This is a genomic window from Klebsiella sp. P1954 (assembly GCF_018199955.1).
Classification (GTDB): Bacteria; Pseudomonadota; Gammaproteobacteria; order Enterobacterales; family Enterobacteriaceae; genus Klebsiella; species Klebsiella pneumoniae.
In genome coordinates, this window is sequence record NZ_CP073373.1 from 1,363,687 (window position 1) to 1,420,547 (window position 56,861).

Genomic DNA, 56,861 nt, shown 5'->3' on the forward strand with positions numbered 1-56,861 from the left:
GTTTTTCACGCTGTTCAGCGGCGCGACGTGCGCTGGCCTGCTGCTGTTGCTGACGGTTATAGTTATTTACCACCGCCCCCGGATCGACCATGACGGCATCAATCGACGATCCGCCGCCGCCGCCGGCAGAGGCATCCAGATGCTCGTCAAACGAACTCCAGATCAGCAGCGCGATCAGAATGATGTGCAGCGCGACTGAAATGATGATCGCTCGTTTAAGCTTGTCGTTTTGTTCGGTTGCCTTTGACACTATCGGTTCCCAAAAACTGTTCGCCTGTATCCGCGATGCGCACCGACGGCGAGCGATACCCGCCACCGGACGCCGCGCGGACGCACCTACCTGAAGCGATTAAATAGGTTTGGTCATCAAGCCGACCGATTTAACCCCTGCACTATGCAACAGGTTCAGCGCTTTAATAATTTCATCGTAAGGGACGTCTTTCGCACCGCCGATCAGGAATACCGTTTTTTCATTGGCTTCAAGACGACGCTTCGCTTCGGCAATTACCTGCTCCGGCGGCAGCTGGGACAGCGTCTCCTGCCCCACCTTCACGCTGTACTGCCCTACCCCGGAGACTTCCACAATCACCGGCGGATCGTCATTGCTTTTCACCGCTTGCGATTCCGTGGCGTCCGGCAGATCGACTTCCACGCTCTGCGTAATGATCGGCGCCGTTGCCATAAAGATCAGCAGCAGCACCAGCAGGACATCCAGCAGCGGAACGATATTGATCTCGGACTTCAGTTCGCGACGTCCGCGTCCACGTGCTCTGGCCATGGCTTACCCCTTATTGCTTTCGCTGGTGGTAAAGGCCTGACGGTGCAGAATAGCGGTGAACTCTTCCATAAAGTTGTCGTAATTCAGTTCAAGCTTGTTCACGCGCTGGTTCAAGCGGTTATACGCCATGACCGCCGGGATCGCGGCGAACAGACCAATCGCGGTGGCGATCAGCGCTTCGGCGATACCTGGCGCCACCATCTGCAGGGTGGCCTGCTTCACCGCGCCAAGGGCGATAAAGGCGTGCATAATCCCCCAGACGGTACCGAACAGACCGATATACGGGCTGATCGAGCCTACGGTGCCGAGGAACGGAATATGGGTCTCCAGCGTTTCCAGTTCGCGGTTCATCGAAATACGCATCGCGCGCGATGCCCCTTCGACAATCGCTTCCGGCGCATGGCTGTTAGCCCGATGCAGGCGTGCAAACTCTTTGAAACCGCTGTAGAAGATTTGTTCCGAACCGGTCAGGTTATCGCGACGCCCCTGGCTCTCCTGGTACAGACGAGAGAGCTCGATCCCGGACCAGAATTTGTCCTCGAACGCTTCAGCTTCACGCGCGGCCGAGTTAAGGATACGCGTTCTCTGAATAATGATAGCCCAGGAAGCGATAGAAAAACCAATCAAAATCAACATGATAAGTTTTACCAGAAGGCTCGCCTTCAGGAACAAATCAAGGATATTCATGTCAGTCACTGCTTAAACTCCGCGACAATAGACTTGGGAAGCGCACGTGGCTTCATTAAGAGTGGATCAACGCACACAATGAGAACCTCAGCTTCGTTTAACACTGTATTCTCGGCGTTGACGATTCGCTGCGTGAAAACCAAAGAGGTGCCGCGCATCGAGGTAATTTCCGTCTGGACTTCGAGCATGTCGTCGAGTCTGGCGGGGGCAAAATACTCCAGCGTCATTTTGCGAACCACGAAGGCAACGCGTTCAGCCAACAGCACCTGTTGACTAAAGTGATGGTGGCGCAGCATCTCTGTGCGTGCTCTTTCATAAAAAGCGACGTAACTGGCGTGGTAAACCACACCACCGGCATCGGTATCTTCGTAGTAGACCCGAACCGGCCATCGAAACAGCGTTGTATTCACTTTACATCCCGGTAATGCAAAAAAAGGTTAGAGCTTTCAAACTTCGCTACTATACGCGCGGGAAAGGTGGTTTGGAATGGGGGAAAGTAAACGGGGCGTAAATTTTTATGGGCTTATGCAAGCCCATAGCATTAACAGAGATCTCTTATTCAAAAGAAGAAAAAGAAGAGACCTAAAGCGAGCACGATATCAGCGATAAGCGGACAAAAAATCCCCTGCCAGTGAACGGCACGCGGGCGAAAGCCCACGCCGTGAATAACGCCGCTGCAAACCGCCCACATCAGCAAGAAACCATGCCAGATTTCCAGCTCGCTGGTCTTCGCCGCAAAGCGCGACGGATCCCAGAAAATGCAGCCAGCCAGCAGCAGCGCCATCAATAAGGAAAGCGCCCGGAGCGGGCGCTTGTCCATTATCGCGTACAGAGTAGCGATAAATTTCATCAGATTTCTTCTTTCTTCCCGGCTTTGGTGGCTTCCACGTGCTCAAGCGCCAGCGCGGTAATGACCCCAAAAGCACAGGCAAGAAGCGTTCCCAAAATCCATGCGAAGTACCACATATATAGCTCCTTACCTTAGTACAGCGAGTGGGTATTCTTTTCGATGTCTTCGCGCGTGATGCGGCCAAACATCTTCCAGTAACACCAGCTGGTGTAGGCCAGAATGATCGGCACGAAAACAATCGCCACGTAGGTCATCAGGTTCAGCGTCCGCTGACTGGAGGTCGCGTCCCACATCGTCAGGCTGGCGTTCAGCATGGTGCTGGACGGCATGATGAACGGGAACATCGCGATACCGGCAGTCAGAATGATGCAGGCCAGGGTCAGCGAGGAGAACAGGAATGCCCAGGCACCTTTATCCGCTTTGGTCGAAACGACGGTCAGCAGCGGCAACACCACGCCCAGGGCAGGCACCGCCCACAGCGCTGGCATATTGTTAAAGTTCACCATCCACGCGCCAGCTTCCCGCACCACTTCCTTGGTCAGCGGGTTAGACGGGCCAGTATGGTCAATCACCGATTTCACCACATAGCCGTCGATGCCGTAGTAGACCCACACGCCCGCCAGCGCGAAGCAGACCAGCGTCACCAGCGCCGCCACCATGGAAACGGTGCGAGTACGCAGGTGCAGTTCGCCTACGGTACGCATCTGCAGGTAGGTGGCGCCCTGAGTCAGGATCATCGCCACGCTGACGATACCGGCCAGCAGACCAAACGGGTTCAGCAACTGGAAGAAGTTACCGGTATAGAACAGACGCAGGTATTCATCGACGTGGAACGGCACGCCCTGCAGCAGGTTGCCAAAGGCCACGCCAATCACCAGCGGCGGCACGAAGCTACCGATGAAGATGCCCCAGTCCCACATGTTGCGCCAGCGGGTGTCCTCGATCTTGGAACGGTAGTCAAAACCGACCGGACGGAAGAACAGCGAGGCCAGCACCAGAATCATCGCCACATAGAAGCCAGAGAACGCCGCGGCGTAAACCATCGGCCAGGCAGCGAACAGCGCGCCGCCGGCGGTGATCAGCCACACCTGGTTACCGTCCCAGTGCGGGGCGATGGCGTTGATCATAATCCGACGCTCGGTGTCGTTGCGGCCGAGGAAGCGGGTGAGCATGCCCACCCCCATGTCGAACCCGTCGGCGACGGCAAAACCAATCAGCAGAATGCCAATCAGCAGCCACCAGATAAAACGCAATACTTCATAATCGATCATTTGACGACTCCTGTCTTAGCGTGCCGACTGAATAGCCGCAGAGGACTGTTCAAAGTGATAGCGGCCGGTTTTCAGGCTGCTAGGTCCTTTGCGGGCAAACTTGAACATCAGGAACAGTTCAGCCACCAGGAACAGCGTGTACAGACCGCAGATCAGCAACATTGAGAAGATCAGATCGCCCGCGGTTAATGATGAGTTAGCCACCGCCGTCGGCAGGACCTCACCAATCGCCCACGGCTGACGGCCGTATTCGGCAACAAACCAGCCCGACTCCACGGCAATCCACGGCAGCGGCAGGCCGTAGAATGCGGCGCGCAGCAGCCATTTTTTCTCGCCGATGCGGTTACGGATCACGCTCCAGAAGGAGGCGCCTATAATCAGCAGCATCAGGATGCCGCACGCCACCATGATACGGAAGGCGAAGTACAGCGGTGCGACGCTTGGAATGGAGTCTTTGGTCGCTTTGGCGATCTGCTCTTCCGTGGCGTCAGCGACGTTCGGGGTATAGCGCTTCAACAGCAGGCCATAACCGAGGTCCTTCTTCACGTTATTGAACTGGTCACGCACGGCCTGATCGGTTGAACCGGCGCGCAGCTGTTCCAGCAGCGCGTAGGCTTTCATGCCGTTACGGATACGCTCTTCGTGCTGAACCATCAGATCCTTGAGGCCGATAACCGGCTTGTCCACCGAGCGGGTAGCAATGATGCCCAGCGCGTAGGGGATCTGGATCGCAAAGTGGTTGGTCTGCGCATTCTGATCGGGAATACCAAACAGGGTGAAGGCCGCCGGCGCAGGCTGGGTTTCCCACTCTGCTTCGATAGCCGCCAGTTTGGTTTTCTGCACGTCACCCATTTCGTAACCGGATTCGTCACCCAGCACAATAACGGAGAGGATCGCCGCCATACCGAAGCTGGCTGCGATGGCAAAGGAGCGCTTGGCAAAGGCGAAGTCGCGACCTTTCAGCATGTACCAGGAGCTAATCGCCAGGATGAACATCGCGCCGGTGACATAGCCCGACGCCACAGTGTGAACGAATTTCACCTGGGCGACCGGGTTGAGCACCAGTTCAGAGAAGCTGACCATCTCCATACGCATGGTTTCGAAGTTGAAGTCCGATGCGATAGGGTTCTGCATCCAGCCGTTGGCGACAAGGATCCACAGCGCGGAGAGGTTGGAACCCAGCGCAACCAGCCAGGTGACGGCCATGTGCTGAACTTTGCCCAGACGATCCCAACCGAAGAAGAACAGACCTACAAAGGTGGATTCGAGGAAGAAGGCCATCAGACCTTCAATGGCCAGCGGCGCACCAAAGATATCGCCCACGTAGTGTGAGTAATACGACCAGTTAGTCCCGAACTGGAACTCCATGGTCAGACCGGTCGCCACACCCAGCGCGAAGTTGATACCAAACAACTTGCCCCAGAATTTGGTCATATCTTTATAAATCTGTTTGCCGGAAAGGACGTAGACCGTTTCCATGATGGCCAGCAGGAACGCCATACCGAGCGTTAGCGGCACAAACAGGAAGTGGTACATCGCGGTCAAGGCAAACTGTAAGCGCGACAGTTCGACTATATCTAACATCATGACTCCTTGCTCATCGCATGAAGACTCCGAAAATGAACCGAGAAACTCTGGCTCATACGCATGCCCCAATACAAATTTATTTGTCGCCCGTCCACAGCAGGTTTCAATCGAAGGTAAAACCATGCCAGGGTAAGGTTACAAATACGTTAACGAAAAACCCAATTGATTCCCCAATATATTACGCCGCAATAACCTTACAATAAATATGTTTTTATTGTTCCAGTTTTACATTTTTCGACGGTGATCAATATATAGTGAAGATGGCTGAATTCAGCCAATTTGACTTGAGACAATTTAACGTTTTTTGAGGGATTTTTCCAAGGATTAAGTATTGATATAAATCAATTTTTACTCTATGTGTTAATTATGTAGCCCAATAAAGAATATTGGTGAACTTAATGTTAATTAAGTGTTTAAACTATGGCTTTTCCAGTTACTAAAAAGAGAGATATGAGAATCATAGGTAATATTATTTAACGTCGTGGAAAAAAAACAAAAAAAAGAACCGATCCGAATAATGTTAGACCGCTCACAGTATTTTATCTTCTTCCTTATCCCCTGCCCCACGCTTTTTCGCTGCCGCTTTTGTTTCCCTACGGTACAGCCGGGGTATATTTTTTTAGCCACTACAGCGCATCGAAAATACTTATTAAATAATAAATTAAATCAATATGATAGATAGGGCTTTTCGCAGAAAATCAATTCGTTGTTGGCGCTGCGGTTCTGACGAGACGGGATAACGGTCACAAAAAAGGCCACCTGACGGTGGCCAACCATGTCGAAATCGGACAGATTTCTGCTTGCGGACAAGCAGAGAGGGTTTACTTGATAATAGCTTTCAGCGCTTCGCCGATGTCGGCCAGGCTGCGAACAGTTTTCACACCCGCCGCTTCCAGCGCTGCGAATTTCTCATACGCTGTACCTTTACCGCCGGCGATGATAGCGCCCGCGTGGCCCATACGCTTGCCTTTCGGCGCGGTAACACCCGCGATGTAGCCGACAACCGGCTTAGTGACATGATCTTTAATATAAGCAGCCGCTTCTTCTTCCGCGCTGCCGCCGATCTCACCGATCATGACGATCGCTTCGGTCTGCGGATCTTCCTCGAACATCTTCAGGATATCGATGAAGTTGGAGCCCGGGATCGGGTCGCCGCCGATACCGACGCAGGTAGACTGGCCGAAGCCGTAGTCGGTGGTCTGCTTAACCGCTTCATAGGTCAGGGTGCCGGAACGGGAAACGATGCCCACTTTACCCGGCTTGTGAATGTGACCCGGCATGATGCCGATTTTGCACTCGCCCGGAGTGATAACGCCCGGGCAGTTCGGGCCGATCATACGCACGCCCGCTTCGTCCAGCTTCACCTTCACGGTCAGCATATCCAGCGTTGGGATACCTTCGGTGATGGTGATGATAAGCTTAATGCCCGCGTCGATCGCTTCCAGGATGGAATCTTTGCAGAACGGCGCCGGAACGTAGATCACGGTCGCGGTCGCGCCGGTCGCTTCAACGGCTTCGCGCACGGTGTTGAACACCGGCAGGCCCAGGTGAGTGGTGCCGCCTTTGCCTGGCGTCACGCCGCCAACCATTTGCGTACCGTAAGCGATCGCTTGTTCAGAGTGGAAGGTCCCCTGGCTACCGGTGAAGCCCTGGCAGATAACCTTGGTATCTTTATTAATTAAAACTGACATTATTTCCCCTCCACTGCGGCAACAACCTGCTGTGCTGCGTCCGTCAGACTTTTCGCTGCAATAATATTCAGGCCGCTGTCAGCCAGTTTTTTCGCGCCCAGTTCGGCGTTGTTACCTTCCAGACGAACCACAACCGGAACGTTAACCCCTACTTCCGCTACCGCGCCGATGATGCCGTCAGCGATCAGGTCGCAACGCACGATGCCGCCGAAGATGTTAACCAGCACCGCTTTAACGTTGTCGTCAGAGAGGATGATTTTGAACGCTTCGGTCACGCGCTCTTTGGTCGCGCCGCCGCCTACGTCGAGGAAGTTAGCCGGTTCGCCGCCGTGCAGCTTAACGATGTCCATGGTACCCATCGCCAGGCCTGCGCCGTTAACCATGCAGCCGATGTTGCCGTCCAGCGCGACGTAGTTCAGTTCCCACTGCGCCGCCTGCGCTTCACGTGGGTCTTCCTGAGACTGATCGCGCATTTCGCGCAGATCCGGCTGGCGGAACAGCGCGTTGCCGTCAGCGCCCAGTTTGCCGTCGAGGCAGATCAGGTCGCCCTGCTTGGTGATCACCAGCGGGTTGATCTCGATCAGCGCCAGGTCGCGCTCAAGGAAAATGGTCGCCAGACCCATGAAAATCTTGGTGAACTGCTGAACCTGTTTACCTTCCAGACCCAGTTTGAACGCCAGTTCACGACCCTGGTAAGGCATCGGGCCCGCCAGCGGATCGATGGCGATCTTGTGGATCAGGTGCGGGGTCTCTTCCGCCACTTTCTCGATTTCCACGCCGCCTTCGGTAGACGCCATGAACACCACGCGACGGGAGCTACGGTCAACAACCGCGCCCAGGTACAGCTCTTTGTCAATATCGGTCGCCGCTTCAACCAGGATCTGGTTAACCGGCTGGCCGTTCGCATCTGTTTGATAGGTCACCAGACGTTTTCCCAGCCAGTGCTCGGCAAATGCGCGGATCTCTTCTTTGCTCTTAACTACTTTCACACCGCCCGCTTTGCCGCGGCCACCAGCGTGAACCTGACATTTCACTACCCACGGACCCGCGCCGATTTTTGAAGCGGCTTCTTCTGCTTCACGCGGAGTAGTACAGGCATAACCCACCGGCGCCGGTAAGCCATAGCGGGCAAAAAGTTGTTTTGCCTGATATTCATGTAAGTTCATGTGTTCAGTCCATCCTTCAGGGTGTAATTATCTTTAAACCTGTAGGCCTGATAACGGCGCTAACGCGTGTTATCCGGCCTACGGTAGGTAATACGCTTGCTGACTACACGTCCAGCAGCAGACGGGTCGGATCTTCCAGCAGCTCTTTAATCGCCACCAGGAAGCCTACCGATTCACGTCCGTCGATCAGACGGTGGTCATAGGAGAGCGCCAGGTACATCATCGGCAGGATCTCTACCTTGCCATTGACCGCCATCGGACGGTCTTTAATGGCATGCATACCCAGAATAGCGCTCTGCGGTGGGTTGATGATCGGCGTGGACATCAGGGAGCCGAAGACGCCGCCGTTGGTAATAGTGAAGTTACCGCCGGTCAGGTCGTCTACGGTCAGCTTGCCGTCGCGGCCTTTCACTGCCAGCTCTTTGATATTCTTTTCGATATCCGCCATGCCCAGCAGGTCGACGTCACGCAGAACCGGGGTGACCAGACCGCGCGGAGTGGAAACGGCCATGCTGACGTCGAAGTAGTTGTGGTACACCACGTCGTCGCCATCGATGGAAGCATTCACTTCCGGATAGCGTTTCAGCGCTTCCACTACCGCTTTCACGTAGAAGGACATAAAGCCCAGGCGGATGCCATGACGTTTTTCGAACGCCTCACCGTACTGCTTACGCAGATCCATGATGGGCTTCATGTTGACTTCGTTAAAGGTCGTCAGCATGGCGGTAGAGTTTTTCGCTTCCAGCAGACGTTCGGCTACGCGTTTACGCAGGCGGGTCATCGGGACGCGTTTTTCCGAACGGTGGCCCAGCTGCGGCGCCGGCGCGGCTGCCGGGGCGGCGGCTGGCGCTTTTGCTTCTGCCGGCGCCGGGGCTTTCGCCAGATGTTTCTCAACGTCTTCGCGGGTCAGACGGCCGCCGACGCCAGTGCCTTTGATGGCCGCTGGGTCAAGGTTGTGTTCAGCCAGCAGGCGACGGATCGCCGGGCTCAGCGCGTCGTTGTTCTGCTCTTCCAGAGAGGCCTGCTGACGCTGCGCCGGAGTGGACGCTTTCGCATCGGCTTTCTCGCTGCTTTCTTTACCTGCGCTGTTGCCTTCGCGCAGGCGGCCAAGGATCTGGCGAGACAGGACGGTGGCGCCCTCGTCTTCCAGCACTGCATCCAGAATGCCGTCCGCTGATGCCGGTACTTCCAGTACCACTTTGTCAGTTTCGATTTCGACCAGAACTTCGTCACGGACGACCGCGTCGCCCGGTTTTTTGTGCCAGGTGGCGACGGTTGCGTCAGCTACGGACTCAGGCAGGTCGGGAACCAGAATATCTACGCTACTCATTGTGTATCCTTTAATTAATCGACGTTCAGCGCGTCATTGACCAGATCTTGTTGCTGTTTCTGGTGAACGGACATATACCCTACCGCCGGAGAGGCGGAGGCCGGGCGGCCTGCATAACGCAGAGAGGCCCCAAACGGAATCACTTCACGGAAGTGATGCTGGCTGCAGTACCATGCGCCCTGGTTGAGCGGCTCTTCCTGGCACCAGACAAAATCATGCACGTGCGCATACGCTTTCAGCGCTTCCTGCACCGCCTGATGCGGGAACGGATAGAGCTGCTCGATACGAACGATAGCGACATCTTTTTGCTCGTTTTTGCGGCGCTGTTCCAGCAGGTCGTAGTAAACCTTACCAGAGCACAGCACAACGCGCTTCACAGCCTGCGGATCAAGTTGATCGATTTCACCAATAGCCGGCAGGAAAGTGCCGTTCGCCAGCTCATCCATGCTGGAGACCGCCAGCGGATGACGCAGCAGCGACTTCGGCGACATCACCACCAGCGGACGACGCATACCGCGCAGCGCCTGGCGACGCAGCATGTGATAAACCTGTGCCGGCGTGGACGGCACGCAGACCTGCATGTTTTGTTCAGCGCACAGCTGCAGATAACGCTCCAGACGCGCGGAGGAGTGCTCCGGGCCCTGGCCTTCGTAACCGTGCGGCAGGAGCATCACCAGGCCGCACATCCTTCCCCACTTCTGCTCACCGGAGGAGATGAACTGGTCGATCACCACCTGCGCACCGTTGGCGAAGTCGCCAAACTGCGCTTCCCAGATGGTCAGAGTGCGCGGCTCGGCGGTGGCGTAACCATATTCGAACGCCAGCACCGCTTCTTCAGACAGTACCGAGTCCCAAACGCGGAACTGGCCCTGGCCGTTATGGACATGCTGCAGCGGCGTGTAGGTTGAACCATTGGTCTGGTTATGGATCACCGCATGACGGTGGAAGAAGGTGCCGCGGCCGGAGTCTTCGCCGGACAGACGAACCGGAATACCTTCGTCAACCAGCGTGGCGTAGGCCAGGTTTTCGGCGCCGCCCCAGTCAAACAGCTTCTCGCCTGCCGCCATCGCCTGGCGGTCGGCGTAAATTTTCGCCACGCGGGACTGCATTTCGATACCTTCCGGTACCGTGCTGATGCGTTTGGCCAACTCCTGCAGACGTTTTGGCTCAACTTTATCCGGATAGCTCTCGTCCCACTCGTGGTTGAGATACGGCGACCAGGTAAAGGAATGCATATTCATCGGACGCCATTCCTGCACCACGCATTCGCCGGCATCCAGCGCATCGCGATAGAGGTTAACCTGCTCGGTCGCATCTTCCAGAGTCGCCACCTTCTCCTGCTCCAGCTTGTCAGCATAGATTTTGCGCGGAGTCGGATGCTTTTTGATCTTCTGATACATCAGCGGCTGGGTTGCGCTCGGCTCATCGGCTTCGTTGTGGCCGTGACGGCGGTAGCACACCAGGTCAATGAAGACATCGCGTTTAAAGGTATTGCGGAAATCAAGCGCCAGACGGGTGACGAAGGCGACCGCTTCCGGATCGTCCGCGTTGACGTGGAAAATCGGCGCCTGCACCATTTTACCGATGTCGGTGCAGTACGGCGTTGAGCGCGCATCCAGCGGGTTAGAGGTCGTGAAGCCCACCTGGTTGTTGATAACGATGCGCACGGTACCGCCCACTTCGTAACCGCGGGCTTTGGACATGTTCAGAGTTTCCTGAACCACGCCCTGGCCGGTGACGGCGGCGTCGCCGTGGATGGTAATAGGCAGAACTTTGTTGCTGCTTGGCTCGTCCAGACGATCCAGACGGGCGCGTACGGAACCGATAACCACCGGGCTGACGATCTCGAGGTGCGACGGGTTAAACGCCAGCGCCAGGTGCACCAGACCGCCTTCGGTTTCCATATCGGAAGAGAAGCCCATGTGGTACTTCACGTCGCCGGTGCCGAGGTGTTCTTTATGTTTGCCCGCGAACTCGTCGAACAGGTCCTGCGGTTTTTTACCCAGCACGTTGACCAGCACGTTCAGACGGCCGCGGTGCGCCATGCCCAGCACCACTTCGCGGGTGCCGCTTTTGCCTGCATGGCGGATCATCTCTTTGAGCATCGGGATCAGGGCGTCGCCACCCTCCAGCGAGAAGCGCTTCGCCCCCGGGAATTTGGCGCCGAGGTAGCGCTCCAGACCTTCCGCGGCGGTCAGTTCGCTGAGGAAGCGTTTTTTCTCTTCCGCGGTAAAGCTCGCTTTGCCAGCTACCGATTCAATGCGCTGCTGGATCCAGCGTTTTTCTTCGGTAGAGGTGATATGCATGTATTCCGCGCCGATGGAGCCGCAGTAGGTTTGCTTGAGGGCGGCAATCAGCTCGCCCAGCTTCATCGTGTCTTTACCGATGGCAAATGAACCTACGTTATAGCTTTCCTGGAAATCGGCCTCGGTCAGATCGTGGTAGGCCGGATCGAGATCCGCCACTCTCTCTTGCTTCCACAGCCCCAGCGGATCGAGATTCGCATGCTGGTGGCCACGGAAACGGTATGCGTTGATGAGCTGCAGGACTTTAACCTGCTTCACATTGGTGTCTGGGTCGGAAATCGAAGAAGTGTAACGTGAGGCATCCTTCGCCAGTCGACGGAAATAATCACGCGTTTTGGAATGAAATTGATCCGGTTTAACTCCGGTGCCAGGTAACTGCTGGAACATTGAACGCCAGTTGGCGTCAACAGAGTCAGGATCGGTTAAGAAGTCTTCATAGAGCTGTTCTATCCAGCTCTGGTTCGAACCAGAGAGGTAAGAAGAGTCCAGCCAGGCTTTCATTGCGCCGTTCTGCATCGTGATCCCTTAAGCATTCATATGCTTATTTCGCCGTAGAAACTACCACGCACACCGAGTGCACGTGCCGGGGTTCACTTGTTGCGGACGAGTTGTGGTTTCTATCCGCTAAGGAACCTTTAAAAACTGCCATTAATCTTCAGCGTTCAGGCTGCGGTTGCGTTGGCTGCCTTCGCTTACCCCGGTCACATAGTTCACTATGCTCCCGGGGATGCGCTCAGTTGCCGCCTTACCTCGCACTGAACGCCTCGATTACTGGTACATCTTGTGGCGGTTTTTAAAGATTTCCTGCTATATCCCCCGGCGGCGCTAACGCTTGCCGGGGCTACTGCTTTGGTAGCCCGGATAAGCGCTAGCGCCATCCGGGACAGACCGTGTTGCTTACGCGCTGCGCTGCAGCAGCATCGACTTAATATGGCCGATGGCGCGCGTCGGGTTCAGCCCCTTCGGACACACACTGACGCAGTTCATAATGCTGTGACAGCGGAATACGCTGAAAGCATCGCTCAGGCCGTCCAGGCGCTCGCTGGTTTCGGTATCGCGACTGTCGATCAGGAAGCGATACGCGGCCAGCAGGCCAGCCGGGCCGATGAACTTGTCCGGGTTCCACCAGAACGACGGGCACGAGGTCGAACAGCAGGCGCACAGAATACACTCGTACAGCCCGTCGAGTTTCTCACGCTGCTCAGGCATCTGCAGATGCTCGCGAGCCGGAGGATTTTGCCCATTATTCAATAAGTAAGGCTTAATCTTCTCATATTGTGCATAGAATTGCCCCATGTCCACCACCAAATCACGGATAACCGGTAATCCTGGCAGCGGACGGATAACAATCTTCTTGCCCGGCTGATTCAGCGCGGAGATTGGCGTGATGCACGCCAAACCGTTTTTCCCGTTCATGTTCAGACCATCGGACCCGCAGACCCCTTCACGGCAGGAGCGGCGGAACGACAGCGACGGATCTTTTTCTTTCAGCTGGATCAGCGCATCCAGCAGCATCATGTCGCGACCTTCTTCCGCTTCAAGGGTGTAATCCTGCATGTGCGGAGCGTCGTCAACATCCGGGTTATAGCGATAAATTGAAAACTCGAGTTTCATTTTCCTGTCTCCGCATTAGTAAGTACGAATCTTCGGCGGGAATGCCGGACGCAGTTTCGGTTCCATATTGACGCTACGACGCGTCATGGATTCCGACTCTGGCAGGTACAGGGAATGGCACAGCCAGTTTTCATCATCACGATCCGGGAAGTCGAAGCGGCTGTGGGCACCACGGCTCTCGGTACGGAAGTTAGCGGATACGGCGGTCGCGTAGGCGGTTTCCATCAGGTTATCCAGCTCCAGGCACTCAACGCGCTGGGTGTTGAACTCGCTGGAGGTATCGTCGAGACGGGCGTTTTTCAGGCGCTCGCGGATCACTTTCAGTTGCTCCAGACCTTTGTGCATCGCATCGCCTTCGCGGAACACCGAGAAGTTATGCTGCATACATTCCTGCAGCGCTTTACGAATCGCCACCGGATCTTCACCAGAGCGGGTGTTGTTCCAGCGGTTGAGGCGATCCAGCGAGCCTTCGATATCGGATTCGCTAGCGTCGCGCAGCGTGCCCTGCTCGGCAATGGATTCCTGCAGATGCAGGCCCGCCGCGCGGCCGAAGACCACCAGGTCGAGCAGCGAGTTGCCGCCCAGACGGTTGGCGCCGTGGACCGATACGCAGGCGATTTCGCCTACCGCGAACAGGCCCGGGATCACCACGTCTTCGCCCTTCTCATTCACGGTCAACGCCTGGCCGGTGACTTTGGTCGGGATACCGCCCATCATGTAGTGACAGGTTGGGATAACCGGGATCGGCTCTTTCACCGGATCGACGTGGGCAAAGGTACGGGAAAGTTCAAGGATACCCGGCAGACGAGATTCCAGAACCTCTTTACCGAGGTGATCCAGTTTCAGTTTCGCGTGCGGGCCCCACGGACCGTCGCAGCCGCGGCCTTCGCGGATTTCGATCATGATGGAACGCGCCACCACGTCACGGCCCGCAAGGTCTTTAGCGTTCGGGGCATAACGCTCCATAAAGCGTTCGCCGTGTTTGTTCAGCAGGTAACCGCCTTCGCCGCGGCAACCTTCGGTAACCAGAACCCCAGCCCCGGCGATACCGGTCGGGTGGAACTGCCACATTTCCATATCCTGCACCGGCACGCCGGCGCGGATGGCCATCCCGACGCCGTCACCCGTATTGATGTGGGCGTTGGTGGTGGACTGATAGATACGGCCTGCGCCGCCGGTCGCCAGCACGGTGGCGCGGGCTTTAAAGTAGACCACTTCGCCGGTCTCGATGCACAGGGCGGTACAACCGACTACCGCGCCGTCCTGGTTTTTCACCAGATCGAGGGCGTACCATTCGGAGAAGATAGTGGTGTGGTTTTTCAGGTTCTGCTGATACAGAGTGTGCAGCAGGGCGTGACCGGTACGGTCAGCCGCCGCCGCGGTACGCGCCGCCTGTTCGCCGCCGAAGTTCTTCGACTGGCCGCCAAACGGGCGCTGATAAATACGGCCATCGTCAAGACGAGAGAACGGCAGTCCCATGTGCTCCAGCTCAAGAATCGCTTCCGGGCCGGTCTTACACATGTATTCGATGGCGTCCTGGTCGCCGATATAGTCCGACCCTTTTACAGTGTCGTACATATGCCATTCCCAGTTATCTTCATGGGAGTTACCGAGCGCGACGGTGATGCCACCCTGCGCGGATACGGTATGGGAACGGGTAGGGAACACTTTGGAGAGCAGTGCACAGGTCTGTCCGCTCTGGGAAATTTGCAGCGCCGCGCGCATACCTGCGCCGCCGGCACCGATGACAACAGCATCAAACTCTCTGACTGGCAATTTCATTACACACCCCACACCACAACAAATCCATAAAGAACGTAAGCCACCAGCGCCACAACGATAGCCAGTTGCAGAACCAGGCGCAGAGCCAGTGGTTTAACGTAGTCCGTTAACACCTGCCACATCCCGATCCAGGCATGGATGAGAATGGAAACGAGAGCCAGCAGAGTGAAGACCTTAGTGAAGCCGGAGGCAAAGAATCCGGTCCACACTTCCCATGAGATTTCACCGGTGGTGGCGAAGAAGCCAACCATGTAGATGATGTAGAGGGTCAGAACGATGGCGGTAGCACGGACCAGGATAAAGTCATGTACGCCGTTGCGTCCCAGTGCTGAGGCGTTGCTTACCATACGAGGACTCCTGCGAGAAGTGAAAGCACGACAGTAATAACAAAAGAAATTTTGGCGGAACGTTTCCCTGCTTCGAGGGTTTCGTCCAGGTAGCCAAAGTCCATCATCAGATGGCGAATACCGACAACGACGTGATAGGCCAGCGCGGTGAGAATGCCCCACATGATGAACTTCACAAAGAAGCTATCCATGATGGAGGCCGCCGTCAGAAAACCTTCTGGGGAGGAAAGGCTGGTGCCCAGCAGCCAAAGCAGAATTCCGACCGCCACGAAGGTGATGACACCGGAAACGCGATGGAGAATGGACGCTATCGCCGTGATTGGGAACCGTATCGTTTGTAGATCCAGATTGACAGGTCTTTGTTTTTTCACATTTCTTACCATGAATAACGCCCACATGCTGTTCTTATTGTTTCCTTCCTCCGGTCTGCTTGCGGGTCAGACAGCGTCCTTTCTATAACCAGAAGTCATGTTAAAACGTCTTTTCAGGCATTAAAACATCACTAAACAACGCTGGGTGGCTCGGGATTGCAGGGTGTTCCGGAGACCTGGCCGCAGTATAGGCCGTTCACAAAATCATTACAATTAACCTACATATAGTTTGTTGGGTTTTCTCCGGAACAGTGATCAAGGTCACGATACCAACATTTTTTTAATTTTTAATCACCTGATTTGACAAATATTAAACATTCTTGTTACAACCATTACCAGTTAAATGCAATAATGCTCAAAAGTTATGGGGTCACTCTTTCACCTGAGAATAAGTTATGTAACAGTGTGTCAGTATTGACCGATGTAATCAGGACAGTTATTAGTGGTATATAGGTTTTAATATTCGGACTGCTAAAACGCTGATTTGCTGTTGTTTCACCGCAGCCCTGAAGGACGTGCCATCAAGCGCCGTTGCTCTGTACCCTGCCCTTTTCGCTGACGCAGAGCTGTGTGCAACATAACAAACTGGTAACGTATGCAGGCGCGGGCCGAAAGCAAATCCACCACCCGGCAGTCTTAAGCAATAAAGGCGCTAAGGAGACCATAAATGTCTGATGCTAAAGCAAAAATCACCCTGGGTGGTGACACTGCTATTGAACTGGATGTGCTAAAAGGCACGCTCGGTCAGGATGTTATTGATATTCGTAGTCTTGGTTCAAAAGGCGTATTTACCTTTGACCCAGGTTTCACATCAACGGCTTCTTGTGAATCTAAAATTACGTTTATCGATGGTGACGAGGGGATCCTGCTGCACCGCGGCTTCCCGATCGACCAGTTAGCGACCGAATCTAATTATCTTGAAGTCTGTTATATCCTGCTGTACGGCGAAAAGCCGACTCAGGCCGAATATGACGAATTCAAAACTACCGTCACCCGCCACACCATGATTCATGAGCAGATCACCCGTCTGTTCCACGCGTTCCGTCGCGATTCCCACCCGATGGCGGTGATGTGCGGGATCACCGGCGCGCTGGCGGCGTTCTATCATGATTCCCTCGACGTGAATAACCCGCGTCACCGCGAGATTGCCGCCTACCGTTTGCTGTCCAAAATGCCAACCATGGCAGCCATGTGTTACAAGTATTCAATCGGCCAGCCGTTTGTTTATCCGCGCAACGACCTCTCCTACGCCGGCAACTTCCTGCGCATGATGTTTGCAACACCGTGCGAAGAGTATGAAGTCAATCCGGTGCTGGAGCGCGCGATGGATCGTATTCTGATCCTGCACGCCGATCACGAGCAGAACGCGTCGACCTCCACGGTACGTACCGCAGGGTCCTCCGGCGCTAACCCGTTCGCCTGTATCGCTGCGGGCATCGCCTCCCTGTGGGGACCGGCACACGGTGGCGCCAACGAAGCGGCGCTGAAAATGCTGGAAGAGATCAGCTCCGTTGAGCACATTCCGGAATTTGTTCGTCGTGCGAAAGACAAGAATGACTCTTTCCGCCTGATGGGCTTCGGCCATCGTGTTTACAAAAACTACGATCCGCGTGCCACCGTGATGCGTGAAACCTGCCATGAAGTGCTGAAAGAGCTGGGCACCAAAGACGACCTGCTGCAGGTGGCCATGGAGCTGGAGCATATCGCGCTGAACGACCCGTACTTCATCGAGAAGAAACTGTATCCGAACGTCGACTTCTACTCCGGTATTATCCTGAAAGCGATGGGTATTCCGTCCTCCATGTTTACCGTTATCTTCGCCATGGCGCGTACCGTGGGCTGGATTGCGCACTGGAACGAAATGCACAGCGATGGTATGAAGATCGCCCGTCCGCGTCAGCTGTATACCGGCTACGCCAAACGCGATTTCCAGTCCGACATTAAGCGTTAATCTCACTGTCCGGATCATAAAAACGCGCCTGCTGGCGCGTTTTTTTATGCCTGATAACGCGCTTCATGCTGAAATCGCCCGCCAGCCGGCTTAATGCTGGCATCCTGGACACCAGTAAAATGGCCGCGAGGAGAGCGTCGTCTTCTCAATGATTCCCCCACAGCGTTCGCACCTTTCCCCATCGCGATGGAAGACCTTAAAGCGAAACAGCGCGCCATGATGCTTGTTGTCATCCACCAGACCGCGAGTACGATAGGACAGCCGCGGGATATCGAGCAGCGCGTGCGCCAGCGCATCCAGCTGACTGTCGCTCAGTTCAGCGGCTTTACGCTTACCGCTTAATCCCACCTGCCAGAGAATTTCCACCCGCAGATAGTTTCCGAGCCCGGCAAGAAAAGCCTGATCCAGCAGCAGGCCGGAAAACTGACGATTGCGGAATTTGGCCGACAGCAGCCGCGCTTTCACCTGCTCCGCGGTTAACGTCATGTCCAGCACGTCCGGTCCGACGCGCAGCAAGAACGGATGGTTGGCAACCTGCTCCGCCGTGAGGATATCAATGTCCGACGCGCTGTAGAGCAAAATCGCCTTGCTGGCGGTCTGCAGCCTGACGCGCAGTACGCGGTTCGATTGCGGCTCAACGCCGGCATCCACCACACGCCAGACGCCGTACAGCTGGTTATGGCTATACAGGGTCAATCCGCCGGAGAAGTGGGTTAACAGGGCCTTGCCGCGGGTGGCGATATGGGTCACCCGCTGACCAATTAGCTGAGTTTGATAGGGTTGCAACTGAGGAAAGGCGAACCAAACGTTGGTTAAGGGTTCGCCTTTGATTGCCGCCTCCAGTTTATCCGCCGCACGGCGGATCTCCGGACCTTCCGGCATACTGTCATCCTTCTGTTAATGGGTGGCGCCGCCGCCAATTTTGACATCGTCATCCTGTTCAAGGGCGACGGCAATCGCCGTTTCCAGCGCCGCGCGTACCGTCGCGACCGACATACTCGCCTCGCCGGGGTGGGCCGCCGCCTGTTCAGGCAGATAAGGAATATGGATAAAACCGCCCTTCTGCCCGCTTTTTCCCTGCAGCTGATGCAGCAAACCATACATCACGTGATTGCAGACGAAGGTGCCCGCGGTTTGCGACACCGAGGCCGGGATCCCCTGCTGGCGCAGCGCGCTGACGATCGCTTTGATCGGTAGCGTACTGAAGCAGGCCGCAGGGCCATTAGCGACGATCGGCTCGTCGATCGGTTGCTGGCCTTTATTGTCGGGGATCCGCGCATCATCGACATTGATCGCTACACGTTCGACGGTGATATCGACACGGCCGCCGGCCTGTCCGACGGCAATCGTCAGCCGCGGTTGATAGGTTTCCAGCGCCGCCTTCAGCACCGTCAGCGCTTCGCCGAATACGCAGGGTAACTGTTTAGCCACCACCTGCTGTCCGCGAATAATCATGCCATCCAGCTGCTTAACCACTTCCCATGAAGGATTAACCGTTTCGCCGCCGAACGGCTCAAAACCGGTAATCAATACGCCAGCCATCATCCCTCCTTACAGGAACATCAGGAAATAGAGTAAGAATACATTGACGATAAGCAACAGGATACCGGTCGGTATCTGGGCTTTAATCACCGCGTTTTTATCCGGCAGTTCCAGCAGCGCCGCCGGGACAATATTGAAGTTCGCCGCCATCGGCGTCATCAGCGTGCCGCAGTAGCCGGAAAACATACCAATCGCCGCCATTACCGCCGGATTGCCGCCGTGCTGCAGGACTAAAATCGGAATGCCAACTCCGGCGGTCACAATCGGGAAAGCGGCAAAGGCGTTGCCCATCACCATTGTCAGCACCGCCATGCCGATGGCATACACAGCCACGGCGATAAAGCGGTTATCGACCGCCAGATAGTGCTCGGTCAGCCATGAAATGCTGGTTCCGACGCCCGCAGCGGTAAACAGCAGCCCCAGCACCGCGAGGATTTGCGGCAGGATAAAGGCCCAGCCGACGGAATCAAGCAAACGGCGCGCTTCCTGCATTGGCTGCGCCACCGTTTCATGCGTCATACGAATCGCCATCGCCAGGCCAATCAGCGTACCGACAGTCATCGAGAACAGAGTAATCAGCGTCGCGTGGTTGCCCGGCCCGAAGAGCGCCACCTGCCATGAGGGCAGATTGTTAAACAGCAGTACGCCAATGACGGTGACGACCGGAATCGCCAGCGCCGGAAAGAAAAGTTTGTTGCCGAGGCGTTTCGCGCTGGTGGTTTTCTCTTCCTGGGTACGCTGATGGTAGCTGCCGAGGCGCACGCCGCCAAAACCGGCGATCAGCGCCAGGACGACCACCACCCCGCCGACAGCGATATTCACCGTACGCTTATCGCCCACCAGTTGATATGTCCAGTCGCCGAGCAAGAACACCAGCCCGTACAGGCCCCAGAACAGACCGGTTGTCAGACGCCGCGGATTGCTTTTGTCGCGCCAGGACATGATAGCCACGACCAGCAGTACCGCGCCGGCCAGCCAGTATAAATAGGTTTGCTGGAAATTCATGCCGCACCGCCTTTCGCCTGTCCGGCGTTTATCCGGTCCAGCTCGCGCTGGAGATGGCGATCGAGTCGCCACAGGCGCGCGGCGTGGATCAGAAAGGCGCAGATCGCCGTCGGGACCCCCCACAGGGCAATATGCAACGGTTCCGTCTGGATCCCACCCGACTCCAGCATAAAGTTGTGCATGAAGATGATCGCGCCGAAGGCGACAAAAATATCTTCGCCGAAGAACAGCCCGACGTTATCGGTCGCCGCCGACATCGCGCGCAGGCGGTAGCGTACATTGCCCGGCAGCGGGCCAAAGCGCTTTTCCGCTGCCCCCTCCGCCATCGGCGCCAGCAGCGGGCGCACCATTTGCGGATGTCCGCCGAGGCTGGTCAACCCCAGAGCGGCGGTGGCTTCGCGCACAAACAGATAGACGATCAGCAGACGTCCGGCGGTCGCGCTATGGATCTTCGCGATCCACGCCTGCGCCCGCTCTTTCAGACCATGGCGCTCCAGCAGCCCGATCACCGCCAGCGGCAGCAGCAGAATAAACGGCAGATTACGGGTATTCAGGAAGCCCTCGCCCAGTTTCTCCAGAATAGTGGCTATTGGCATATGCGCCGCCACGCCGGTGACGATCCCGGAGATAATCACCACCAGCACCGGGTTAAAGCGTAATACAAAACCGACCACAATCACGGCAATGCCGATTAGCGGCCAGAGGGATATCGCCTCTTGCATAATAACGTCCTGTTCAGTTGTGAGTATTGTGAGTGTTGTTAATTATTTGATTTAATTATTATTAATAACTTAGGCGGACTATTACTCGAGGTCCGCGCTGACGTCGATATTCCGCCCGGCAAACGCGGCGCGCAAGCGTCGGGCGAAATCGAGCGCGTGAGCGCCATCGCCATGCAGGCAGACCGTTTCCGCCTTTACATGCGCCCATTCGCCGCTCAGGCTGCGCACCCGATTGTGCTGCACCATTTCCAGCGTTTGCGCCAGCGCCTGCTCTTCGCTCTCAATCAGCGCGCCCGGTTGGCTACGCGGCACCAGGCTGCCGTCGGCCTGATAGCCGCGATCGGCGAAGACTTCCTGGCGCGTCGTCAACTGATAATGCTGTCCGGCGCGGATAAGCTCGCTGCCCGCCAGCCCAACCAGCACCAGGTCGGCGTCGGCATCGCGCACCGCACGAGCGATAGCGTCGGCCAAAGGCGGCTCTTTCGCCGCCTGGTTGTACAACATGCCATGCGGTTTGACGTGCCGCAGCTCGCCCCCCTGGGCGTGTACGATTGCCGCCAGCGCGCCAATTTGGTACAGCACCTGGGCGTAGACCGTCTCTGGCGGTAACTGCATCGCGGTTCGACCGAAATTTTCCCGGTCCGGGAAGCTCGGGTGTGCGCCAATAGCGACGCCGTTTTTCAGCGCCTCGCGCACGCATTGCTGCATGAGAACCGCATCGCCGGCGTGAAAGCCGCAGGCGATATTGGCGGAAGAGACCAGCTGCAGCAGCGCGCTATCGCTGGCGCAGCCTTCGCCGAGGTCGGCATTTAAATCAATTTTCATCGCTTAATCTCCAGGCCAGTTGTTCAAGGTAGCGCTGCTGGTCGGCGCGCGCTTTTAGCGCTTCCTCCAGCGAACAGGGGGCGAAATGGATCGGCTGACCTAGCGGAATTTGCGCCAGTTGGTACATATCGGCTTCAATAATGCAGGCTATACGCGGATAGCCGCCGGTGGTTTGCGCATCGTTCATCAACACAATCGGCTGGCCGTTATGCGGTACCTGTACCACGCCGGGCAGCAGGCCATGAGAGAGCATTTCCCGGTCGGTTGTGCGCCTGAGCGGCTGCCCCTGCAGGCGGTAGCCCATACGGTTGCTCTGCGGACTCAGCTTCCACGGCGAGCGCCAGAAAGACTCCTGCGACACGCTGTCGAATTCGTGATACTCCGGCCCCGGCAGCGCGCGAATAATATTGCCTATCGGCAGCTGTTTAACGCCGCGCGAGGCGCTAAAGCGGCGGGACGATTTCCCAATCTTCACTTGATCGCCATCCTGCAACCGGCGCCCTTCGATTCCGCCGATACCGACTTTCAGATCGGTAGAGCGGGAACCTAAAACTTCAGGGACATCAATACCGCCCGCGACCGCCAGATAGCTGCGGATCCCATGCTGAGGATTTTTCAGCACCAGCCGCTGCCCGGCCTTCGCCTCCATTCGCCAGCCCAACCAGACCGGCGCGCCGTCGAGCGTCGCTTCACAGGCGGCGCCGGTCAATGCGAACCAGCAGTGGCGGGTAAACTGCACATCGATCTGACCCAGCGTAATTTCCAGCGCCGCCGCCTCCGGCGCATTGCCCACCAGCAGATTGGCAATGGTCATCGCCGGTTTATCCAGCGCGCCGCAGCGGCTAATCCCCCACTGGCGCTGGCCTTCCCGGCCGCCATCCTGTACCGAGGTATACATGCCGGCGCGGATAAATTTCAACATACCCCCTCCTTCTGCGGCACAAAGCGCACGCGATCGCCGGAACGCAGCAGCACCGGCTCTTCACGTTTTGGATCGAATAATGCCAGCGGCGTGCGCCCCAGTAGCTGCCAGCCGCCCGGCGTCGCCAGCGGATAAATACCGGTTTGCGATCCGCCGATGCCGACGGATCCCGCCGGTACCAGTACGCGCGGCTCGGCGCGACGCGGCATCGCCAGCTGCTCCGGCAGGCCGCCAAAGTACGGAAACCCCGGCTGGAAACCCAGAAACCACACCATGTACTCCACCGAAGAGTGCAGTTCAACCACCTGCTTTTCGCTCAACCCGCTATGGCGCGCGACGTCGCCAAGATCTGGTCCCGCCTCGCCGCCGTAGATAACCGGGATACTTATCTCACGGGATTCCGGCTCCAGCGCATCGCTCTCTTCCCACCAGCGCTGCAGCTTGTCAATCGCCTCCCACGCCATCTCCTGCGGACGACGCAGCACAACGGTGATGTTGTTCATCCCCGGGATCACTTCAACCACCTCTTCGCGATCGGTCAACCGCTGCGTCAGTCCCCAGATACGTTTTTGGCTCTCCAGGGTCACCGGAGGCTCAAGCTCCAGGACCACCGCCGTTTCACCTAACAGATAACAACGCGCTCGCTGCACTTTCTTCTCTCCCGTCAGGCAGGGTTAGGAATATCAATAAAGGTAACATCCAGATCGGTCGTTTCCGTCAGCCATTCGCTGAGGGCGCGAATGCCGCCCCGCTCGGTGGCGTGGTGGCCGGCGGCATAAAAATGCAGGCCCTGCTCGCGGGCAGAGTGAATAGTTTGTTCCGACACTTCGCCGGTGATAAAGGCGTCCACGCCAAAGCGCGCCGCGGCGTCGATAAAGCTCTGGCCGCCGCCGGTACACCAGGCGACGCGGCTGACGGTGTCCGGCCCGGTATCGCCGCACCACAGCGGCTTGCGCCCCAGTCGCGCTTCGATCCACGAGGCCAGTTCGAGGCCGGAAACCGGCATCGACAGCTCGCCCCACGGCACCAGCGGTTCGATTTCGCCGAGCACGTTAATCCCCAGCAGATGCGCCAGCTGCGCGTTATTGCCCAGCTCCGGATGGGCATCCAGCGGCAGGTGCCAACCGTAGAGATTGATATCGTTGGCCAGCAGGGTTTTCAGGCGACGGCGCTTCATGCCGCGGATCACTGGCGATTCGTTTTTCCAGAAATAGCCGTGATGAACAATCACCGCATCCGCCTGCAGACGGACGGCCTCATCCAGCAGCGCCTGGCAGGCCGTCACTCCGGTGACGATCTTGTGCACCGTTTCGCGTCCTTCCACCTGCAGACCGTTAGGGGCGAAGTCACTGATGGCCGCACTATTGAGCTTGTCGTTAATCAGTTGTTCCAGTTCGCTATTTTTCATCGCCACTCCAGCAGATAATCAGGTTATACAAAGGCATAACATAACCATATCCATTCGGGTCGTCGATAGTCCGCTACCGTCACTGACCATGACTTTTTAACGAATCCCGCAATTTGTCTATTCATCCCGCCGCGCATTAGTGTATATTTATGCACTAATAAAGCATATTAAATAATCAGAAAGCCCCTCAAGCCATGAATATGACTGATAAATCGCTATTCATGCAGAACGATCGACTTTCGCTTTACGCCAGGAAACACACTTCATATGCAGACAACATCATCGCAGCCGCGGGCGATCTACTACGTCGTGGCGCTGCAAATCTGGGAGTACTTTAGCTTTTACGGCATGCGCGCCCTGCTGATCCTCTATCTCACCAATCAGCTCAAATATGACGATAACCATGCCTACGCCCTGTTCAGCGCCTACTGTTCGCTGGTCTATGTGACGCCGATCCTCGGCGGCTATCTGGCCGATAAGCTGTTAGGCAACCGGATGGCGGTCATGCTCGGCGCGCTGCTGATGGCCATTGGCCATCTGGTGCTCGGGGCCAGCGAAACCGCTCCGGTTTTCCTGTACCTGTCGCTGGCGATCATCGTCTGCGGCTACGGGTTGTTTAAATCCAACGTCAGCTGTCTGCTGGGGGAGCTGTACGAACCCGCCGATCCGCGTCGCGATGGCGGCTTTTCGCTGATGTATGCCGCCGGCAATATCGGCTCGATTATCGCGCCGATCGCCTGCGGCTACGTACAGGAGGAGTATAGCTGGGCGATGGGCTTTGCCCTGGCGGCCATCGGCATGGTCGCGGGGCTGGTGATTTTCCTCTGCGGCAACCGTCATTTCCAGCATACCGCTGGCGTCAACCGCCAGGCGCTGTGCGCGCGCCGCTTCCTGCTGCCAAACTGGGGCTGGCTGCTGGTGTTGCTGGTTACCGCCCCGCTGCTGATTGCGGTACTGTTCTGGCAGGAGTGGTCGGTGTATGCCCTGATCGTGGCCACGGCCATTGGCCTCGCGGTACTGGCGCGGATCTACCTGCGCGCCGAAACCGATAAACAGCGCAAGGATCTGCGCCTGATCGTCGTCCTGACCGCCTTCAGCCTGCTGTTCTGGGCCTTCGCCCAACAGGGCGGGAGCTCCATCAGCCTGTATATTGACCGCTTCGTTAACCGCCATATCATGAGCTACGAAGTCCCTACCGCTATGTTCCAGTCAATCAACGCCTTCGCGGTGATGCTCTGCGGGATGGTGCTGGCGTGGCTGGTGAAAGAGAGCGTGAACGGCAATCGCACCGTGCGCATCTGGGGGAAATTTGCCCTCGGTCTGGGCCTGATGAGCGCCGGGTTCTGCATTTTGACCCTCAGCGCCCGCTGGTCGGCGGCCTATGGTCAGTCGTCCATGCCGCTGATGGTGCTGGGTCTGGCGGTGATGGGCTTTGCCGAACTGTTTATCGACCCGGTCGCGATGTCGCAGATCACCCGCATTGAGATCCCGGGTGTCACTGGGGTGCTGACCGGTATTTATATGCTGCTCTCAGGGGCCATCGCCAACTATCTGGCCGGCGTTATCGCCGACCAGACCTCGCAGGCGTCATTCGACGCCGCCGGAGCGGTGAACTACTCCATTGACGCCTACATTACCGTCTTCAGCCAGATCACCTGGGGCGCGCTGGCCTGCGTCGGCGTGGTGCTGGTCATCTGGCTGTATCATTCGCTGAAAGTCAGGACCCGCCGTCTGGCGGTGGAGTAATTCCTTTTCTGGCGGCCTCCCAGGCCGCCAGCGTCTCCTGCCGCGCCTGCTTGTGATCAACTATTGGGCGCGAATAGTCCAGCGTGATCCCTTGTTTATCCGCCCACGCCCACGGCTGATGCAGGGCCTTCTCCGGCACCTTTGCCAGCTCCGGCAGCCAGCGACGTATAAACACCCCCTGTTTATCAAACTTTTCGCCCTGGGTGGTGGGGTTAAATATGCGGAAATAGGGCGCGGCGTCGGTGCCCGTTGAAGCCGCCCACTGCCAGCCGCCGTTATTCGCCGCCAGGTCGCCATCAATCAGCTGGCTCATGAAATAGCGCTCGCCCGCCCGCCAGTCGAGGCGCAAATCTTTGGTCAGGAAGCTGGCGACAATCATGCGTAACCGGTTATGCATCCAGCCGGTGGCGTTAAGCTGGCGCATGGCGGCATCAACAATCGGAAAACCGGTCTCCCCGCGCTGCCAGGCCTGTAGGGCGGCCTCCTCTGCGCGCCAGGCGACCTTATCTGTCCAGGCAGTAAATGGCCGCCCTTTACAGAGCTTCGGATAGTAGACCATCAGATGGCGGTAAAACTCGCGCCAGATCAGCTCGTTAAGCCAGGTGGCGCCGGCTCCGCCGTCCAGCGCGGCGGGATGTTCCGTCAGAAGACGATGCAGGCACTGGCGGGGGGACAGCACGCCGATGGCCAGGCAGGGCGACAGTCGACTGGTCCCTTCCACGGCCGGGAAGTCGCGCTGCCCCTCGTAATCCGCCGCCGCTTGCTGACAAAACGCGCGCAGACGCGCCAGCGCCGTTTTTTCATCCGCGGCAAACAGCAGCCCGTCGAACGGCGTTTGCGGGTAGTTAAGCTCAGGCAGCGGCGGCGCCTGGCAGGCAGGCGCCTGGCGCGGCTTCGGGGCCGCCACGCACGCCGGCAGTCCGTCCCGCAGACGGCGAATAAACGCATTTTTAAACGGGGTGAAGACTTTATACATTTCGCCGCCACCGGTCAGTACGCTGCCGGGCGGCAACAGGACGCTGTCGTCAAAGCCCTGGCAAATCACGTCGCGCAAGGTGTTCTCAACGGCGGCATCGCGCTGGCGTTCATTGAATTCGTACTGATAGTTGTAGAACAGGTGACTGACCTGATGCTGCTGGCAAAAATCGGCCAGCCGTTCGACGCTGGCGGTAAAATCGTCCGCCTCTTCTACCCACAGCGGTATGCCCCGTTCCGCCAGCGCGGCATGCAGACTCTGTAAATGGCTGGCGATAAAAGCGGCCTGCCGTGGCGCCAGGTGATGTTCACGCCACTGCCCCGGGGTGGCGATATACAGCGCCAGCACCTGCGCCTGCGGATCGCGGCAGGCGGCAGCCAGCGCCAGGTTATCGTGAATGCGTAAATCCGTGCGTAACCAGACCAGATGGGTGGCCATATCACTCCTTATTATCCGTCAGCAATAATCATCTTATGATCTAAGCCGGCAAAAATAGCGCGCTCCGGCAAAATACGCACCTGCCAATTCCAAGGCGGCGCATAAAAACGAGTGTAGACAAGCGGCGAAAAAAAACCGCCGGGGCAACCCGGCGGTCTTGTTATTTTCTTCGCAGCAGGAGGATTAATAGAAATCGTGAGCGGCTTTCTCCGCCTGCGCCATCCACACCGGCTGCTCGCTGGTTTTCGACCACACCCGGTGCAGCCAGCTGTAGTAGCGGGCGCGATCTTTCCAGAACAGCATCACCGGCAGCGCCGCGACGCCAGCCACGACGGCGAAAGCACGACGCAGCAAAATAATATGAGCAGGATAAGCTTTGTACAACGCCATCATTTCTCTCCCCTTTGTCAGGCCGGCAAGCAGCGCCGGTAAAATTAATCATGTTTGTCTGAGCAAAATAATACCGCTCTGCTTGTAATTTTACTACTCATCCGACCACTAAAAAGCACGTATTTATACTTAATTTACATTCGCCACGTAAATTAGTTACGAAAAAGTTAAATTAATACTAACCATCAGTTAATTTGTGCCTTTGTCATTTTTATACTTTTTTTACACCGCACCCGCGGATTTTTGCGAAATCTTTGCGCCGTAATTTCTATCCTCCAGGTAAATCGAAAACACACCCGGAGGTGGATTGTGACTGCAGGCGTACTCACTGGCGTTGGGCTGGTGTTCCTGTTACTGGCTTATCTGGTTTATGCCTTGATACATGCGGAGGCATTCTGATGGCTGCCCAGGGATTTTTATTATTAGCCAGCTATCTGCTGGTATTGCTGGTGCTGGCGCGCCCGATGGGGATGTGTCTGGCAAGAATGGTGAACGATATCCCGCTTCCCGGCCTGGCCGGCGTCGAGCGCGTCCTGTGGCGCGTGGCCGGGATCCGCGCCGAAGAGATGGGCTGGCTGCAGTATTTGCTGGCGCTCCTGCTGTTTAACGCCCTCGGCGGCCTGGCGCTGTTTGCCCTGCTGATGCTCCAGGGCGTGCTGCCGTTTAACCCGCAGCACCTGCCGGGGCTGTCATGGGATCTGGCGCTCAATACCGCGATCAGCTTTGTCAGCAATACCAACTGGCAGGCTTACGCCGGCGAAAGCACCATGAGTTATCTCAGCCAGATGGTCGGCCTGACGGTGCAGAATTTCCTCTCCGCCGCCACCGGCATCGCCGTGGTCTTCGCCCTGACCCGCGCCTTCGCCCGGCAGAAAATGTCGACCCTCGGCAATGCCTGGGTCGACCTGACGCGCATTACCCTGTGGCTGCTGCTGCCGCTCTCTCTGCTGGTGGCCCTGTTCTTTATTCAGCAGGGCGTGCCGCAGAATCTGCAGGCCTACCAGCCCCTTACCACCCTCGAAGGGGTGCACCAGCTGCTGCCGATGGGGCCTGTCGCCTCACAGGAAGCGATTAAGCTGCTGGGCACTAACGGCGGCGGTTTCTTCAATGCCAACTCCGCCCATCCGTTTGAAAACCCGACCGCGCTGACCAATCTCGTGCAGATGCTGGCGATCTTCCTGATTCCGGCGGCGCTGTGCTTCGCCTTCGGCGAGGTGGTAAGCGATCGGCGTCAGGGACGCGCCATCCTGTGGGCAATGACGCTGATCTTTATCCTCTGCGTCGCCGTGGTGATGTGGGCGGAGACCCGCGGCAACCCCCACCTGCTGACGCTGGGTGCCGACAGCAGCCTGAATATGGAAGGAAAAGAGAGTCGCTTCGGTATTCTCGCCAGCAGTCTGTTCGCGGTGATCACCACCGCCGCCTCCTGCGGCGCGGTCAATGCCATGCATGACTCCTTCACCGCGCTGGGCGGCATGGTGCCGATGTGGCTGATGCAGATTGGCGAAGTGGTATTCGGCGGCGTCGGCTCGGGCCTGTACGGCATGCTGCTGTTCGTTATGCTGGCGGTATTTATCGCCGGGCTGATGGTCGGCCGCACCCCGGAGTACCTCGGGAAGAAAATCGATGTCCGGGAAATGAAAATGATCGCCCTCGCCATTCTGGTCACCCCGACGCTGGTGCTGCTTGGCACGGCGCTGGCGATGATGACCGACGCCGGCCGCGCCGGGATGTTCAACCCTGGACCGCACGGCTTTAGCGAAGTGCTATACGCCGTCACCTCGGCGGCCAATAACAACGGCAGCGCCTTCGCTGGCCTGGGCGCGGCGACGCCGTTCTGGAACCTGCTGCTGGCGTTCTGCATGCTGGTCGGCCGCTTCGCCGTCATCATTCCGGTGATGGCCATCGCCGGCTCGCTGGTGGCGAAGAAAATTCAACCGGCCAGCCCCGGCACCCTGGCCACCCACGACGCCCTGTTTATCGGTTTACTGATCGGCACCGTGCTGCTGGTGGGCGCCCTGACCTTTATTCCTGCGCTGGCGCTTGGCCCGCTGGCTGAACACTTTTCCTTACTTTGAGCGATGCGGAGCACCCTGTTATGAGTCGCAAACAATTAGCCCTGCTGGAGCCGACGCTGGTGCGCCAGGCGCTGCTGGATGCCGTGAAAAAACTCAGCCCGATGGTGCAATGGCGCAATCCGGTGATGTTTATCGTCTGGGTGGGCAGTCTGTTAACCACCCTGCTGGCGATCGCCATGGCTGGCGGCGCCCTGACCGGTAGCGCCACCTTTACCGCCGCCGTCAGTATCTGGCTGTGGTTTACCGTGCTGTTCGCCAACTTTGCCGAAGCGATGGCGGAAGGCCGCAGCAAAGCCCAGGCCAACAGCCTGAAAGGGGTGAAAAAAACGGCCTTCGCCCGCAAACTGCGCGCCCCGCAGCATGACGCGCCGGTCGACCACGTGCCGGCGGAAGATCTGCGCAAAGGCGACGTGGTGCTGGTGGAAGCCGGGGATATTATCCCCTGCGATGGCGAAGTCATCGAAGGCGGCGCCTCGGTGGACGAAAGCGCCATTACCGGCGAGTCTGCCCCGGTGATCCGTGAATCCGGTGGCGATTTTGCCTCGGTGACCGGCGGGACACGCATTCTCTCCGACTGGCTGGTGATCCGCTGCAGCGTGAACCCGGGAGAAACCTTCCTCGACCGGATGATCGCCATGGTGGAAGGCGCCCAGCGCCGTAAAACGCCGAACGAGATCGCCCTGACGATCCTGCTGATCGCCCTGACGCTAGTGTTCCTGCTGGCCACCGCCACCATCTGGCCCTTCTCGGCGTGGAGCGGCAATGCGGTCAGCGTTACCGTACTGGTCGCCCTGCTGGTGTGCCTGATCCCGACCACCATCGGAGGGCTGCTGTCGGCCATCGGCGTCGCCGGGATGAGCCGTATGCTCGGCGCCAACGTGATCGCCACCAGCGGCCGCGCGGTGGAAGCCGCTGGCGACGTCGATGTCCTGCTGCTGGATAAAACCGGGACCATTACCCTCGGCAACCGCCAGGCCTCCGCCTTCCTGCCGGCTCGCGGCGTGGAAGAGCGAACCCTCGCCGACGCCGCCCAGCTCTCCTCGCTGGCGGATGAAACCCCTGAGGGGCGCAGCATCGTGGTGCTGGCGAAACAGCGCTTTAACCTGCGCGAACGCGATCTGCAGTCGCTGCACGCCACCTTTGTCCCCTTTACCGCGCAAACGAGGATGAGCGGCATCAATATCGATCAGCGCATGATCCGCAAAGGGTCGGTGGACGCCATTCGCCGCCACGTGGAGGCCAACGGCGGCCTCTTCCCTGCCGATGTCGATAAACAGGTGGAAGAGGTCGCTCGCCAGGGGGCCACGCCGCTGGTGGTCGCCGAAGGCGAAAAGGTGCTGGGGATTATTGCGCTCAAAGATATCGTCAAAGGCGGCATCAAAGAACGTTTCGCCCAGCTGCGCAAAATGGGCATTAAAACGGTGATGATCACCGGCGATAACCGCCTGACCGCCGCGGCGATCGCCGCCGAGGCCGGCGTCGATGATTTCCTCGCCGAAGCGACGCCGGAAGCCAAGCTGGCGCTGATCCGCCAGTATCAATCGGAAGGTCGGCTGGTGGCGATGACCGGCGACGGCACCAACGACGCGCCCGCGCTGGCTCAGGCCGACGTGGCGGTAGCCATGAACTCCGGTACCCAGGCGGCGAAGGAAGCGGGCAACATGGTCGACCTGGATTCCAACCCCACCAAGCTGATTGAGGTGGTCCATATCGGCAAACAGATGTTAATGACGCGCGGTTCGCTGACCACCTTCAGTATTGCCAACGACGTGGCGAAATATTTCGCCATTATTCCGGCGGCGTTTGCCGCGGTCTATCCTCAGCTGGCCATGCTGAACGTGATGGGTCTGCATTCGCCCTCATCGGCGATCCTCAGCGCCGTTATCTTCAACGCGCTGATCATCGTCTTCCTGATCCCGCTGGCCCTGAAAGGCGTCAGCTATCGCCCGCTCTCCGCCTCGGCGATGCTGCGCCGCAACCTGTGGATCTACGGCCTCGGCGGTCTGCTGGTGCCCTTTATCGGTATTAAAGCCATCGACCTGCTGCTGACCCTGAGCGGTCTGGTGTGAGGAACAAACTATGTCATTGATTCGTCCGGCACTTGTGCTATTTATTCTGTTAACGCTGCTCACCGGCGGCGTCTATCCTCTGCTTACCACCAGCCTGGGACAATGGTGGTTTAACTCACAGGCCAACGGCTCGCTGATCCGCCTGAACGGTGAAGTGCGCGGCTCGGCGCTGATTGGCCAGAACTTCACCGCCGCAGGCTATTTCCAGGGCCGCCCGTCGGCCACCGCGGAGACGGCGGATAATCCCATAGCCTCTGGCGGCAGCAACCTCGCCGCCAGCAACCCGGCGCTGGATAAAGCGGTGAGCGAGCGCGTGCAGGCCCTGCGCGCCGCCAACCCGGACGCCGACCCGCGGGTGCCGGTCGAACTGGTCACCACCTCGGCGAGCGGTCTCGATAACAACCTGACTCCGGCCGCCGCGCTGTGGCAGGTGCCCCGGGTTGCTCAAGCGCGCCAGCTGAGCGTTGAGCAGGTAACCCAGTTGGTGAATCAGGCCACACAAACCCCGCTGCTGAGCTTCCTTGGCCAGCCGGTGGTCAATATACTGCAACTCAATATGGCGCTGGATGCCCTGAAGGATAAGTAAATGAGTGACGAGCCGCTGCGCCCGGACCCTGACCGCCTGCTGCAGCACACCGCCGCCCCGCATCGCGGCAAACTGAAAGTGTTCTTTGGCGCCTGCGCCGGGGTGGGGAAAACCTGGGCGATGCTGGCGGAAGCGCAGCGGCTGCGCGCCCAGGGGCTGGATATTCTGATTGGCGTGGCGGAGACCCACGGCCGTAAAGAGACCGCCGCGATGCTGCAGGGCCTGAGCACTCTGCCGCCGCGGCGGCTTGCCCATCGCGGGCGGTACGTCTATGAGTTCGATCTCGACGCCGCCCTCGCCCGCCGTCCGGCGCTGATTCTGGTGGATGAGCTGGCGCACAGCAATGCGCCAGGCTCCCGCCATCCAAAGCGCTGGCAGGATGTGGATGAACTGCTGGAGGCCGGGATAGATGTTTTCACTACCGTTAACGTCCAGCATCTGGAAAGCCTGAATGACGTCGTCAGCGGGATCACCGGCGTGCAGGTGCGGGAGACGGTTCCCGATCCCTTCTTTGACGCCGCGGACGACGTGGTGCTGGTGGACCTCCCCCCTGACGATCTGCGCCAGCGGCTCAATGAGGGCAAAGTCTACATCGGCGGCCAGGCCGAGCGCGCTATCGAAAACTTTTTCCGCAAGGGCAATCTGATTGCGCTGCGCGAGCTGGCCCTGCGCCGCACCGCCGACCGCGTCGATGAGCAGATGCGCGCCTGGCGCGACCGCCAGGGCCAGGAGAAAGTCTGGCACACCCGCGATGCGATCCTGCTCTGTATCGGGCACAACACCGGCAGCGAAAAGCTGGTGCGCGCCGCCGCCCGGCTCGCCGCCCGCCTGGGCAGCGTCTGGCATGCGGTGTATGTCGAGACCCCTTCCCTGCACCGGCTGCCGGAAGGCCGGCGGCGGGCTATTCTCGCCGCGCTGCGTCTGGCCCAGGAGCTGGGGGCCGAAACCGCCACCCTCTCCGACCCGTCGGAAGAGAAAGCGGTCCTCCATTACGCCCGCGAACATAACCTCGGCAAAATAGTCATTGGCCGCCAAAGCAAGCGCCGCTGGTGGGATCGCAGCGGCTTCGCCGATCGTCTGGCTCGCCATGCGCCGGACCTCGATCTGGTGGTGATCGCCCTCGATGAGAAACCCTTCCCCCTTGCCGCACGCGCCAGCGACAGCCGTCCGGCGCTGGAGAAATGGCGCCTGCAGCTGCAGGGCTGCGCGGTGGCGGTGGCGCTATGCGCCATCATTACCCTGGTGGCCATGCAGTGGTTGATGGCTTTCGAAGCCGCCAACCTGGTGATGCTCTATCTGCTGGGGGTGGTGATCATCGCCCTGGTTTATGGCCGCTGGCCGTCGGTGCTGGCGACGGTGATCAACGTCATCAGCTTCGATCTCTTTTTTGTCGCCCCGCGCGGGACGCTGGCGGTGTCGGATGTCCAGTATCTGCTCACCTTCGGCGTGATGCTCACCGTGGGCCTGCTTATCGGCAACCTCACCGCCGGCGTGCGCTACCAGGCGCGGGTGGCGCGCTACCGTGAACGCCGTACCCGCCATCTGTATGAGATGTCTAAAGCGCTGGCGGTGGGTCGTAGCCAGCAGGATATCGCCACCACCAGCGAGCGGTTTATCGCCTCCACCTTTCAGGCCCGCAGCCAGCTGCTGCTCCCGGACGCCCAGGGAAAACTGCTGCCCTTAACCCACCAGCCAGGGCTGACCCCGTGGGATGACGCCATCGCCCGCTGGAGCTTTGATAAGGGCCAACCTGCCGGCGCCGGCACCGATACCCTGCCCGGCGTGCCGTATCAGATCTTGCCCCTGAAGAGCGCCGCCCGCACCTGGGGACTACTGGTGGTGGAACCGGAGAATCTGCGCCAGCTGATGATCCCGGAGCAGCAGCGGCTGCTGGAGACCTTTACCCTGCTGGTGGCCAGCGCTCTGGAGCGCCTCACCCTGACCGCCAGCGAAGAGCAGGCCCGTCTGACCAGCGAGCGGGAAAGCCTGCGTAACTCGCTGCTCGCCGCCCTGTCGCACGATCTGCGTACTCCGCTAACCGTGCTGTTTGGCCAGGCGGAAATTCTGACCCTCGATCTGGCCAGCGAAGGTTCAAAACATGCCCCGCAGGCCAACGAAATCCGCCAGCATGTGCTCAACACCACCCGGCTGGTGAACAACCTGTTGGATATGGCGCGGATCCAGTCCGGCGGCTTTAATCTGAATAAGGAGTGGCTGACGCTGGAGGAAGTGGTCGGCAGCGCGCTGCGCATGCTCGAGCCAAGCCTCGGCGGCCAGCATATTCAACTGGATTTACCCGATCCCCTCCAGCTGGTGCATGTCGACGGGCCGCTGTTCGAGCGGGTGCTGATCAACCTGCTGGAAAATGCCCATAAGTATGCCGGCGCCCGGGCGAGCATCGGCATTCGCGCCGAGGCGGACGCCCGGCAGCTGTCGCTGGAGGTATGGGATAACGGTCCTGGGATCCCGGCAGGCCAGGAGCAGACTATCTTTGATAAATTCGCCCGCGGCAACAAAGAGTCGGCGATCCCTGGCGTCGGGCTGGGCCTTGCCATCTGTCAGGCCATCGTCGACGTCCACGGCGGGACCATCTCCGCCAGCAACCGGCCCGAGGGCGGCGCCTCATTCCGTGTTACACTGCCGGGAGAAACGCCCCCTGAACTGGAAGAGCTACCTGAGGAATTGTGATTAACGTTCTGATTATCGAAGACGAACACGCTATCCGACGCTTTCTGCGCACCGCGCTGGAAGCCGACGGCATGCGCGTATTTGAAGCGGAAACCCTGCAGCGTGGGCTGATTGAAGCCGCCACCCGTAAGCCCGACCTCGCGATCCTCGACCTCGGCCTGCCGGATGGTGACGGCATTGATTTTATTCGCGACCTGCGTCAGTGGAGCCAGATGCCGATTATCGTCCTGTCAGCGCGTAGCGAAGAGCATGACAAAATTGCCGCCCTGGATGCCGGCGCCGATGACTACTTAAGTAAACCCTTTGGCATCGGCGAGCTGCAGGCCCGCCTGCGCGTCGCTCTGCGTCGCCACGGCGCGGCGCAGGTCGATGAGCCGGTGGTGCGCTTCGCTGACCTGGAGGTCAATATCCCCGCCCGCCGCATCCTGCGCGGCAGCGAAGAGATCCACCTGACGCCTATCGAGTTTCGCCTGCTGGCGGCGCTGTTGAATAATCCCGGCAAAGTGCTTACCCAGCGCCAGCTGCTGAATCAGGTGTGGGGGCCTAACGCCGTGGAGCACAGCCACTATCTGCGGATCTATATGGGTCATCTGCGACAAAAGCTGGAGGCCGATCCGGCACGGCCGCAGCATTTGCTGACCGAAACCGGGATTGGCTATCGCTTTATGCCCTGAATCCCGCCTCTGCAGTACCAGAGGCTGGCGATTTTCAGCCCTTCAGAGAGCAGCAGAAAGCCTGCCAGGATCGCTACATGCCGGACCCCGGCAGCCTGAATCAGCCACAGGCCCAGCGATAGCGAAGGCTGCATAAACAGCAGCCTGAGCGGCGCCTGCCCCCAGGCCAGCCACAGCGCATAGCGGCTCTGGCGGAAAAAAAAGATCATCGATAGCGGGATGCTGATAATCAGCAGAACATTCAGCGGGTACAGCCAGACCGCCGCGGAGCCCCAGGTGTGCAGCAGCTGGAGATAAGCCAGCAGATCGTCGTAAAAAGGGAGGCGGCGGTGGGCAATATTCCACCATAAGAATTGCAGGACGAAAAAGAGATCCATCCACGCCCAGAACAAAAACAGAGACTTCCGTTGTATTTTCATCGCTATCCTTGCGAAAAAAATCAGGCCCGCAAGGGGCCTGATGGTAGTGCGTCGTTAAGCGTTCTTCAGCACTTCGCTGACAATCTCTACCGCTTCTTTTTCAATCAGCTTGCGATGCTCTTCGCCGAGGAAGCTTTCGCAGTAGATCTTGTAGGCGTCTTCGGTGCCTGACGGACGCGCCGCGAACCAGCCGTTGTCGGTCATCACCTTGAGGCCGCCAATCGCCGCCCCGTTGCCCGGCGCCGCGGTCAGACGGGCAGTGATCGGATCCCCCGCCAGGGTGTCAGCGCTGACCATTTCCGGAGAGAGCTTGGACAGCGCCGCTTTCTGCGCGGAGGTCGCGGAAGCCTGCAGACGGTTATAGCTCGGCGCACCGAAGCGTTCCGCCAGTTCGTTGTAATGCTCCTGCGGGTTTTTCCCGGTCACCGCGGTGATCTCCGCCGCCAGCAGGCACATGATGATGCCGTCTTTATCGGTGGACCACGGCGTGCCGTCGAAGCGCAGGAAGGAGGCCCCGGCGCTCTCTTCGCCGCCGAAGCCGAAGCTGCCATCGAACAGGCCGTCGACAAACCACTTAAAGCCCACCGGCACTTCCACCAGCTTGCGGCCCAGATCGTTCACCACGCGGTCAATCATCGCGGAGGAGACCAGCGTTTTACCCACCGCCACCTCTTTGCCCCACTGCGGACGATGCTGGAACAGGTAGTTGATCGCTACCGCCAGGTAGTGGTTCGGGTTCATCAACCCCGCCGGGGTGACAATCCCGTGGCGGTCGTAATCCGGGTCGTTAGCAAACGCCAGATCGAACTTATCGCGAAGCGCCAGCAGGCCGGCCATCGCACACTCTGAGGAGCAATCCATGCGGATGGCGCCGTCTTTATCGAGGTGCATAAAGCGGAAGGTCTGATCCACCTGATCGTTAACAATGGTCAGATTGAGCTTGTAGTGCTCGCCAATGCGTTTCCAGTATTCGATACCGGACCCGCCCAGCGGATCGACGCCCAGCGTCAGGCCGGCTTTCTGGATTGCGGCCATATCGACGATATCCGCCAGCCCCTCAATGAACGGCTGCACCAGATCCTGTTCTTTAACGTGGCCAGAAGCCAGCGCCGCGTCCAGAGAAATGCGTTTCACGCCCTGCAGGCCCGCGGCCAGCAGTTCGTTGGCGCGGTTTTCCACCACTTTGGTGACGTTGGTATCAGCCGGGCCGCCGTTTGGCGGATTGTACTTGATACCACCATCTTCCGGCGGGTTGTGTGACGGGGTGATCACAATGCCGTCCGCCAGCGGACCGCCTTTTTTGTTATGCACCAGAATCGCGTTGGAGACCGCCGGCGTCGGGGTGAAGCCGTTGTTTTCCTGCACGATCACGTCGACGCCGTTGGCGGTTAACACTTCCAGCACCGAAATAAACGCCGGCTCGGAGAGGGCGTGGGTATCTTTGCCGACATAGCACGGACCGGTGATCCCGTTTTTCGCACGATCTTCCGCAATGGCCTGGGCGATGGCCAGGATATGCGGTTCGTTGAAGTTGTGGCGCGCCGCGCTACCGCGATGGCCAGAGGTGCCGAATTTTACCGCATGCTCCGCATTACCGACTTCAGGCTTCAGCACGTAGTACTGAGCAGTCAGTTGGGCGACGTTAATCAAATCACTCTGTTGCGCAGGCTGCCCCGCACGTTTATCGATTGCCATTGCCTGATCCTTCTGGTGCAAATGTTAAAAAGCTAGATCGTGCCGCAAACCTTTTCAATCAGCTCCGCAGGGAACTGCATCGACTGCATGATGTGCTCAATCATGCTGCATTTACGGCCGGTATTGGTATTGGTGATCACCCACCACGGTGTACCAGGAACCTGTTTCGGTTTGGTCTGATTACCGCTTTTCAGCAGCGTACGCGCATCTTCCGCGAAGTAAACGCGCGTGCGGCCGTGCAGAGACTCGGTGGCCTCGGCAAATGCTTTACTGTCCAGGGAGTAGAGGGTCGTCAACACCAGCATAAAACGGTTCACCGCGCGCTTCTGCTCGGCGTATTCATCAGATAACAGCATCTCGCGCATGGCGCGGACTTTATCTTTCACCGGGTTAGCGGGTTTCACCTCAGCGACAGGCGCTGGCGCCAGCGTCGGCGCGGCTTTGCTGACCGGTGTAGCCGGTTGGGAAACGGCGGAAAATTTCAGCATACGCCGTAAAATGTCGGATGCGCTCTCGCCGATATGCAGAGTGTGGCTGGCAATATAGCGATAGAGTTCATCATCAACTTCAATTGTTTTCATCTTAATCCAGTGCGATATCTTTTCTGAATACAAATCGTTGGGATTATAAGTACAAATCCCAACCGCGGATAGCGTCAAACCAGGATGGCGGTAAAACTCAGAAAACTTCTGGGTCTTGCAGCCGGATGGCAGAATGTCCAACATAATACCCTAACCCGACGGAGCGAAAAAAAGAACTTTGCCATGAAATTAAATAGCCGAGCGCAATCTGCACAGAATCCGCACAACCACTCCCCGATCGTGCTGGTCCACGGTCTGTTTGGCAGCCTGGACAACCTGGGCATCCTCGCCCGCGACCTGATCGCCGACCACGATATTGTGCAGGTCGATATGCGCAACCACGGTTTGTCGCCGCGGTCGCCAGAGATGACCTACCCCGCCATGGCGCAGGATCTGCTTGATACGCTCGACGCGCACCAGATCGAGCGCGCCACCTTTATCGGCCATTCGATGGGCGGGAAAGCGGTAATGGCGCTTACCGCCCTGGCGCCTGAACGCATCAGCGGTCTGGTGGCGATCGATATCGCGCCGGTGGATTATCACGTTCGCCGCCATGATGAGATCTTCGCCGCTATCCGCACCGTCAGCGAATCCGCCGCCAGCACCCGCCAGCAGGCGGCGCAGGTGATGCGCGAGCACCTGCAGGAAGAAGGCGTGATTCAGTTCCTGCTGAAATCATTCGTCGACGGCGACTGGCGCTTCAACGTGCCGGTGCTGTGGGACCAGTATCCGCATATCGTCGGCTGGGAAACCATCCCGGCCTGGCCGCACCCGACGCAGTTTATTCCCGGCGGCAACTCGCCCTATGTGACCGACGCCTACCGCGACGCGCTGCTGGCCCAGTTCCCGCAGGCCCGGGCCCACGTCATCGCCGGCGCCGGACACTGGGTCCATGCCGAGAAACCCGAGGCGGTGTTACGCGCCATCCGCCGCTATCTGACGAGCATCGCCGCCTGATTGGCTAAAATATGCCCGACCGCGCCGCAGAATGCCCGCGGTCGTTGGCGCAGCCGTTCGCCTGATGTATGATGGCGCGCTATCTGCGCCGGCTAGAGCCCGGCAGCTTGTTTCCCCGAAGTCACTCAGAATCATGGCAAAAGAACAAACGGACCGTACGACATTAGATTTGTTCGCAAACGAGCGTCGCCCGGGAAGACCGAAAACCAATCCGCTGTCGCGCGATGAACAACTGCGCATCAACAAACGTAACCAGCTGAAACGCGATAAGGTTCGCGGGCTGAAGCGCGTGGAGTTAAAACTCAACGCCGATGCGGTCGATGCGCTCAACGAGCTGGCGGAAGCGCGTAATATGAGCCGCAGCGATCTCATTGAAGAGATGCTGATGACCCAGTTAACCGCCCTGCGCAGCCAGGGAAAAGTCTAACTTTCCGCGAAAAACCCGCATTCATGTAGCAGAGTGTGCAGTCGGGCGTGATTGCTGTTTCCGCGCCCTTGCCTGTTCTGCTATGATTGCCGTTATCTATGGGCATTGCGTCCCTACCACATCATTTAAGTTTCAAGAGGTTATTTTACTCATGGCAATCATCGGCATCTTTTTTGGCAGCGACACCGGCAACACCGAAAATATTGCAAAAATGATTCAAAAGCAGCTTGGTAAAGATGTTGCTGATGTTCACGACATTGCCAAAAGCAGCAAAGAAGACCTGGAAGCCCACGACATCCTGCTGCTCGGTATCCCGACCTGGTACTACGGTGAAGCGCAGTGTGACTGGGATGACTTCTTCCCGACGCTGGAAGAGATCGACTTCAATGGCAAACTGGTGGCACTGTTCGGCTGCGGCGACCAGGAAGATTACGCAGAATACTTCTGCGACGCGCTGGGCACCATCCGCGACATCATTGAGCCGCGCGGCGCGACCATCGTCGGTCACTGGCCAACGGCGGGGTATCATTTTGAAGCTTCCAAAGGCCTGGCGGATGACGACCACTTCGTCGGCCTCGCCATCGATGAAGACCGCCAGCCGGAGCTGACCAACGAGCGCGTTGAGAAATGGGTGAAGCAGGTTGCCGAAGAGCTGCACCTCGAAGAAATCAAAAACGCCTGATGATTAAGCGGCGCAATCATTGAGTTGCGCCGCATTAATAGACAAAAGCAATCAAACTAATAGCTACAAGTTTTTAACTTTTAATCACATATCTGTACAATGTCCTCTGATTCTACGAGGCACGTGACGCAGTTTGTAGCTGGTGCCTCGTTTTTGACAGCAAACCAGGCCCGATGCTTGCAGTTTTCATTTACCAGTGGCAGTTCTATAATGAGACGCATTACGTCGGGTTAATTTCTGTATGACTTCCGTTGAAGGAAGTAGATCGTTTAGCAACAGGACAGATTCCGCATGACTGACAACAATACCGCATTAAAGAAGGCTGGCCTGAAAGTCACACTTCCTCGACTAAAAATCCTTGAAGTGCTGCAGGAACCGGATAACCATCATGTCAGTGCGGAAGACTTATATAAACGCCTGATCGACATGGGCGAAGAGATCGGTCTGGCGACCGTTTACCGCGTCCTCAACCAGTTTGATGACGCCGGCATCGTGACTCGTCATAATTTCGAAGGCGGAAAATCCGTTTTCGAACTGACCCAGCAGCATCACCACGATCACCTGATCTGCCTCGACTGCGGCAAAGTGATCGAATTCAGCGACGACTCGATCGAATTACGCCAGCGTGAAATTGCCTCCCGCCACGGCATCCGCCTGACCAACCACAGTTTATATCTGTACGGTCACTGTGCGGAAGGGGATTGCCGCGAGGACGAACACGCCCACGACGCGGTGGAAAAATAATTCCCCGTTTCGCTGAGACTGAAAAGCCAACCTGCCGGTTGGCTTTTTTATGGGCGCCTCTGGCGCCCTTCCCGCTCACGCCCCTGGGGTGACTTTCCTCATCCCCGCTTTGTCCGGAGAGTTGATATGGAACTTCACCAGCGGGGCTATCTCTGACCGAATCGGTCGTCGTCCGGTGCTGATAGGCATTACCGTGCTGGCGCTGCTCACCACCTGGCCGGTGATGCACTGGCTCACCGTCGCGCCCGATTTCACCCGTATGACGCTGGTCCTGCTATGGTTCTCGTTCTTCTTTGGCATGTATAACGGCGCGATGGTCGCGGCGCTTACCGAAGTGATGCCGGTATACGTCCGCACCGTGGGCTTTTCGCTGGCCTTCAGCCTTGCCACCACGATCTTCGGGGGACTGACGCCAGCTATTTCCATCGCCCTGGTCGAGCTCAGCGGCGATAAAAGCGCGCCGGGCTGGTGGCTAATTTGCGCCGCGCTGTGCGGATTCATTGCCACCGCGCTACTGTTCGTGCGGCTGAGCCGCGGCTATCAGCCGGCGGAGAGTCAGCGCTAAAAAAACAAACGGGCGGAGATATGCCCCGCCCGTTTGCCGCTGTCGTCTGATTTAATGGGTCGTATTATTGCTGCGGATCTCCTTCCAGATCTGATCGCAGCGCGCTTTCACCGCCTGATCGTTGCCGGTGCGGGTGGCCTGAATACACTGTTGGTAATCCAGGACGCGAACGCTCTCCTGGTTGGCGAACTGCTGGTGCTGTTTATCCTTTTTCAGCACATTCAGTACGCTCTGGCAGGCTTCAATCTTGTCCGGATTCCCTTCCGCCGTATTAATACAGGCGCTATAGGCATCTTTCAGTTTGGTGTCTTCTTTCGGCGCCGGCGACGTGGTGCAGGCCACCAGGCCCGCTGCCATCATGGCAATAAACAGCATTTTTTTCATTGTCGTTCTCCCAGAGGTGCGGCAGGCTCACGCCCGCCGCGCAGGCATCAGAAAATAGTGAACGGGGCGATAACCATGAACTTCACGTCGCGCTCATCCTGGAAGATGTTGCCGTAGCCGCCGCTCCAGCTCGGAATATCGGAATGGTTGTCGTATTGGGTAAAGTGCAGTTTGAACAGGGTGCCCTTCGCCCGCCCTTCCTGTACGGTATACATTGCATCCAGGCTATAGGCCGACTCTTTCAGGCGATAGTCAGGGTCATAGTACGCATCCGGAGAGGACATTCGGCCCGGCTTCGCATCCCAGGCGTAGACATAAGACGCGCCGAACGCCCAGCCCGGCATATCCCAGTTTTTCATGTCATACATCGCGCCAAAGAAGACCGCTTTTTCGCCGTTGGCGTTAAAGTCGGAGCGGTTATCCCACCAGATATCGAGACGACCATTGGAAGAGGCGTAGGTCGGGGTCATACGCTGCAGGAAGTAGCCCTGCTGGCCATCAGCCTTCACCCAGGTTCCCTCGAGACGCAGATCCAGGACATCCGCCACCTTATAACCAAAGGTTAACGCCTGCAGCCATGCGGTGCCATCATAGATGTCGTTGACCCCGCCGTTGCTGACCTTATCGCGGGTGCCGTAGAACTGGTAGCTGGTGCTCAGCGGCGCGCCGGCGACATCAAACTTGTAGCTGGCTTTAGCAAAGTACTGATCGATATAGCCCTGAGCCTGACCAAATGCCGCCTCCAGCACCAGGTCATTTTTGAAATCATATTTAGCGCCGACGGAGTGGAGATAATCGACTTTGGTCTTCTTATCGTTCTGATAGAAATCGTCCATCTCGATATGCCATGGCGCTTTATACTCGTTCGTCCACATATAGGAGAAACTTAACGCGCCCGCCGTGCCATAGTCGAAGTTAGCCCCGGCCTCCGCCCCCTGATAGGTACCTGGCATAAAACTCCAGTGCGGGGCCAGCAGAGTCTGGCCGGTTGGCTGGATATAGCCCGCACGTGCCCACGCCGGACCATATTTGAATTTCGCTGCGGCTTTATACAGGCTGATGCCGCTCTTATCGCCGGAATAGTCTTCGTCATAGGCTTTGTTACGTGACGAGAAGGCAATTTCGTTCGGGTGGCCGCTATCGCCGTTCTCCGCCATTTCAATCGCGGTAAACGCGGCAATATCAAGGCCAAACATATCGGCGGCATAGCCGGACTGGAAGTCCAGGTTGGCGTTCCAGGTGGAGTGGGAAAGGTTGGTTTTGTATTTGTCGCCGTCGGTCACATCTTTACGGTCACGCTCACGCTGCCAGTAATAGATACCGCCGGTTAAGGTTGAATCATCGATAAAGCCTGCTGCGCTGGCCTGTGGAGCCACAACCCAGCCCGACATCGCGGTGACGGCGGCAATAGCCAGCGCCAGCGTACTACGTTTGCCACTAAACGTACGCATGTGCATATCCTCTTTGACGTTTTAAAAGGCGAAGACCAGCGGTCATTCGCTAAAAAATAAATAAAACTGCAAAATGTGGGGCGGTAAAAAAGACCGCGAAACCACTGTAGATAGACTATTTTTCGTGACGCGAATTATCAATGTTTTTCGTGAGGCAAAGCTTAAGATTATGACAAAGCGCACATATTTTATGTCGTTTTGTTACAGTCTTATCTCTGATGATTTTGTTATGGAAGTCATTGCAAAATCAGGGAAAAACGCAATCATTGAAAGCGATTACATTGGTTTTTTGTATGTGACAGGAAACATCAGAAGCGCTATTTATTACCGCGCAGAAACAGAATTAATTCGCATCGCGAAAATGAAAAGTTTAATTAGCTGATTCTGAAACAAAAAAAGCGCCGCTGGGAGCGACGCTTTGACAGAAAAGAAATGTTATTCGCCCGCTTTCGCCCAGGTATCACGCAGCCCGACGGTGCGGTTGAACACCAGATTGGTTGCGGTTGCATAGCGGCTGTCGAGGCAGAAATAGCCTTCACGCTCAAACTGGTAAGCTTTACCGGCTTCGGCCTGCGCCAGGCTCGGCTCCGCGTACCCCTGTTTGATCACCAGCGATTCCGGGTTGATCACTGCGAGGAAATCGTCCGCCGCGCCTGGGTTTGGCACGCTGAACAGACGATCGTAGAGACGGATCTCTACCGGCAGCGCATGCGCCGCGCTTACCCAATGGATCACGCCTTTGACCTTGCGGCCGTCGGCCGGATCTTTGCTCAGGGTGTCGGCATCGTAGGTGCAGAAGATGGTGGTAATATTGCCTTCGGCATCTTTCTCCACGCGTTCCGCTTTGATGACGTAGGCGTTGCGCAGACGCACTTCTTTACCCAGCACCAGACGCTTGTACTGTTTGTTGGCTTCTTCGCGGAAGTCCGCGCGATCGATCCAGATTTCGGCGCTGAACGGCACTTCACGACTGCCCATTTCCGGCTTGTTCGGATGGTTCGGCATCACCACCATTTCGCTTTCGCCCTGCGGATAGTTCTCGATAACCAGTTTCACCGGGTCGATCACCGCCATCGCGCGCGGGGCGTTTTCGTTCAGATCTTCACGAATGCAGGACTCCAGCGACGCCATCTCGATGGTGTTGTCCTGCTTGGTCACGCCGATGCGCTTGCAGAACTCGCGGATGGATTCGGCGGTGTAGCCGCGACGACGCAGACCGGAGATGGTCGGCATACGCGGGTCGTCCCAGCCTTCCACGTGCTTCTCAGTCACCAGCTGGTTCAGCTTACGCTTGGACATCACGGTGTATTCGAGATTCAGGCGCGAGAATTCGTACTGACGCGGATGCACCGGGATGCTGATGTTGTCCAGCACCCAATCGTACAGGCGGCGGTTGTCCTGGAACTCCAGGGTACACAGCGAGTGGGTAATGCCTTCCAGCGCATCGCTGATGCAGTGGGTGAAGTCGTACATCGGGTAGATGCACCACTTGTTGCCAGTCTGATGATGCTCAGCGAACTTAATGCGGTACAGCACCGGATCGCGCATCACGATAAACGGCGACGCCATATCGATCTTCGCGCGCAGGCAGGCTTTGCCCTCTTCGAAGCCGCCGCTGCGCATTTTTTCAAACAGCGCCAGGTTCTCTTCCACGCTGCGGTCGCGATACGGGCTGTTTTTACCCGGCGCTTTCAGGGTGCCGCGGTATTCGCGAATTTCATCAGGAGAGAGTTCATCAACATAGGCCAGACCTTTGTTGATCAGCTCAACCGCATACTGATGCAGCTGATCGAAATAATCAGACGAGTAGCATACGTCCCCGGACCAGTGGAAACCTAACCACTGCACGTCGTTTTTAATCGACTCAACGTATTCGATATCTTCTTTCACCGGGTTGGTGTCATCGAAACGCAGGTTGCATTGGCCCTGATAATCCTGGGCGATGCCGAAGTTCAGGCAGATGGATTTTGCATGGCCAATGTGCAGATAACCGTTCGGCTCCGGCGGGAAGCGAGTGTGAACGGTGGTATGTTTACCGGTAGCCAGATCTTCATCAATAATCTGACGGATAAAGTTAGTCGGGCGGGCTTCTGCCTCACTCATCACGGGTTCCTCAAAGCGTAAACAACGTATAACGGCACATGATCTTACAAGCAGGGCGTAGTGACAACTATTAGTTACGTAAAATAGGTATCAGAAGAGGATTATGGGGCCGATTGCTGGAAAAAAAAGCGGCGAAGGTTTCCCTTCGCCGCTGAGGCAAAAACTCGACTCAGGAGCCTTACTTGCCTTTAATCTCATACAGCGGCGTCTGGCCAGCAACGACCTTACCGCTCGCCAGTATCACCAGCGCGCTGTAGTCATCGCTGTTGCTGCAGACGACCGGACTGATCATTGAGCGCGCGTTGGCGTTGAGGAAGTCCAGATCCATTTCCAGAATCGGCTCACCCGCCTTCACGTCCGTGCCCTCTTCAACCAGACGTTTGAAGCCCTTGCCCTCCAGCGCCACGGTGTCGATACCCATGTGAACGACGATTTCCGCACCGTTGTTGGTTTCGAGGCAGAACGCGTGGTTAGTGTTGAAAATTTTCACCACGGTACCGGCGGCCGGGGCCACCACGATGTTGCTGGTCGGTTTCACCGCGATCCCGTCGCCGACGGCTTTGCTGGCGAAGGCTTCGTCCGGCACCTGCTCGAGGGCCACCACGTCACCGGTAATCGGCGAAACCAGCGACTCAACGGTCTTCGCGTTCGCTACCGCCTGCGGTTTAGCCGCGGGCGCTGCGGTGGCGACGTTGCCAGCCGGTGCGGCTGCCGCTGCCGCTACCGGGCCGCGGGTAACCACTTTTTTCATCTCATCGCCGATAGACTCTGCTTTCGCACCGACGATAACCTGAATGGTTTGCTTATTCAGTTTCACCACCCCGGACGCGCCGAGACGTTTACAGGCGGCGTCGTTCACCTTCGCCGAATCGCCCACGGTCAGACGCAGACGGGTGATACAGGCGTCAATGGCTTTCAGGTTGTCCGTTCCGCCCACCGCGGCGATATAGCTGGTCGCCAGCTGGGTCAGCCCCTCTTCAGTGTTGCTGTTGGCTTCTTCCGTTACCACGTCAGCGGCTTTGTCTTCACGACCCGGTGTTTTCAGGTTGAACATGCGGATCACCGCGCTGAACAGCAGGAAGTAGACGAAGAAGAACACCACGCCCATCACCAGCAGCATCCAGACGTTTTTGCTGGCGGCCGGCAGGCTGTACATCAGCACGTAGTCAATTGCACCTGCGGAGAAGGAGAAGCCCGCATGGATCCCGAGCGCCGTTGCGATGAACAGGCTGATACCGGTCAGCACCGCATGCAGGAGGTACAGCAGCGGAGCCAGGAACATGAACAGGAATTCCAGCGGCTCGGTTACCCCGGTCAGGAACGCGGTGATGGCCACGGACAGCAGCATACCGCCTACCATCGGACGACGCGCTTTCGGCGCCGCCAGATACATCGCCAGCGCCGCACCCGGCAGACCAAACATCATGATTGGGAAGAAGCCGGACATGAACATCCCCGCGGTGCCGTCGCCGGCGTAGAAGCGGTTGATGTCGCCGTGGAACACAGCGCCAGCGGCGTTAGTGAACTCACCAATCTGGAACCAGGCGATGGTGTTCAGCACCTGATGCAGACCGGTTGGGATCAGCAGACGGTTGATGAAACCAAAGATACCGGAACCCAGCGCGCCTGCGGAGACGATCCATTCGCCGCCAGAGTGGATAGCGTGCTGCACCGGCGGCCAGACGTAGCCGAAGATCGCCGCGAGGATCAGACAGAAGAAGCCGGTGGCGATCGGCACGAAGCGTTTGCCGCCGAAGAAGCTCAGGAAGTCCGGCAGCTTGATGCCGGCCCAGCGGTTGTATACCGCCCCTGCCACCAGACCGGTAATGATACCGGCCAGCACGCCCATATTGATTTCCGGGTTGATGGTGACCATCGCTTTGGTCATCACGAAATACCCTACCGCACCGGCCAGCGCCGCAGAACCGGCGTTATCCTTGGACCAGCTTGATGCCACACCAATTGCGAAGATCAGCGCCAGATTATCGAAGATCGCCCCACCCGCTTGCGCGATGAAGGGTACATTCAACAGGTCTGGTTGCCCGAAACGCAGCAGCAATGCCGCGACCGGCAGCACTGCGATAGGGAGCTGCAACGCCCTACCCAGTCGCTGAAAGAAACCTAAAATATTCATCTTATTCCCCCTATGAGACCCCGATGAGGCTCATTTCAAAGCCACTTTTTTATTGTGTAACAAGGTCGGTTTTATCACTTACCGGCAAAGTGTGTGAAAAATTAATTCGTATCGCAAATTAAACGGGTATTTTTTGTGATAATTATCACCAAATATCGTATTCCCTCCTCCCTTACACTGGCTAACAACGAAAACTTATTTTATCATTCAAAAAATCAACATGGATTGACCCCGGTCGGCGCAGTTGCTGCAATACTCTCCTTAGAGTGCTGGCGCCAATCCGCCAGAATCTACTTTGACTATAGAGGTGAAGAATGAGACTGATTCCCCTGGTAACCGCTGAGCAGGTCGGTAAATGGGCTGCCCGCCATATCGTTAACCGCATTAATGCATTTAAACCAACCGCGGACCGTCCGTTCGTCCTGGGTCTGCCAACCGGTGGTACCCCGCTGACCGCCTACAAGGCGTTGGTTGAAATGCATAAAGCAGGCCAGGTTAGCTTCAAGCACGTCGTCACCTTTAACATGGATGAATACGTTGGCCTGCCGAAAGAGCATCCGGAAAGCTATCATAGCTTTATGCACCGTAATTTCTTTGACCACGTTGATATTCCGGCAGAAAATATCAACCTGCTGAATGGTAACGCGCCGGACATCGATGCGGAATGCCGTCGCTATGAAGAAAAAATTCGTTCCTACGGTAAAATCCACCTGTTCATGGGCGGCGTGGGCAACGATGGTCATATCGCGTTTAACGAACCGGCCTCTTCTCTGGCGTCCCGCACCCGTATTAAGACCCTGACCCATGAAACCCGCGTAGCGAACTCCCGCTTCTTCGACGGCGATGTGGATCTGGTGCCGAAATATGCGCTGACCGTCGGTGTGGGCACCCTGCTGGACGCAGAAGAAGTGATGATTCTGGTGCTGGGTCATCAGAAAGCGCTGGCGCTGCAGGCGGCGGTAGAAGGTAACGTCAACCACATGTGGACTATTACCTGTCTGCAGCTGCATCCGAAGGCGGTGATCGTCTGCGACGAACCGTCCACCATGGAGCTGAAAGTGAAGACGCTGAAATATTTCAACGAATTAGAAGCTGAAAATATTAAAGGTCTGTAATGTAGTCCTTCCCGCGCCCTGGCGCGGGATCATCTTTTTCTTTGTACGCACCATCATGCCGGCGGCAAACGAACGAACGCTGACCTGATGAGGCGTATATACCGGGGGTCGTAATGTATGCATTAACCCAGGGCCGGGTTTATACCGGTCATGAAATTCTCGATGACCATGCGGTTGTTATCGCTAATGGCTTTATCGAACGTCTTTGTCCGCTGGCAGATTTGCCGTCTGACATCGAGCAGCGCTCAGTCAACGGCGCAATAATCGCCCCCGGTTTTATCGACGTCCAGCTCAACGGCTGCGGCGGCGTGCAGTTTAACGACAGCCCAGAGGCGGTCACTGTCGAAACGCTGGAGATCATGCAGAAGGCCAACGAACGCTCAGGCTGCACCAGCTTCCTGCCGACGCTGATTACCTCCAGCGACGATCTGATGAAGCAAGGCGTGCGCGTGATGCGCGAATATCTGCAAAAACATCCGAACCAGGCGCTGGGCCTGCATCTCGAAGGGCCGTGGCTGAATATCGTTAAGAAAGGCACCCACAATCCGGACTACGTGCGTAAACCGGACGCGGCGCTGGTCGATTTCCTGTGCGACAACGCCGATGTGATCACCAAAGTGACCCTCGCCCCTGAGCGCGTTGAGCCAGAAGTGATCCGCAAACTGGTCGCCGCCGGGATCGTTGTCTCCGCGGGCCACTCCAACGCTACGCTGAAAGAGGCGAAAGTCGGCTTCCGCGCGGGCATTACCTTCGCCACCCACCTGTATAATGCGATGCCGTACATTACCGGCCGCGAACCGGGTCTTGCCGGGGCGATTTTTGACGAGCCGGATGTCTACTGCGGTATCATCGTCGACGGGATGCACGTCGATTACGCCAACGTGCGCAACGCCAAGCGCCTGAAAGGCGACAAGCTGTGCCTGGTCACCGACGCCACCGCGCCGGCGGGGGCGAATATTGACCAGTTCATTTTTGCCGGGAAAACAATATACTACCGCAATGGGCTGTGCGTAGATGAAAACGGCACCCTCAGCGGATCTTCCCTGACCATGATTGAAGGGGTGCGTAATCTGGTTGAGCATTGCGGCGTGGCACTGGACGAAGTATTGCGCATGGCGACGCTCTATCCTGCGCGCGCTATCGGCGTGGACAAGCAGCTCGGCAGCATTGCGCCGGGCATGGTCGCTAACCTGACCGCCTTTACACGCGATTATAAAATCACCAAGACCATCGTTAATGGTAACGAGGTCGTCACTGAGTAAGTAAAAGTATGACAGCAGGCGGACAAGCTCAAATTGGTAACGTTGACCTCGTAAAACAACTGAACAGCGCGGCCGTGTACCGCCTGATTGACCAGCATGGGCCCATCTCGCGCATTCAGATAGCCGAACAAAGCCAGCTTGCCCCTGCCAGCGTGACCAAAATCACGCGTCAGCTTATTGAGCGCGGCCTGATCAAAGAAGTCGATCAGCAGGCCTCCACCGGTGGCCGCCGCGCTATCTCTATCATTGCAGAAACCCGCAACTTCAACGCCATCGGCGTGCGGCTTGGCCGCTATGACGCCACTCTGACCCTGTATGATTTAAGCAGCAAGCCCCTGGAAGAGGAGCACTTCCCGCTGCCCGAGCGCACCCAGGAAACGCTGGAACACGCCCTGCTGAATATCATCGCCACCTTTATCGAAAACTGTCAGCGCAAAATTCGCGAGCTGATCGCTATCTCAGTGATCCTGCCGGGCCTCGTCGACCCGGAAAGCGGCGTGATCCGCTATATGCCGCACATTGCGGTGGAAAACTGGGGCCTGGTCGGGGCGCTGGAGAAACGCTTCAACGTTACCTGCTTTGTTGGCCACGATATCCGCAGCCTGGCGCTGGCCGAGCACTATTTTGGCGCAAGCCAGGATTGCGAAGACTCCATTCTGGTGCGCGTGCACCGCGGTACCGGGGCGGGGATTATCTCCAACGGGCGCATTTTTATCGGCCGCAACGGCAACGTCGGCGAAATTGGCCATATTCAGGTCGACCCGCTGGGCGAACGCTGCCACTGCGGCAACTTCGGCTGTCTGGAGACCGTCGCGGCCAATGCCGCCATTGAACAGCGGGTTCGCCACCTGCTGGAGCAGGGCTACCAGAGCCGTCTGACGCCGGATGACTGCACGATCAAAACTATCTGCAAAGCGGCCAACAAGGGCGATGCCCTGGCCTGCGAGGTGATTGAGTACGTGGGGCGCCACCTCGGGAAAACGATCGCCATCGCCATTAACCTGTTCAACCCACAAAAAATCGTCGTCGCCGGCGAAATAGTGGAAGCTGAAAAGGTCCTTCTTCCGGCCATCGAAGGCTGCATTAATGCCCAGGCGCTTAAGGCGTTTCGTAAGAACCTGCCGGTGGTGCGCTCCACCCTCGATCACCGCTCTGCAATCGGCGCCTTCGCGCTGGTCAAACGCGCCATGCTTAATGGCACGCTGCTGCAGCGTTTGCTTGAGAGCTAATCGCCCCTTTTCTGATAGCGCGTCACCTTGATACGGGCGGGCCTCGCCCGTCAGAGGTGTGAAACCTCATCGATGACGCGTATAGTTTCGTCTTTGTTAATGATTCTGGACCTACCATGACCATTCAAAACATAATTTGTGATATTGACGGCGTACTGATGCACGATAACGTCGCCGTTCCCGGCGCAGCCGAGTTTATCAAGCGCATCCTCGATAAAGGCATGCCGCTGGTAATGCTGACCAACTACCCGTCGCAAACCGGCCAGGATCTGGCGAACCGTTTCGCCACCGCTGGAATTGATGTTCCGGATAGCGCCTTTTACACCTCAGCGATGGCCACCGCCGATTTTCTGCGTCGCCAGGAAGGCAAAAAAGCCTACGTGGTGGGAGAAGGGGCGTTGATCCACGAGCTGTACAAAGCCGGCTTTACCATTACCGATGTGAACCCGGATTTTGTCATCGTCGGAGAAACTCGCTCCTTTAACTGGGAAATGATGCATAAGGCCGCCTTCTTCGTCGCCAACGGCGCCCGCTTCATTGCCACTAACCCGGATACGCACGGTCGCGGCTTCTACCCTGCCTGCGGCGCGCTGTGCGCCGGGATCGAGAAGATCTCCGGCCGTAAGCCGTTTTACGTCGGCAAACCCAGCCCGTGGATCATCCGTTCAGCACTGAATAAAATGCAGGCTCACTCCGAGCAGACGGTGATCGTCGGCGATAACCTGCGCACCGATATACTGGCCGGTTTCCAGGCGGGGCTGGAGACTATTCTGGTGCTCTCCGGCGTCTCCACCCTCGACGATATCGACAGCATGCCGTTCCGCCCGTCGTGGATTTACCCTTCCGTCGCGGAAATCGATATTTTCTGATGCCAACCACGTCGCAGGACGTGGTTTTTCATTTCTAGCGCCCTTCAGAATTACCCCATCTAATAAAAACGGCCTATAAATACGAATTCCTCAATAAAGCCGTTCAAAAGATACTCTTTTTTCACTGTTCAACAATCACGGTTGCGTTTTTTCTTTTTTCGGCCGCAAAACCCTTGCGCCTGCTCCCCCTTTACGGCATTTTCTTAAGCACGCACTCAGGCTTCGCCACGAGACGAAGCCAGCACAACATCAAACACGACAGGGTAATGGAGAAGGCTATGTGTTCTATTTTTGGCGTACTGGATATTAAAACTGACGCAGGCGAGCTGCGTAAAAAGGCGCTGGAGCTTTCCCGCCTGATGCGCCACCGCGGTCCGGACTGGTCTGGCGTATATGCCAGCGACAAAGCGATTCTGGCGCACGAGCGCCTGTCGATTGTCGACGTCAACGCCGGGGCCCAGCCGCTGTACAACGCCGAAAAAACCCATGCGCTGGCCGTTAACGGCGAGATCTACAACCACCAGGCGCTGCGCGCGGAGTATGGCGATCGCTACCAGTTCCAGACCGGTTCCGACTGCGAAGTGATCCTCGCGCTGTATCAGGAAAAAGGCCCGGAGTTCCTCGACGACCTGCAGGGAATGTTCGCCTTCGCCCTGTACGACAGCGAAAAAGACGCGTACTTAATTGGCCGCGACCATATCGGCATTATCCCGCTGTATATGGGCCATGACGAACACGGCAACTTCTATGTCGCCTCCGAAATGAAAGCCCTGGTGCCGGTATGCCGCACCATTAAAGAGTTCCCGGCGGGCAGCTACCTGTGGAGCAAAGACGGCGAAATTCGCCAGTACTATCAGCGCGACTGGTTTGATTACGACGCGGTGAAAGACAACGTTACCGATAAGAACGAGCTGCGCCAGGCACTGGAAGAGTCGGTGAAAAGCCACCTGATGTCCGACGTGCCTTACGGCGTGCTGCTCTCCGGCGGTCTTGATTCATCGGTCATCTCGGCTATCACCAAGAAATTCGCCGCCCGTCGCGTCGAAGATCAGGAGCGTAGCGAAGCCTGGTGGCCGCAGCTGCACTCTTTCGCGGTCGGTCTGGAAGGCTCTCCTGACCTGAAAGCGGCGCAGGAGGTGGCCAACCACCTCGGCACTGTGCACCACGAAATTCACTTTACCGTCCAGGAAGGGCTGGATGCCATCCGCGACGTTATCTATCACATCGAAACCTACGATGTGACCACTATTCGCGCTTCGACGCCGATGTACCTGATGTCGCGGAAAATTAAAGCCATGGGCATCAAAATGGTGCTTTCCGGCGAAGGTTCGGACGAAGTGTTCGGCGGCTACCTCTACTTCCATAAGGCGCCGAACGCCAAAGAACTGCACGAAGAGACGGTGCGTAAGCTGCAGGCGCTGCATATGTTTGACTGCGCCCGCGCCAACAAAGCGATGTCCGCCTGGGGCGTGGAGGCCCGCGTGCCGTTCCTCGACAAGAAGTTCCTCGACGTCGCGATGCGCATTAACCCGCAGGATAAGATGTGCGGCAACGGCAAAATGGAAAAACACATTCTGCGCGAATGCTTTGAATCCTACCTGCCGGCCAGCGTCGCCTGGCGCCAGAAGGAGCAGTTCTCTGACGGCGTCGGCTACAGCTGGATCGATACCCTGAAAGAAGTGGCCGCCAAACAGATCAGCGACCAGCAACTGGAAACCGCAAGCTTCCGCTTCCCGTACAACACGCCGACCTCCAAAGAAGGCTATCTGTACCGCGAGATCTTCGAAGAGCTGTTCCCGTTGCCGAGCGCGGCGGAGTGCGTCCCTGGCGGTCCGTCGGTGGCCTGCTCTTCAGCGAAAGCCATTGAGTGGGATGAAGCGTTCAAAACCATGAACGATCCATCAGGCCGCGCGGTCGGTGTCCACCAGTCGGCCTACAAATAAGCCCAGACGGGCGGTGAAACGCAAAACGGACCCTCCGGGGTCCGTTTTCTTTTTGCCGGATTTATACCGCTGAAAAACGATAAATAACCAATAATTGCCGAATATTCCAGCGAGCTGTTCGCAACCTAACCAAACAGTCACATTACAACGATTTTCCTTGAAAAAGAGGTTGACGCTCGCAGGCCCAATACGCATAATGCGCCCCGCAACGCCGATAAGGTTACGCGAAAAAAAGATGGCTACGTAGCTCAGCTGGTTAGAGCACATCACTCATAATGATGGGGTCACAGGTTCGAATCCCGTCGTAGCCACCATCTTTTTTGCGGGAGTGGCGAAATTGGTAGACGCACCAGATTTAGGTTCTGGCGCCGCAAGGTGTGCGAGTTCAAGTCTCGCCTCCCGCACCATTCACCAGTTAGCGTTGTACGGATGGGGTATCGCCAAGCGGTAAGGCACCGGTTTTTGATACCGGCATTCCCTGGTTCGAATCCAGGTACCCCAGCCATATTTCTTCGATATTTGCGGTTCACCGCGACGGTATTGGGGTATCGCCAAGCGGTAAGGCACCGGTTTTTGATACCGGCATTCCCTGGTTCGAATCCAGGTACCCCAGCCATCGAAGAAGCAGTAAGACAATTAGGCTACGTAGCTCAGCTGGTTAGAGCACATCACTCATAATGATGGGGTCACAGGTTCGAATCCCGTCGTAGCCACCAAATTCTGGACGTATCGATACGCATCGATAAATCCGCAAACAATTTGTTGGGGTATCGCCAAGCGGTAAGGCACCGGATTCTGATTCCGGCATTCCGAGGTTCGAATCCTCGTACCCCAGCCAAATTTAAAAGTCGTTCAGCAGTGAACGCACTGTTGCCCTCAACCGGCGTAGTTACGGTCAAGCGCAACAGACAATTGGGGTATCGCCAAGCGGTAAGGCACCGGATTCTGATTCCGGCATTCCGAGGTTCGAATCCTCGTACCCCAGCCATTTCAATGCAAAAAAGCTCACTTCGGTGGGCTTTTTTGCTATTGGCGTCCTGACATGCTTACTCCGTACTGACTGCCGGGCAGGCGCTCTCCGCTACGCCCCTGCCCGGGAAGCCGGTTTTACAAGCCTAAGGCATACTTCAGCGCCTGACGCTTCAGCACCCCGGCGCGTTCAGCCGCCATCAGGCCAATATTACGCAGCATCCGCACCGGCGCTAAGTCATTGCTGAAACCGGCATAAAAGAGGTCCATCCCCGACTGCATGATAAAATTATCCGCTCGCCGCCGCGCCTGGTAGCGCTTCAGCACCGGCAGGCTGGCCCAGTCTTCGCCGCGGCCGCGCGCTTCCGCCAGGATCTCCAGCAGGGCATCGACATCACGATAGCCAAGGTTAACCCCCTGCCCCGCCAGTGGATGAATGGTGTGCGCCGCATCGCCCACCAGCGCCAGGCCGGGCTGAACATACTGCAGCGCATGACGCCGGGTGAGCGGGAAGGCGCCGGCCGCCTGCGGCGTCACCCGTCCCAGCCGCGCCGGAAAGTGACTGGCGATCTCCTGCTGGAGCTGCGCCATGGTCATGCTCTGCAGCTGACGGATCCGCGCCGGGGCGTCGTACCAGACCAGCGAGGCCCAGTGGTCGAACAGCGGCAGGAAGGCGCGTGGGCCGCTGGGAGTAAACTGCTGCCAGGTGCTGTCGCCGGGATCGTCGGCGCATTCGACGCTGATCAGCATACAGGACTGCTGATATTGCCAGGCGTGCACGCCGATGCCGGCCATCTCCCGCACCTGGGAGTTAGCGCCGTCGGCGCCGATAACCAGCCGGGCGTGGATCGTCTCCCCCTCGCGCAAATGCAACGCCGTCTGCGTCTCGCCGCGCTGCATCGTTTTCAGTTCGCTACCGACGCGCAGGGTAACCGCCTCATGCGCCGCCAGCGCTTGCCACAGGCCCCATTGCAGAACCTTGTTCTCGACCATATAGCCCAGCTCCGGCAGCTTGAGCTCCGCGGCGTCGAAGGCGACGTGCGCGCTCTCCCACTCCCAGGTCTCCAGACGGCGATAAGCATGGACGCGCATCGCCCGTATGGCATCCCAGACGCCGAGACTCTTCAGCAGGCCGACCGAAGCCGCGCTGATCGCCGAGATCCGCACATCCGGGGCGGATGCCGGATCGAACGCCGGTGGCGCCGCTTTCTCAAGCACCGTCACGGTAAATCCCTGTTGCGCCAGCCCTAACGCCAGGGCGCCGCCGACCATGCCGCCGCCCACGATGGCGACATCTGTTACGTGAATTGTCATGGCTATTATCCTTAAAGCAGAATCCGTTAAGTTTACCGGATTTTTCGCCCTCTTGCGGCGATAACGCTCGCACTGGTCAGGGGGCGACCAAAGCATTACAATACGCGCCCTGGAATGCGAAATTCACCCTGTATATATCCCCGCGTTTTGGATATCTATTACTGAGCATGAGCAAGTCAATGACAAAAAAACTCCATATTAAAACCTGGGGCTGTCAG

The 56,861-nt window shown here is 57.5% G+C and carries 54 protein-coding genes and 7 tRNA genes (2 of these 61 only partly in view); 27 read left to right on the top strand and 34 right to left on the bottom strand.

What is annotated here, in order from left to right; all coding sequences use genetic code 11:
- From tolA to sdhC, 16 genes are all read right to left on the bottom strand, one after another.
- On the bottom strand, positions 1 to 250 hold the start of the coding sequence (gene tolA, locus KB890_RS06695) for a cell envelope integrity protein TolA (protein WP_004179068.1). Its footprint begins 1,076 nt before the window's first position; only the first 250 of its 1,326 coding nucleotides appear in the window; it begins with the start codon at positions 248 to 250; its stop codon lies off the left edge, out of view.
- A 99-nt stretch (positions 251 to 349) separates the two neighbouring features.
- Entirely contained in the window at positions 350 to 778 is a 429-nt protein-coding gene (tolR, locus tag KB890_RS06700) for a colicin uptake protein TolR (RefSeq protein WP_002895061.1), read from the bottom strand.
- A gap of 3 nt (positions 779 to 781) precedes the next feature.
- Positions 782 to 1,474 (bottom strand): Tol-Pal system protein TolQ, encoded by a 693-nt coding sequence (tolQ, locus tag KB890_RS06705; protein ID WP_004152221.1) that lies wholly within the window; start codon positions 1,472 to 1,474, stop codon positions 782 to 784.
- The gene (gene ybgC, locus KB890_RS06710) at positions 1,471 to 1,875 is read right to left on the bottom strand and encodes a tol-pal system-associated acyl-CoA thioesterase (protein WP_002895056.1); all 405 of its coding nucleotides are present in this window, start codon (positions 1,873 to 1,875) and stop codon (positions 1,471 to 1,473) included. Before ybgC ends, tolQ begins: the two co-directional genes overlap by 4 nt.
- Before the next feature lie 149 nt (positions 1,876 to 2,024).
- Entirely contained in the window at positions 2,025 to 2,315 is a 291-nt protein-coding gene (ybgE, locus tag KB890_RS06715; RefSeq protein WP_002895053.1) for a cyd operon protein YbgE, read from the bottom strand.
- Positions 2,315 to 2,431, bottom strand: coding sequence for a cytochrome bd-I oxidase subunit CydX (cydX, locus tag KB890_RS06720; RefSeq protein ID WP_002895051.1), 117 nt, complete (start codon positions 2,429 to 2,431; stop codon positions 2,315 to 2,317). The genes ybgE and cydX overlap by 1 nt, the downstream gene beginning before the upstream one ends.
- 15 nt (positions 2,432 to 2,446) lie before the next feature.
- Positions 2,447 to 3,586 (bottom strand): cytochrome d ubiquinol oxidase subunit II, encoded by a 1,140-nt coding sequence (cydB, locus tag KB890_RS06725; protein WP_002895049.1) that lies wholly within the window; start codon positions 3,584 to 3,586, stop codon positions 2,447 to 2,449.
- Between the two features lie 15 nt (positions 3,587 to 3,601).
- Positions 3,602 to 5,170, bottom strand: a complete 1,569-nt coding sequence (gene cydA / locus KB890_RS06730; RefSeq protein WP_002895047.1) for a cytochrome ubiquinol oxidase subunit I — start codon at positions 5,168 to 5,170, stop codon at positions 3,602 to 3,604.
- Positions 5,171 to 5,994: 824 nt separating this feature from the next.
- Positions 5,995 to 6,864 (bottom strand): succinate--CoA ligase subunit alpha, encoded by an 870-nt coding sequence (sucD, locus tag KB890_RS06735; protein WP_020324229.1) that lies wholly within the window; start codon positions 6,862 to 6,864, stop codon positions 5,995 to 5,997.
- Positions 6,864 to 8,030: an ADP-forming succinate--CoA ligase subunit beta gene (sucC, locus tag KB890_RS06740; RefSeq protein ID WP_002895039.1), complete on the bottom strand. Its 1,167-nt coding sequence runs from the start codon at positions 8,028 to 8,030 to the stop codon at positions 6,864 to 6,866. Before sucC ends, sucD begins: the two co-directional genes overlap by 1 nt.
- Positions 8,031 to 8,133: 103 nt before the next feature.
- Positions 8,134 to 9,360, bottom strand: a complete 1,227-nt coding sequence (gene odhB, locus KB890_RS06745) for a 2-oxoglutarate dehydrogenase complex dihydrolipoyllysine-residue succinyltransferase (RefSeq protein WP_004142209.1) — start codon at positions 9,358 to 9,360, stop codon at positions 8,134 to 8,136.
- Between the two features lie 14 nt (positions 9,361 to 9,374).
- A complete protein-coding gene (gene sucA, locus KB890_RS06750; RefSeq protein ID WP_004147623.1) occupies positions 9,375 to 12,182 on the bottom strand; it encodes a 2-oxoglutarate dehydrogenase E1 component in 2,808 nt (935 codons plus the stop codon).
- A gap of 381 nt (positions 12,183 to 12,563) precedes the next feature.
- Positions 12,564 to 13,280: a succinate dehydrogenase iron-sulfur subunit SdhB gene (sdhB, locus tag KB890_RS06755; protein ID WP_002894954.1), complete on the bottom strand. Its 717-nt coding sequence runs from the start codon at positions 13,278 to 13,280 to the stop codon at positions 12,564 to 12,566.
- 15 nt (positions 13,281 to 13,295) lie between these two features.
- Positions 13,296 to 15,062, bottom strand: coding sequence for a succinate dehydrogenase flavoprotein subunit (sdhA, locus tag KB890_RS06760; protein ID WP_004179067.1), 1,767 nt, complete (start codon positions 15,060 to 15,062; stop codon positions 13,296 to 13,298).
- Positions 15,062 to 15,409, bottom strand: a complete 348-nt coding sequence (gene sdhD, locus KB890_RS06765; RefSeq protein ID WP_002894949.1) for a succinate dehydrogenase membrane anchor subunit — start codon at positions 15,407 to 15,409, stop codon at positions 15,062 to 15,064. The genes sdhA and sdhD overlap by 1 nt, the downstream gene beginning before the upstream one ends.
- Entirely contained in the window at positions 15,403 to 15,807 is a 405-nt protein-coding gene (gene sdhC / locus KB890_RS06770) for a succinate dehydrogenase cytochrome b556 subunit (RefSeq protein ID WP_004142216.1), read from the bottom strand. The genes sdhD and sdhC overlap by 7 nt, the downstream gene beginning before the upstream one ends.
- 640 nt (positions 15,808 to 16,447) lie before the next feature.
- Here sdhC and gltA point away from each other — a divergent pair.
- Positions 16,448 to 17,731: a citrate synthase gene (gltA, locus tag KB890_RS06775; protein ID WP_002894943.1), complete on the top strand. Its 1,284-nt coding sequence runs from the start codon at positions 16,448 to 16,450 to the stop codon at positions 17,729 to 17,731.
- A gap of 90 nt (positions 17,732 to 17,821) precedes the next feature.
- Here the strand turns inward: gltA and nei are convergent, their stop codons facing one another.
- The 8 genes from nei to KB890_RS06815 form a co-directional block, all read right to left on the bottom strand.
- On the bottom strand, positions 17,822 to 18,613 hold the full coding sequence (gene nei, locus KB890_RS06780) for an endonuclease VIII (RefSeq protein WP_002894935.1): 792 nt from the start codon (positions 18,611 to 18,613) through the stop codon (positions 17,822 to 17,824).
- Between the two features lie 15 nt (positions 18,614 to 18,628).
- Positions 18,629 to 19,273 (bottom strand): pyroglutamyl-peptidase I, encoded by a 645-nt coding sequence (pcp, locus tag KB890_RS06785; protein ID WP_004179066.1) that lies wholly within the window; start codon positions 19,271 to 19,273, stop codon positions 18,629 to 18,631.
- Positions 19,274 to 19,282: 9 nt separating this feature from the next.
- On the bottom strand, positions 19,283 to 20,278 hold the full coding sequence (locus tag KB890_RS06790; protein WP_004179065.1) for a DUF979 domain-containing protein: 996 nt from the start codon (positions 20,276 to 20,278) through the stop codon (positions 19,283 to 19,285).
- Positions 20,275 to 21,000: a DUF969 domain-containing protein gene (locus tag KB890_RS06795; RefSeq protein ID WP_004179064.1), complete on the bottom strand. Its 726-nt coding sequence runs from the start codon at positions 20,998 to 21,000 to the stop codon at positions 20,275 to 20,277. Before KB890_RS06795 ends, KB890_RS06790 begins: the two co-directional genes overlap by 4 nt.
- A gap of 81 nt (positions 21,001 to 21,081) precedes the next feature.
- The gene (gene pxpA, locus KB890_RS06800) at positions 21,082 to 21,825 is read right to left on the bottom strand and encodes a 5-oxoprolinase subunit PxpA (protein ID WP_004176856.1); all 744 of its coding nucleotides are present in this window, start codon (positions 21,823 to 21,825) and stop codon (positions 21,082 to 21,084) included.
- Complete coding sequence (pxpC, locus tag KB890_RS06805; protein ID WP_004179063.1) at positions 21,815 to 22,747, bottom strand: 5-oxoprolinase subunit PxpC; 933 nt, start codon at positions 22,745 to 22,747, stop codon at positions 21,815 to 21,817. Before pxpC ends, pxpA begins: the two co-directional genes overlap by 11 nt.
- Positions 22,741 to 23,397: a 5-oxoprolinase subunit PxpB gene (gene pxpB / locus KB890_RS06810; RefSeq protein WP_004176857.1), complete on the bottom strand. Its 657-nt coding sequence runs from the start codon at positions 23,395 to 23,397 to the stop codon at positions 22,741 to 22,743. The genes pxpC and pxpB overlap by 7 nt, the downstream gene beginning before the upstream one ends.
- 14 nt (positions 23,398 to 23,411) lie before the next feature.
- Positions 23,412 to 24,155, bottom strand: coding sequence for a type 2 GTP cyclohydrolase I (locus tag KB890_RS06815; protein ID WP_004176858.1), 744 nt, complete (start codon positions 24,153 to 24,155; stop codon positions 23,412 to 23,414).
- 267 nt (positions 24,156 to 24,422) lie between these two features.
- On the opposite strand from KB890_RS06815, the gene KB890_RS06820 reads away from it, so the two are divergent.
- The gene (locus KB890_RS06820) at positions 24,423 to 25,901 is read left to right on the top strand and encodes an MFS transporter (RefSeq protein WP_004142240.1); all 1,479 of its coding nucleotides are present in this window, start codon (positions 24,423 to 24,425) and stop codon (positions 25,899 to 25,901) included.
- Here KB890_RS06820 and phrB read toward each other — a convergent pair.
- Both phrB and KB890_RS06830 read right to left on the bottom strand, forming a co-directional pair.
- The gene (gene phrB, locus KB890_RS06825; protein ID WP_004147610.1) at positions 25,873 to 27,315 is read right to left on the bottom strand and encodes a deoxyribodipyrimidine photo-lyase; all 1,443 of its coding nucleotides are present in this window, start codon (positions 27,313 to 27,315) and stop codon (positions 25,873 to 25,875) included. The two genes, KB890_RS06820 and phrB, sit on opposite strands and share 29 nt — an antisense overlap.
- Before the next feature lie 183 nt (positions 27,316 to 27,498).
- A complete protein-coding gene (locus KB890_RS06830) occupies positions 27,499 to 27,708 on the bottom strand; it encodes a DUF2517 family protein (protein WP_004142243.1) in 210 nt (69 codons plus the stop codon).
- Between the two features lie 306 nt (positions 27,709 to 28,014).
- On the opposite strand from KB890_RS06830, the gene kdpF reads away from it, so the two are divergent.
- From kdpF to kdpE, 6 genes are read left to right on the top strand one after another with little or no spacing between them, the layout of a single operon-like run.
- Entirely contained in the window at positions 28,015 to 28,104 is a 90-nt protein-coding gene (gene kdpF / locus KB890_RS06835; protein WP_020323459.1) for a K(+)-transporting ATPase subunit F, read from the top strand.
- Positions 28,104 to 29,783, top strand: coding sequence for a potassium-transporting ATPase subunit KdpA (gene kdpA / locus KB890_RS06840; protein ID WP_004179062.1), 1,680 nt, complete (start codon positions 28,104 to 28,106; stop codon positions 29,781 to 29,783). The genes kdpF and kdpA overlap by 1 nt, the downstream gene beginning before the upstream one ends.
- A 20-nt stretch (positions 29,784 to 29,803) precedes the next feature.
- Positions 29,804 to 31,852 (top strand): potassium-transporting ATPase subunit KdpB, encoded by a 2,049-nt coding sequence (gene kdpB, locus KB890_RS06845; RefSeq protein ID WP_004179061.1) that lies wholly within the window; start codon positions 29,804 to 29,806, stop codon positions 31,850 to 31,852.
- Positions 31,853 to 31,862: 10 nt separating this feature from the next.
- A complete protein-coding gene (gene kdpC, locus KB890_RS06850) occupies positions 31,863 to 32,438 on the top strand; it encodes a potassium-transporting ATPase subunit KdpC (RefSeq protein ID WP_004179059.1) in 576 nt (191 codons plus the stop codon).
- A complete protein-coding gene (gene kdpD, locus KB890_RS06855; RefSeq protein ID WP_004179057.1) occupies positions 32,439 to 35,126 on the top strand; it encodes a two-component system sensor histidine kinase KdpD in 2,688 nt (895 codons plus the stop codon).
- The gene (gene kdpE / locus KB890_RS06860) at positions 35,123 to 35,800 is read left to right on the top strand and encodes a two-component system response regulator KdpE (RefSeq protein WP_004179054.1); all 678 of its coding nucleotides are present in this window, start codon (positions 35,123 to 35,125) and stop codon (positions 35,798 to 35,800) included. Before kdpD ends, kdpE begins: the two co-directional genes overlap by 4 nt.
- Here kdpE and KB890_RS06865 read toward each other — a convergent pair.
- Genes KB890_RS06865 through seqA form a run of 3 tightly spaced genes read right to left on the bottom strand, consistent with a single transcriptional unit; the run spans position 35,782 to position 38,495 of the window.
- On the bottom strand, positions 35,782 to 36,219 hold the full coding sequence (locus tag KB890_RS06865; RefSeq protein WP_004179052.1) for a hypothetical protein: 438 nt from the start codon (positions 36,217 to 36,219) through the stop codon (positions 35,782 to 35,784). The two genes, kdpE and KB890_RS06865, sit on opposite strands and share 19 nt — an antisense overlap.
- A gap of 54 nt (positions 36,220 to 36,273) precedes the next feature.
- On the bottom strand, positions 36,274 to 37,914 hold the full coding sequence (pgm, locus tag KB890_RS06870) for a phosphoglucomutase (alpha-D-glucose-1,6-bisphosphate-dependent) (RefSeq protein WP_002894773.1): 1,641 nt from the start codon (positions 37,912 to 37,914) through the stop codon (positions 36,274 to 36,276).
- Between the two features lie 32 nt (positions 37,915 to 37,946).
- A complete protein-coding gene (seqA, locus tag KB890_RS06875) occupies positions 37,947 to 38,495 on the bottom strand; it encodes a replication initiation negative regulator SeqA (RefSeq protein ID WP_002894771.1) in 549 nt (182 codons plus the stop codon).
- Positions 38,496 to 38,678: 183 nt separating this feature from the next.
- Here seqA and ybfF point away from each other — a divergent pair, with 183 nt between their 5' ends.
- The 5 genes from ybfF (at position 38,679) to KB890_RS06900 (ending at position 41,870) form a co-directional block, all read left to right on the top strand.
- Entirely contained in the window at positions 38,679 to 39,452 is a 774-nt protein-coding gene (gene ybfF / locus KB890_RS06880; RefSeq protein WP_004179050.1) for an esterase, read from the top strand.
- 133 nt (positions 39,453 to 39,585) lie between these two features.
- Entirely contained in the window at positions 39,586 to 39,879 is a 294-nt protein-coding gene (gene ybfE, locus KB890_RS06885) for a LexA regulated protein (RefSeq protein ID WP_002894767.1), read from the top strand.
- Between the two features lie 151 nt (positions 39,880 to 40,030).
- Complete coding sequence (gene fldA, locus KB890_RS06890) at positions 40,031 to 40,561, top strand: flavodoxin FldA (protein WP_002894765.1); 531 nt, start codon at positions 40,031 to 40,033, stop codon at positions 40,559 to 40,561.
- A 291-nt stretch (positions 40,562 to 40,852) separates the two neighbouring features.
- Complete coding sequence (gene fur / locus KB890_RS06895) at positions 40,853 to 41,305, top strand: ferric iron uptake transcriptional regulator (protein WP_002894761.1); 453 nt, start codon at positions 40,853 to 40,855, stop codon at positions 41,303 to 41,305.
- A 121-nt stretch (positions 41,306 to 41,426) separates the two neighbouring features.
- Complete coding sequence (locus tag KB890_RS06900; RefSeq protein ID WP_020324226.1) at positions 41,427 to 41,870, top strand: citrate transporter CitA domain protein; 444 nt, start codon at positions 41,427 to 41,429, stop codon at positions 41,868 to 41,870.
- A 51-nt stretch (positions 41,871 to 41,921) separates the two neighbouring features.
- Here the strand turns inward: KB890_RS06900 and chiQ are convergent, their stop codons facing one another.
- Together chiQ and chiP are read right to left on the bottom strand one after the other, a co-directional pair.
- Positions 41,922 to 42,254 carry a ChiQ/YbfN family lipoprotein gene (gene chiQ, locus KB890_RS06905; protein ID WP_004179045.1) on the bottom strand — a complete coding sequence of 111 codons (333 nt, stop codon included), beginning with the start codon at positions 42,252 to 42,254 and terminating at the stop codon, positions 41,922 to 41,924.
- Between the two features lie 47 nt (positions 42,255 to 42,301).
- On the bottom strand, positions 42,302 to 43,705 hold the full coding sequence (gene chiP, locus KB890_RS06910) for a chitoporin ChiP (RefSeq protein ID WP_004152230.1): 1,404 nt from the start codon (positions 43,703 to 43,705) through the stop codon (positions 42,302 to 42,304).
- A gap of 229 nt (positions 43,706 to 43,934) precedes the next feature.
- Between chiP and KB890_RS27795 the strand changes: the two genes are divergently transcribed.
- The gene (locus tag KB890_RS27795; protein ID WP_410404544.1) at positions 43,935 to 44,087 is read left to right on the top strand and encodes a hypothetical protein; all 153 of its coding nucleotides are present in this window, start codon (positions 43,935 to 43,937) and stop codon (positions 44,085 to 44,087) included.
- Between the two features lie 53 nt (positions 44,088 to 44,140).
- On the opposite strand, the gene glnS is transcribed toward KB890_RS27795, so the two are convergent.
- Both glnS and nagE read right to left on the bottom strand, forming a co-directional pair.
- On the bottom strand, positions 44,141 to 45,808 hold the full coding sequence (glnS, locus tag KB890_RS06920) for a glutamine--tRNA ligase (RefSeq protein ID WP_002894753.1): 1,668 nt from the start codon (positions 45,806 to 45,808) through the stop codon (positions 44,141 to 44,143).
- 178 nt (positions 45,809 to 45,986) lie between these two features.
- A complete protein-coding gene (gene nagE, locus KB890_RS06925; protein ID WP_004147599.1) occupies positions 45,987 to 47,942 on the bottom strand; it encodes a PTS N-acetyl glucosamine transporter subunit IIABC in 1,956 nt (651 codons plus the stop codon).
- Between the two features lie 314 nt (positions 47,943 to 48,256).
- On the opposite strand from nagE, the gene nagB reads away from it, so the two are divergent.
- The 12 genes from nagB to KB890_RS06985 all read left to right on the top strand — a co-directional run bounded on the left by nagB (position 48,257) and on the right by KB890_RS06985 (position 55,348).
- Entirely contained in the window at positions 48,257 to 49,057 is an 801-nt protein-coding gene (gene nagB / locus KB890_RS06930; RefSeq protein WP_002894749.1) for a glucosamine-6-phosphate deaminase, read from the top strand.
- Between the two features lie 113 nt (positions 49,058 to 49,170).
- Positions 49,171 to 50,319: an N-acetylglucosamine-6-phosphate deacetylase gene (nagA, locus tag KB890_RS06935; RefSeq protein WP_002894747.1), complete on the top strand. Its 1,149-nt coding sequence runs from the start codon at positions 49,171 to 49,173 to the stop codon at positions 50,317 to 50,319.
- Between the two features lie 8 nt (positions 50,320 to 50,327).
- Positions 50,328 to 51,548 carry a DNA-binding transcriptional regulator NagC gene (gene nagC, locus KB890_RS06940; RefSeq protein WP_004179041.1) on the top strand — a complete coding sequence of 407 codons (1,221 nt, stop codon included), beginning with the start codon at positions 50,328 to 50,330 and terminating at the stop codon, positions 51,546 to 51,548.
- A 116-nt stretch (positions 51,549 to 51,664) separates the two neighbouring features.
- A complete protein-coding gene (locus KB890_RS06945) occupies positions 51,665 to 52,417 on the top strand; it encodes an HAD-IIA family hydrolase (protein WP_002894738.1) in 753 nt (250 codons plus the stop codon).
- A 278-nt stretch (positions 52,418 to 52,695) separates the two neighbouring features.
- Positions 52,696 to 54,360 (top strand): asparagine synthase B, encoded by a 1,665-nt coding sequence (gene asnB, locus KB890_RS06950; RefSeq protein WP_002894734.1) that lies wholly within the window; start codon positions 52,696 to 52,698, stop codon positions 54,358 to 54,360.
- Between the two features lie 237 nt (positions 54,361 to 54,597).
- Positions 54,598 to 54,674 (top strand) — tRNA-Met (locus tag KB890_RS06955).
- A gap of 8 nt (positions 54,675 to 54,682) precedes the next feature.
- Positions 54,683 to 54,767 (top strand) — tRNA-Leu (locus KB890_RS06960).
- A gap of 23 nt (positions 54,768 to 54,790) precedes the next feature.
- Positions 54,791 to 54,865: transfer RNA gene (locus tag KB890_RS06965), tRNA-Gln, on the top strand.
- A 36-nt stretch (positions 54,866 to 54,901) separates the two neighbouring features.
- Positions 54,902 to 54,976, top strand: a tRNA-Gln gene (locus KB890_RS06970).
- A 23-nt stretch (positions 54,977 to 54,999) separates the two neighbouring features.
- A tRNA-Met gene (locus KB890_RS06975) sits at positions 55,000 to 55,076 on the top strand.
- A gap of 47 nt (positions 55,077 to 55,123) precedes the next feature.
- Positions 55,124 to 55,198 (top strand) — tRNA-Gln (locus KB890_RS06980).
- Between the two features lie 75 nt (positions 55,199 to 55,273).
- Positions 55,274 to 55,348: transfer RNA gene (locus KB890_RS06985), tRNA-Gln, on the top strand.
- A gap of 119 nt (positions 55,349 to 55,467) precedes the next feature.
- Here KB890_RS06985 and ubiF read toward each other — a convergent pair.
- Positions 55,468 to 56,643, bottom strand: a complete 1,176-nt coding sequence (gene ubiF, locus KB890_RS06990; protein WP_004179039.1) for a 3-demethoxyubiquinol 3-hydroxylase — start codon at positions 56,641 to 56,643, stop codon at positions 55,468 to 55,470.
- A gap of 179 nt (positions 56,644 to 56,822) precedes the next feature.
- On the opposite strand from ubiF, the gene miaB reads away from it, so the two are divergent.
- On the top strand, positions 56,823 to 56,861 hold the 5' portion of the coding sequence (miaB, locus tag KB890_RS06995; RefSeq protein WP_002894730.1) for a tRNA (N6-isopentenyl adenosine(37)-C2)-methylthiotransferase MiaB. The gene runs 1,386 nt beyond the window's last position; only the first 39 of its 1,425 coding nucleotides appear in the window; its start codon is at positions 56,823 to 56,825; its stop codon lies beyond the right edge, outside the window.

Excerpts from the sequence above, each read along its gene's own strand:
- KB890_RS06820 (WP_004142240.1), top strand. The coding sequence starts at position 24,423 with ATGCAGACAACATCATCGCAGCCGCGGGCGATCTACTACGTCGTGGCG.
- sucD (WP_020324229.1), bottom strand. The coding sequence starts at position 6,864 with ATGTCAGTTTTAATTAATAAAGATACCAAGGTTATCTGCCAGGGCTTC.
- ybfF (WP_004179050.1), top strand. The coding sequence starts at position 38,679 with ATGAAATTAAATAGCCGAGCGCAATCTGCACAGAATCCGCACAACCAC.
- nagB (WP_002894749.1), top strand. The coding sequence starts at position 48,257 with ATGAGACTGATTCCCCTGGTAACCGCTGAGCAGGTCGGTAAATGGGCT.
- cydX (WP_002895051.1), bottom strand. The coding sequence starts at position 2,431 with ATGTGGTACTTCGCATGGATTTTGGGAACGCTTCTTGCCTGTGCTTTT.
- ubiF (WP_004179039.1), bottom strand. The coding sequence starts at position 56,643 with ATGACAATTCACGTAACAGATGTCGCCATCGTGGGCGGCGGCATGGTC.
- cydA (WP_002895047.1), bottom strand. The coding sequence starts at position 5,170 with ATGTTAGATATAGTCGAACTGTCGCGCTTACAGTTTGCCTTGACCGCG.
- ybfE (WP_002894767.1), top strand. The coding sequence starts at position 39,586 with ATGGCAAAAGAACAAACGGACCGTACGACATTAGATTTGTTCGCAAAC.
- fur (WP_002894761.1), top strand. The coding sequence starts at position 40,853 with ATGACTGACAACAATACCGCATTAAAGAAGGCTGGCCTGAAAGTCACA.
- KB890_RS06830 (WP_004142243.1), bottom strand. The coding sequence starts at position 27,708 with ATGATGGCGTTGTACAAAGCTTATCCTGCTCATATTATTTTGCTGCGT.
- asnB (WP_002894734.1), top strand. The coding sequence starts at position 52,696 with ATGTGTTCTATTTTTGGCGTACTGGATATTAAAACTGACGCAGGCGAG.
- seqA (WP_002894771.1), bottom strand. The coding sequence starts at position 38,495 with ATGAAAACAATTGAAGTTGATGATGAACTCTATCGCTATATTGCCAGC.
- sdhD (WP_002894949.1), bottom strand. The coding sequence starts at position 15,409 with ATGGTAAGCAACGCCTCAGCACTGGGACGCAACGGCGTACATGACTTT.
- nagC (WP_004179041.1), top strand. The coding sequence starts at position 50,328 with ATGACAGCAGGCGGACAAGCTCAAATTGGTAACGTTGACCTCGTAAAA.
- tolR (WP_002895061.1), bottom strand. The coding sequence starts at position 778 with ATGGCCAGAGCACGTGGACGCGGACGTCGCGAACTGAAGTCCGAGATC.
- pgm (WP_002894773.1), bottom strand. The coding sequence starts at position 37,914 with ATGGCAATCGATAAACGTGCGGGGCAGCCTGCGCAACAGAGTGATTTG.
- nei (WP_002894935.1), bottom strand. The coding sequence starts at position 18,613 with ATGCCGGAAGGTCCGGAGATCCGCCGTGCGGCGGATAAACTGGAGGCG.
- KB890_RS06945 (WP_002894738.1), top strand. The coding sequence starts at position 51,665 with ATGACCATTCAAAACATAATTTGTGATATTGACGGCGTACTGATGCAC.
- KB890_RS06795 (WP_004179064.1), bottom strand. The coding sequence starts at position 21,000 with ATGCAAGAGGCGATATCCCTCTGGCCGCTAATCGGCATTGCCGTGATT.
- gltA (WP_002894943.1), top strand. The coding sequence starts at position 16,448 with ATGTCTGATGCTAAAGCAAAAATCACCCTGGGTGGTGACACTGCTATT.
- KB890_RS06865 (WP_004179052.1), bottom strand. The coding sequence starts at position 36,219 with ATGAAAATACAACGGAAGTCTCTGTTTTTGTTCTGGGCGTGGATGGAT.
- nagE (WP_004147599.1), bottom strand. The coding sequence starts at position 47,942 with ATGAATATTTTAGGTTTCTTTCAGCGACTGGGTAGGGCGTTGCAGCTC.
- glnS (WP_002894753.1), bottom strand. The coding sequence starts at position 45,808 with ATGAGTGAGGCAGAAGCCCGCCCGACTAACTTTATCCGTCAGATTATT.
- odhB (WP_004142209.1), bottom strand. The coding sequence starts at position 9,360 with ATGAGTAGCGTAGATATTCTGGTTCCCGACCTGCCTGAGTCCGTAGCT.
- pxpC (WP_004179063.1), bottom strand. The coding sequence starts at position 22,747 with ATGTTGAAATTTATCCGCGCCGGCATGTATACCTCGGTACAGGATGGC.
- sdhB (WP_002894954.1), bottom strand. The coding sequence starts at position 13,280 with ATGAAACTCGAGTTTTCAATTTATCGCTATAACCCGGATGTTGACGAC.
- KB890_RS27795 (WP_410404544.1), top strand. The coding sequence starts at position 43,935 with ATGGAAGTCATTGCAAAATCAGGGAAAAACGCAATCATTGAAAGCGAT.
- kdpA (WP_004179062.1), top strand. The coding sequence starts at position 28,104 with ATGGCTGCCCAGGGATTTTTATTATTAGCCAGCTATCTGCTGGTATTG.
- chiP (WP_004152230.1), bottom strand. The coding sequence starts at position 43,705 with ATGCGTACGTTTAGTGGCAAACGTAGTACGCTGGCGCTGGCTATTGCC.
- KB890_RS06815 (WP_004176858.1), bottom strand. The coding sequence starts at position 24,155 with ATGAAAAATAGCGAACTGGAACAACTGATTAACGACAAGCTCAATAGT.
- sdhC (WP_004142216.1), bottom strand. The coding sequence starts at position 15,807 with ATGTGGGCGTTATTCATGGTAAGAAATGTGAAAAAACAAAGACCTGTC.
- KB890_RS06790 (WP_004179065.1), bottom strand. The coding sequence starts at position 20,278 with ATGAATTTCCAGCAAACCTATTTATACTGGCTGGCCGGCGCGGTACTG.
- nagA (WP_002894747.1), top strand. The coding sequence starts at position 49,171 with ATGTATGCATTAACCCAGGGCCGGGTTTATACCGGTCATGAAATTCTC.
- pcp (WP_004179066.1), bottom strand. The coding sequence starts at position 19,273 with ATGGCTGGCGTATTGATTACCGGTTTTGAGCCGTTCGGCGGCGAAACG.
- chiQ (WP_004179045.1), bottom strand. The coding sequence starts at position 42,254 with ATGAAAAAAATGCTGTTTATTGCCATGATGGCAGCGGGCCTGGTGGCC.
- cydB (WP_002895049.1), bottom strand. The coding sequence starts at position 3,586 with ATGATCGATTATGAAGTATTGCGTTTTATCTGGTGGCTGCTGATTGGC.
- kdpD (WP_004179057.1), top strand. The coding sequence starts at position 32,439 with ATGAGTGACGAGCCGCTGCGCCCGGACCCTGACCGCCTGCTGCAGCAC.
- kdpB (WP_004179061.1), top strand. The coding sequence starts at position 29,804 with ATGAGTCGCAAACAATTAGCCCTGCTGGAGCCGACGCTGGTGCGCCAG.
- kdpC (WP_004179059.1), top strand. The coding sequence starts at position 31,863 with ATGTCATTGATTCGTCCGGCACTTGTGCTATTTATTCTGTTAACGCTG.
- sdhA (WP_004179067.1), bottom strand. The coding sequence starts at position 15,062 with ATGAAATTGCCAGTCAGAGAGTTTGATGCTGTTGTCATCGGTGCCGGC.
- ybgE (WP_002895053.1), bottom strand. The coding sequence starts at position 2,315 with ATGAAATTTATCGCTACTCTGTACGCGATAATGGACAAGCGCCCGCTC.
- fldA (WP_002894765.1), top strand. The coding sequence starts at position 40,031 with ATGGCAATCATCGGCATCTTTTTTGGCAGCGACACCGGCAACACCGAA.
- pxpA (WP_004176856.1), bottom strand. The coding sequence starts at position 21,825 with ATGAAAATTGATTTAAATGCCGACCTCGGCGAAGGCTGCGCCAGCGAT.
- sucA (WP_004147623.1), bottom strand. The coding sequence starts at position 12,182 with ATGCAGAACGGCGCAATGAAAGCCTGGCTGGACTCTTCTTACCTCTCT.
- phrB (WP_004147610.1), bottom strand. The coding sequence starts at position 27,315 with ATGGCCACCCATCTGGTCTGGTTACGCACGGATTTACGCATTCACGAT.
- sucC (WP_002895039.1), bottom strand. The coding sequence starts at position 8,030 with ATGAACTTACATGAATATCAGGCAAAACAACTTTTTGCCCGCTATGGC.